Annotated in this window: 51 protein-coding genes and 1 tRNA gene; 30 read left to right on the top strand and 22 right to left on the bottom strand. The window is 73.2% G+C overall.

Annotated features, from left to right (window positions below; all coding sequences use genetic code 11):
• Positions 1 to 269 precede the first annotated feature (269 nt).
• Positions 270 to 824: an EF-hand domain-containing protein gene (locus tag ACIOD1_RS32735; protein WP_365614952.1), complete on the top strand. Its 555-nt coding sequence runs from the start codon at positions 270 to 272 to the stop codon at positions 822 to 824.
• 153 nt (positions 825 to 977) lie between these two features.
• Here the strand turns inward: ACIOD1_RS32735 and ACIOD1_RS32730 are convergent, their stop codons facing one another.
• The gene (locus ACIOD1_RS32730) at positions 978 to 1,553 is read right to left on the bottom strand and encodes a helix-turn-helix domain-containing protein (RefSeq protein ID WP_365614955.1); all 576 of its coding nucleotides are present in this window, start codon (positions 1,551 to 1,553) and stop codon (positions 978 to 980) included.
• A gap of 70 nt (positions 1,554 to 1,623) precedes the next feature.
• Here ACIOD1_RS32730 and ACIOD1_RS32725 point away from each other — a divergent pair, with 70 nt between their 5' ends.
• On the top strand, positions 1,624 to 2,553 hold the full coding sequence (locus ACIOD1_RS32725) for an NADP-dependent oxidoreductase (RefSeq protein ID WP_401906504.1): 930 nt from the start codon (positions 1,624 to 1,626) through the stop codon (positions 2,551 to 2,553).
• Positions 2,554 to 2,585: 32 nt separating this feature from the next.
• Here the strand turns inward: ACIOD1_RS32725 and ACIOD1_RS32720 are convergent, their stop codons facing one another.
• Entirely contained in the window at positions 2,586 to 6,401 is a 3,816-nt protein-coding gene (locus tag ACIOD1_RS32720; protein ID WP_401906501.1) for an ABC transporter ATP-binding protein, read from the bottom strand.
• A gap of 292 nt (positions 6,402 to 6,693) precedes the next feature.
• Positions 6,694 to 7,461, bottom strand: a complete 768-nt coding sequence (locus ACIOD1_RS32715) for a GntR family transcriptional regulator (protein ID WP_365628985.1) — start codon at positions 7,459 to 7,461, stop codon at positions 6,694 to 6,696.
• 161 nt (positions 7,462 to 7,622) lie between these two features.
• Between ACIOD1_RS32715 and ACIOD1_RS32710 the strand changes: the two genes are divergently transcribed.
• A complete protein-coding gene (locus ACIOD1_RS32710; RefSeq protein WP_401906498.1) occupies positions 7,623 to 8,099 on the top strand; it encodes an ATP-binding protein in 477 nt (158 codons plus the stop codon).
• Here the strand turns inward: ACIOD1_RS32710 and ACIOD1_RS32705 are convergent.
• The 5 genes from ACIOD1_RS32705 to speB form a co-directional block, all read right to left on the bottom strand.
• The gene (locus ACIOD1_RS32705) at positions 8,026 to 8,706 is read right to left on the bottom strand and encodes a hypothetical protein (RefSeq protein ID WP_401906495.1); all 681 of its coding nucleotides are present in this window, start codon (positions 8,704 to 8,706) and stop codon (positions 8,026 to 8,028) included. The two genes, ACIOD1_RS32710 and ACIOD1_RS32705, sit on opposite strands and share 74 nt — an antisense overlap.
• Positions 8,678 to 10,825, bottom strand: coding sequence for a hypothetical protein (locus tag ACIOD1_RS32700; RefSeq protein WP_401906492.1), 2,148 nt, complete (start codon positions 10,823 to 10,825; stop codon positions 8,678 to 8,680). Before ACIOD1_RS32700 ends, ACIOD1_RS32705 begins: the two co-directional genes overlap by 29 nt.
• Positions 10,826 to 10,835: 10 nt before the next feature.
• Positions 10,836 to 11,273 carry a hypothetical protein gene (locus tag ACIOD1_RS32695; protein ID WP_365628946.1) on the bottom strand — a complete coding sequence of 146 codons (438 nt, stop codon included), beginning with the start codon at positions 11,271 to 11,273 and terminating at the stop codon, positions 10,836 to 10,838.
• Between the two features lie 65 nt (positions 11,274 to 11,338).
• Positions 11,339 to 13,006, bottom strand: coding sequence for a thiamine pyrophosphate-binding protein (locus ACIOD1_RS32690; protein WP_365628943.1), 1,668 nt, complete (start codon positions 13,004 to 13,006; stop codon positions 11,339 to 11,341).
• Positions 13,007 to 13,011: 5 nt separating this feature from the next.
• Positions 13,012 to 13,983: an agmatinase gene (gene speB / locus ACIOD1_RS32685; RefSeq protein ID WP_365628940.1), complete on the bottom strand. Its 972-nt coding sequence runs from the start codon at positions 13,981 to 13,983 to the stop codon at positions 13,012 to 13,014.
• 187 nt (positions 13,984 to 14,170) lie between these two features.
• On the opposite strand from speB, the gene ACIOD1_RS32680 reads away from it, so the two are divergent.
• The 5 genes from ACIOD1_RS32680 (at position 14,171) to ACIOD1_RS32660 (ending at position 20,733) form a co-directional block, all read left to right on the top strand.
• Positions 14,171 to 15,709 carry a helix-turn-helix domain-containing protein gene (locus ACIOD1_RS32680; protein WP_401906489.1) on the top strand — a complete coding sequence of 513 codons (1,539 nt, stop codon included), beginning with the start codon at positions 14,171 to 14,173 and terminating at the stop codon, positions 15,707 to 15,709.
• Between the two features lie 40 nt (positions 15,710 to 15,749).
• Complete coding sequence (locus tag ACIOD1_RS32675; RefSeq protein ID WP_401906486.1) at positions 15,750 to 16,835, top strand: FUSC family protein; 1,086 nt, start codon at positions 15,750 to 15,752, stop codon at positions 16,833 to 16,835.
• Between the two features lie 148 nt (positions 16,836 to 16,983).
• On the top strand, positions 16,984 to 18,489 hold the full coding sequence (locus tag ACIOD1_RS32670) for a cytochrome ubiquinol oxidase subunit I (protein WP_365628982.1): 1,506 nt from the start codon (positions 16,984 to 16,986) through the stop codon (positions 18,487 to 18,489).
• 188 nt (positions 18,490 to 18,677) lie between these two features.
• Entirely contained in the window at positions 18,678 to 19,835 is a 1,158-nt protein-coding gene (locus ACIOD1_RS32665) for an acyl-CoA dehydrogenase family protein (protein WP_365628931.1), read from the top strand.
• Positions 19,836 to 19,854: 19 nt separating this feature from the next.
• Positions 19,855 to 20,733, top strand: coding sequence for an acyl-CoA thioesterase II (locus ACIOD1_RS32660; RefSeq protein ID WP_365628928.1), 879 nt, complete (start codon positions 19,855 to 19,857; stop codon positions 20,731 to 20,733).
• Here ACIOD1_RS32660 and ACIOD1_RS32655 read toward each other — a convergent pair.
• A complete protein-coding gene (locus ACIOD1_RS32655; RefSeq protein WP_365628925.1) occupies positions 20,696 to 20,827 on the bottom strand; it encodes a hypothetical protein in 132 nt (43 codons plus the stop codon). The two genes, ACIOD1_RS32660 and ACIOD1_RS32655, sit on opposite strands and share 38 nt — an antisense overlap.
• 55 nt (positions 20,828 to 20,882) lie before the next feature.
• Here ACIOD1_RS32655 and ACIOD1_RS32650 point away from each other — a divergent pair, with 55 nt between their 5' ends.
• Positions 20,883 to 21,917: a cation diffusion facilitator family transporter gene (locus tag ACIOD1_RS32650; RefSeq protein WP_401906482.1), complete on the top strand. Its 1,035-nt coding sequence runs from the start codon at positions 20,883 to 20,885 to the stop codon at positions 21,915 to 21,917.
• Positions 21,914 to 22,771 (top strand): SDR family NAD(P)-dependent oxidoreductase, encoded by an 858-nt coding sequence (locus ACIOD1_RS32645; protein ID WP_365628920.1) that lies wholly within the window; start codon positions 21,914 to 21,916, stop codon positions 22,769 to 22,771. Before ACIOD1_RS32650 ends, ACIOD1_RS32645 begins: the two co-directional genes overlap by 4 nt.
• A gap of 54 nt (positions 22,772 to 22,825) precedes the next feature.
• Here the strand turns inward: ACIOD1_RS32645 and ACIOD1_RS32640 are convergent, their stop codons facing one another.
• Together ACIOD1_RS32640 and ACIOD1_RS32635 are read right to left on the bottom strand one after the other, a co-directional pair.
• Positions 22,826 to 23,626: a phosphatase gene (locus tag ACIOD1_RS32640; RefSeq protein WP_365628917.1), complete on the bottom strand. Its 801-nt coding sequence runs from the start codon at positions 23,624 to 23,626 to the stop codon at positions 22,826 to 22,828.
• Between the two features lie 46 nt (positions 23,627 to 23,672).
• On the bottom strand, positions 23,673 to 24,251 hold the full coding sequence (locus ACIOD1_RS32635; RefSeq protein WP_365628913.1) for a TetR/AcrR family transcriptional regulator: 579 nt from the start codon (positions 24,249 to 24,251) through the stop codon (positions 23,673 to 23,675).
• A 101-nt stretch (positions 24,252 to 24,352) separates the two neighbouring features.
• Between ACIOD1_RS32635 and ACIOD1_RS32630 the strand changes: the two genes are divergently transcribed.
• The 4 genes from ACIOD1_RS32630 to ACIOD1_RS32615 are packed head-to-tail and all read left to right on the top strand — an operon-like array spanning position 24,353 to position 30,130.
• On the top strand, positions 24,353 to 25,969 hold the full coding sequence (locus ACIOD1_RS32630; protein WP_365628910.1) for a carboxyl transferase domain-containing protein: 1,617 nt from the start codon (positions 24,353 to 24,355) through the stop codon (positions 25,967 to 25,969).
• 30 nt (positions 25,970 to 25,999) lie between these two features.
• Positions 26,000 to 28,033, top strand: a complete 2,034-nt coding sequence (locus ACIOD1_RS32625) for a biotin carboxylase N-terminal domain-containing protein (protein ID WP_365628907.1) — start codon at positions 26,000 to 26,002, stop codon at positions 28,031 to 28,033.
• Between the two features lie 11 nt (positions 28,034 to 28,044).
• Positions 28,045 to 28,962 (top strand): hydroxymethylglutaryl-CoA lyase, encoded by a 918-nt coding sequence (locus ACIOD1_RS32620; protein ID WP_365628979.1) that lies wholly within the window; start codon positions 28,045 to 28,047, stop codon positions 28,960 to 28,962.
• 7 nt (positions 28,963 to 28,969) lie between these two features.
• Entirely contained in the window at positions 28,970 to 30,130 is a 1,161-nt protein-coding gene (locus tag ACIOD1_RS32615; protein ID WP_365628904.1) for an acyl-CoA dehydrogenase family protein, read from the top strand.
• A gap of 102 nt (positions 30,131 to 30,232) precedes the next feature.
• Here the strand turns inward: ACIOD1_RS32615 and ACIOD1_RS32610 are convergent, their stop codons facing one another.
• Positions 30,233 to 30,595, bottom strand: a complete 363-nt coding sequence (locus tag ACIOD1_RS32610) for a hypothetical protein (protein WP_401906479.1) — start codon at positions 30,593 to 30,595, stop codon at positions 30,233 to 30,235.
• Positions 30,596 to 30,804: 209 nt separating this feature from the next.
• On the opposite strand from ACIOD1_RS32610, the gene ACIOD1_RS32605 reads away from it, so the two are divergent.
• Positions 30,805 to 31,833, top strand: a complete 1,029-nt coding sequence (locus ACIOD1_RS32605) for an ABC transporter substrate-binding protein (protein ID WP_365628898.1) — start codon at positions 30,805 to 30,807, stop codon at positions 31,831 to 31,833.
• A gap of 89 nt (positions 31,834 to 31,922) precedes the next feature.
• On the opposite strand, the gene ACIOD1_RS32600 is transcribed toward ACIOD1_RS32605, so the two are convergent.
• Entirely contained in the window at positions 31,923 to 33,527 is a 1,605-nt protein-coding gene (locus ACIOD1_RS32600; protein ID WP_401906476.1) for a beta-N-acetylhexosaminidase, read from the bottom strand.
• 64 nt (positions 33,528 to 33,591) lie between these two features.
• On the opposite strand from ACIOD1_RS32600, the gene ACIOD1_RS32595 reads away from it, so the two are divergent.
• The 3 genes from ACIOD1_RS32595 (at position 33,592) to glmS (ending at position 36,763) form a co-directional block, all read left to right on the top strand.
• The gene (locus ACIOD1_RS32595; RefSeq protein WP_365628893.1) at positions 33,592 to 34,503 is read left to right on the top strand and encodes a DUF4429 domain-containing protein; all 912 of its coding nucleotides are present in this window, start codon (positions 33,592 to 33,594) and stop codon (positions 34,501 to 34,503) included.
• Between the two features lie 107 nt (positions 34,504 to 34,610).
• Positions 34,611 to 34,886 carry a hypothetical protein gene (locus tag ACIOD1_RS32590; RefSeq protein ID WP_365628890.1) on the top strand — a complete coding sequence of 92 codons (276 nt, stop codon included), beginning with the start codon at positions 34,611 to 34,613 and terminating at the stop codon, positions 34,884 to 34,886.
• A 59-nt stretch (positions 34,887 to 34,945) separates the two neighbouring features.
• The gene (gene glmS / locus ACIOD1_RS32585) at positions 34,946 to 36,763 is read left to right on the top strand and encodes a glutamine--fructose-6-phosphate transaminase (isomerizing) (RefSeq protein ID WP_365628887.1); all 1,818 of its coding nucleotides are present in this window, start codon (positions 34,946 to 34,948) and stop codon (positions 36,761 to 36,763) included.
• A 128-nt stretch (positions 36,764 to 36,891) separates the two neighbouring features.
• Here glmS and ACIOD1_RS32580 read toward each other — a convergent pair whose 3' ends face one another.
• Positions 36,892 to 37,461 carry an acetate uptake transporter gene (locus ACIOD1_RS32580; protein ID WP_401906472.1) on the bottom strand — a complete coding sequence of 190 codons (570 nt, stop codon included), beginning with the start codon at positions 37,459 to 37,461 and terminating at the stop codon, positions 36,892 to 36,894.
• 99 nt (positions 37,462 to 37,560) lie between these two features.
• Positions 37,561 to 38,091: a universal stress protein gene (locus tag ACIOD1_RS32575; RefSeq protein WP_365628881.1), complete on the bottom strand. Its 531-nt coding sequence runs from the start codon at positions 38,089 to 38,091 to the stop codon at positions 37,561 to 37,563.
• Between the two features lie 449 nt (positions 38,092 to 38,540).
• On the opposite strand from ACIOD1_RS32575, the gene ACIOD1_RS32570 reads away from it, so the two are divergent.
• From ACIOD1_RS32570 to ACIOD1_RS32545, 6 genes are all read left to right on the top strand, one after another.
• Positions 38,541 to 38,861: a hypothetical protein gene (locus tag ACIOD1_RS32570; RefSeq protein ID WP_401906469.1), complete on the top strand. Its 321-nt coding sequence runs from the start codon at positions 38,541 to 38,543 to the stop codon at positions 38,859 to 38,861.
• A gap of 376 nt (positions 38,862 to 39,237) precedes the next feature.
• Positions 39,238 to 40,410, top strand: a complete 1,173-nt coding sequence (locus tag ACIOD1_RS32565) for a helix-turn-helix domain-containing protein (RefSeq protein ID WP_365628875.1) — start codon at positions 39,238 to 39,240, stop codon at positions 40,408 to 40,410.
• An 86-nt stretch (positions 40,411 to 40,496) separates the two neighbouring features.
• Positions 40,497 to 41,099: an oligoribonuclease gene (orn, locus tag ACIOD1_RS32560; RefSeq protein ID WP_365628872.1), complete on the top strand. Its 603-nt coding sequence runs from the start codon at positions 40,497 to 40,499 to the stop codon at positions 41,097 to 41,099.
• Between the two features lie 105 nt (positions 41,100 to 41,204).
• A tRNA-His gene (locus ACIOD1_RS32555) sits at positions 41,205 to 41,277 on the top strand.
• A 100-nt stretch (positions 41,278 to 41,377) separates the two neighbouring features.
• Entirely contained in the window at positions 41,378 to 41,875 is a 498-nt protein-coding gene (locus tag ACIOD1_RS32550; protein WP_365628869.1) for a MarR family transcriptional regulator, read from the top strand.
• Between the two features lie 130 nt (positions 41,876 to 42,005).
• Positions 42,006 to 43,256, top strand: a complete 1,251-nt coding sequence (locus tag ACIOD1_RS32545) for an MFS transporter (protein ID WP_401906466.1) — start codon at positions 42,006 to 42,008, stop codon at positions 43,254 to 43,256.
• Here the strand turns inward: ACIOD1_RS32545 and ACIOD1_RS32540 are convergent.
• From ACIOD1_RS32540 to ACIOD1_RS32525, 4 genes are all read right to left on the bottom strand, one after another.
• Entirely contained in the window at positions 43,253 to 43,900 is a 648-nt protein-coding gene (locus ACIOD1_RS32540) for a disulfide bond formation protein B (RefSeq protein WP_365628863.1), read from the bottom strand. The two genes, ACIOD1_RS32545 and ACIOD1_RS32540, sit on opposite strands and share 4 nt — an antisense overlap.
• A gap of 5 nt (positions 43,901 to 43,905) precedes the next feature.
• Positions 43,906 to 44,070: a DUF5993 family protein gene (locus ACIOD1_RS32535; RefSeq protein WP_365628861.1), complete on the bottom strand. Its 165-nt coding sequence runs from the start codon at positions 44,068 to 44,070 to the stop codon at positions 43,906 to 43,908.
• Between the two features lie 101 nt (positions 44,071 to 44,171).
• Entirely contained in the window at positions 44,172 to 45,551 is a 1,380-nt protein-coding gene (locus ACIOD1_RS32530; RefSeq protein WP_401906462.1) for an ATP-binding protein, read from the bottom strand.
• A 43-nt stretch (positions 45,552 to 45,594) separates the two neighbouring features.
• Positions 45,595 to 46,281 (bottom strand): response regulator transcription factor, encoded by a 687-nt coding sequence (locus ACIOD1_RS32525; protein WP_365628855.1) that lies wholly within the window; start codon positions 46,279 to 46,281, stop codon positions 45,595 to 45,597.
• Positions 46,282 to 46,359: 78 nt separating this feature from the next.
• Between ACIOD1_RS32525 and ACIOD1_RS32520 the strand changes: the two genes are divergently transcribed.
• The gene (locus ACIOD1_RS32520) at positions 46,360 to 46,908 is read left to right on the top strand and encodes a hypothetical protein (RefSeq protein ID WP_365628852.1); all 549 of its coding nucleotides are present in this window, start codon (positions 46,360 to 46,362) and stop codon (positions 46,906 to 46,908) included.
• Between the two features lie 63 nt (positions 46,909 to 46,971).
• Here ACIOD1_RS32520 and ACIOD1_RS32515 read toward each other — a convergent pair whose 3' ends face one another.
• The gene (locus tag ACIOD1_RS32515) at positions 46,972 to 47,862 is read right to left on the bottom strand and encodes a spermidine synthase (protein WP_401906459.1); all 891 of its coding nucleotides are present in this window, start codon (positions 47,860 to 47,862) and stop codon (positions 46,972 to 46,974) included.
• 25 nt (positions 47,863 to 47,887) lie between these two features.
• Complete coding sequence (locus tag ACIOD1_RS32510; RefSeq protein WP_365628849.1) at positions 47,888 to 48,337, bottom strand: hypothetical protein; 450 nt, start codon at positions 48,335 to 48,337, stop codon at positions 47,888 to 47,890.
• A 293-nt stretch (positions 48,338 to 48,630) separates the two neighbouring features.
• Here ACIOD1_RS32510 and ACIOD1_RS32505 point away from each other — a divergent pair, with 293 nt between their 5' ends.
• Positions 48,631 to 49,953, top strand: a complete 1,323-nt coding sequence (locus ACIOD1_RS32505; RefSeq protein ID WP_401906457.1) for a tetratricopeptide repeat protein — start codon at positions 48,631 to 48,633, stop codon at positions 49,951 to 49,953.
• Between the two features lie 83 nt (positions 49,954 to 50,036).
• On the opposite strand, the gene ACIOD1_RS32500 is transcribed toward ACIOD1_RS32505, so the two are convergent.
• Positions 50,037 to 50,633 (bottom strand): histidine phosphatase family protein, encoded by a 597-nt coding sequence (locus ACIOD1_RS32500; RefSeq protein ID WP_365628844.1) that lies wholly within the window; start codon positions 50,631 to 50,633, stop codon positions 50,037 to 50,039.
• A gap of 117 nt (positions 50,634 to 50,750) precedes the next feature.
• Between ACIOD1_RS32500 and ACIOD1_RS32495 the strand changes: the two genes are divergently transcribed.
• Genes ACIOD1_RS32495 through ACIOD1_RS32480 form a run of 4 tightly spaced genes read left to right on the top strand, consistent with a single transcriptional unit; the run spans position 50,751 to position 55,684 of the window.
• Positions 50,751 to 51,683, top strand: a complete 933-nt coding sequence (locus tag ACIOD1_RS32495; protein WP_401906452.1) for a phosphatase PAP2 family protein — start codon at positions 50,751 to 50,753, stop codon at positions 51,681 to 51,683.
• Positions 51,607 to 52,803: a hypothetical protein gene (locus tag ACIOD1_RS32490; protein WP_401906539.1), complete on the top strand. Its 1,197-nt coding sequence runs from the start codon at positions 51,607 to 51,609 to the stop codon at positions 52,801 to 52,803. Before ACIOD1_RS32495 ends, ACIOD1_RS32490 begins: the two co-directional genes overlap by 77 nt.
• Complete coding sequence (locus ACIOD1_RS32485) at positions 52,791 to 54,356, top strand: hypothetical protein (RefSeq protein WP_401906449.1); 1,566 nt, start codon at positions 52,791 to 52,793, stop codon at positions 54,354 to 54,356. Before ACIOD1_RS32490 ends, ACIOD1_RS32485 begins: the two co-directional genes overlap by 13 nt.
• A complete protein-coding gene (locus ACIOD1_RS32480) occupies positions 54,353 to 55,684 on the top strand; it encodes an AAA domain-containing protein (protein WP_365628835.1) in 1,332 nt (443 codons plus the stop codon). The genes ACIOD1_RS32485 and ACIOD1_RS32480 overlap by 4 nt, the downstream gene beginning before the upstream one ends.
• The last annotated feature ends 240 nt before the right edge of the window (positions 55,685 to 55,924 follow it).

Raw genomic sequence — 55,924 nt, 5'->3', positions numbered from 1 at the left:
CCCGCAACACCCTGGCCCCCCGATCCGTCGTACGTAACACGTACACGAGTACGACGCGCCATCCCGCCGGAAGGTTGCACGGGCCACACGCCCCAGGGGTAGGGGTGGGGGCGGGCCACCCGGATCCGGCCACGCGTCGCTCGTACGAGTGCATCCACAACTTCGTTGCCGGAGATGGGGAGTTCACGATCACCGGAGAGATTACGCTAAGCGATCGAAGGGCCGCTCACCGTAGCCGCTTCGCACTCCCACCCCGAAGGGCGCCCGCCGTGACGAACGACCTGCTCGACCGGAAGCTGGAGCGCGCGTTCGCGCACCTCGACGCCGACTCCAACGGCGTGATCGACGAGCAGGACATGATCGCGCTCGGGTCCCGGCTGCTCACGGCCCTCGCCGAGCCCGCCGACTCCCCCAAGGCCGTCGAGGTCTTCCGCGGGCTCACCGACTTCTGGGTCGACCTCTTCAACGAGCTGGGCGTGGGCCAGGACCAGAAGTTGACCCCGGAGCAGTACCGGGACGGCATGACCCGGCTGTACAAGGACGGCGGGCCCGCCTACGAGAAGTCCTTCCGCCCGATGGTGAAGGCCATCCTGACCGTGGTGGACACCAACGGCGACGGGCACGTCAGCCCGGAGGAGTTCCACAAGGCGCAGCTGGCCTTCGACACGAAGCTGGAGCCGGCCGCCGCGGACGCCCTCTTCGCGAAGATCGACAAGAACCACGACGGCTACCTGTCGGTGGACGAACTCCTCGAAGCGGTGCGCGAGTACTACACCGGTGACGACGAGGAAGCCCCCGGCAACCTGCTCTTCGGCGAGCTGTAGCCCGAAGGCGGCGCAGCCCGAAGGCGCCGCAGCCCGAAGCGACTTAGGGGCGCGAGCCCCTCTCGAACCCGGCCGGGCGGAACAGGACCCCCCGCACCTGTTCCGCCCGGCCGCCGTACGTTCCGCGGTGCGCCCGACGCCCGAGCCGACGGCTCAGGGCGCGGTGGCTTCCCAGGCCGCATCGATCATCCGGAAGACCTCGTCCACCGTGACCTCGGGATCGTCCGCCCGACAGGCCAGCGCGTAGGCGTCGATGGCGAACCGCGCGGTCGCCCGGCAGGCCGTCGCACTCCGGGACAGGTGGGGATCGGCGGCCAGCGACGCCGCCAGCGCCTGCGCGTGACGCAGGCCCATCGACTCCTCGTACTCCCGCAGGGCGGGTGACCCCTCGATCATGCGTCGGACGGGGGCGGCGCCCTCCGCCGTGCAGTGCCGCACCAGGGCCTGGACCTCGCGGTGCAGCGCCGGGATCAGCGGCTCGTGCGGAGGCCGGTCCGTCACCGCTCGCGTGAGGCGCTGCTCGAAGTCCTGGTCACGCTCGAACACCAGGGCCTCCTTCGTGGCGAAGTGGGCGAAGACGGTGGTGACGGCCACGTCGGCCTCGGCCGCCACATCGCGGATGCCCACGGCGTCGTACCCGCGCTCCAGGAAGAGGCGCAGCGCGGTGTCGGCGATCTTCTGACGGGTCGCGGCCTTCTTGCGTTCGCGGCGTCCGGAGGGCTCGGTCATGGCCTGACACTACCAGGTATGAATCCCGAACTGTTGTGAAACCCTAACAGTTAGCGTTACTGTCGGCCGCATGAGGAAAATCAGCTTCGGCGAGTTCGGCGGTCCCGAGGTCCTGCGACTGGTGGAAGCCGATGAGCCCCACGCGGGCCCCGGTCGGATACGCATCGCGGTACGGGCGGCGGGCGTCAACCCCGTCGACTGGAGGATCCGGGAGGGCCAGGTCCTGGGAGCCCATCCGGTCGAACTGCCCTCCGGGGTCGGACTGGACGCCGCCGGGGTGGTGGACGAGGTCGGCGAGGGCGTCGAGGGGGTCGATGTCGGCGACCGGGTGTTCGGCGAAGGCGTCGACACGTACGCCGAATTCGCCGTGCTGTCGGCCTGGGCCCGGATGCCCGAGGGACTGGCCTTCGAGGAGGCGGCCGGGTACCCGTCGGTGGTGGAGACCGCGCTGCGCGTCATACGGGAGGTCGGCGTGCGGCCCGGGCAGACCCTGTTGGTCAGCGGAGCGTCCGGCGGCGTCGGGTCGGCGGTGCTGCAGATCGCCCGCGCGCGCGGCATCACGGTGGCCGGCACGGCCGGGGCCGCGAACCAGGACTACCTGCGCGGCCTGGGCGCCCTCGCCACGACCTACGACGAGGGCTGGGTCGCACGGGTGCGGCAGCTGGGCCGGGTCGACGCGGCCCTCGACCTGGCCGGCTCGGGGGTGATCCGCGAACTCGTCGAGCTGACGGGGGACCCGCGCAAGGTCGTCTCCATCGCCGACCTCGGTGCGCCGCGGCTGGGCGTCCGGTTCTCCGGCGTGGCCGGGAGCGTGCCGGACGCGCTCGCCGAGGCCGTCGACCTCATCACCCGGGGCAGGCTCCACATCCCGGTCGAGAGGTCGTACCCGCTCACCGAAGCGGCGGCGGCGCACGCCGACAGCCGCGCCGGCCACACCCGGGGGCGCCGGGTCCTGGTCGTCCGAGCCGGGGCCCGGCAGGATCCGGAAGGAACGGCCTAGGCGGCCTAGACGACCCGGGCGGCCTAGGCGGCCTAGGCGGCGGCCCGCTCGCCCTCGTCCTCGCCGACGAAGGTCCGCCACAGGCGCGCGTACCGGCCGCCGCGGGCCAGCAGTTCGGCGTGGGTGCCGTCCTCGACGACCCGGCCGCTGTCCATGACCACCACCCGGTCGGCGCGGGCCGCGGTGGTGAGGCGGTGGGCGACGACCAGGGTGGTGCGCTTGCCCGCGAGCCGCTCGGTGGCCCGGTTGACCTGGGCCTCGGTGGCCAGGTCCAGGGCCGCGGTGGCCTCGTCGAGGAGCAGCACGTCCGGGTCGACGAGTTCGGCCCGGGCCAGCGCGATCAGCTGGCGCTGACCGGCCGAGAGGTTGCGGCCCCGTTCGGCGACGGTGTGCAGGTAGCCCCCGTCGAGGGTGGCGACCATGTCGTGGGCGCCGACCGCGCGGGCGGCCGCCTCCACCTCGGCGTCGCTCGCGCCGGGTCGCCCGTAGGCGATGGCGTCACGGACCGTCCCCGGGAAGAGGTACGACTCCTGGGGGACGACCCCCAGCCGGTGGCGGTAGGCCGTCAGATCCAGCTCGCGCAGGTCGGCCCCGTCGGCGGTGACCCGGCCGGAGGTGGGGTCGTAGAACCGGGCCACCATCTTGACCAGCGTGGACTTGCCCGCTCCGGTCTCACCGACGAAGGCGACGGTCTGCCCGGCGGGTATGCGCAGGGTGATCCCGCCCAGCGCGTCACCCTTCTCCCCGCGCTCCTCGGCGGTGCCGTACTGGAAGCGGACGTCCTCGAAGGCGATCTCGCCGCGCAGCCGCTCCACCCCGGCGGCTTCGGCGGAGCGGGGGGTGGTGGTGGGCTCGCGCAGCAGGTCCTGGATCCGGCCGAGGGAGACGGTGGCCTGCTGGTAGCCGTCGAAGACCTGGGAGAGCTGCTGGACGGGTGCGAAGAACAGGTCGATGTAGAGCAGGTAGGCGACGAGCGCGCCCGTGGTGAGGGTGGCGGCCTCCACCCGGCCCGCGCCGACGATCAGCACGGCGGCCGCCGCGCCCGAGGCCAGCAGCTGCACGAAGGGGAAGTAGACCGATATCAGCCACTGTCCGCGCACGCGGGCCTGCCGGTAGGAGTCGCTGCGCTCGGCGAAGCGGGTGGCTCCGGTGGTCTGCCGGCGGAAGGCCTGCACCAGGCGCAGGCCCGCGACGGACTCCTGGAGGTCGGCGTTGACCACGCTGACCCGGTCGCGGGCCAGCTCGTAGGCGGCGACGGACTTGCGGCGGAAGATCATCGTGCCGATGACGAGCACGGGCAGGGTCGCGAAGACGATCAGCGCGAGTTCCACGTCGAGGACGAGGAGGGCGACGAGGATGCCGAAGAAGGTCAGGACGGAGACGACGGCGGTGACGAGACCGGTCTGCAGGAACGAGGACAGGGAGTCGACGTCCGTGGTCATCCTGGTCATGATCTTGCCGGTGAGCTCGCGCTCGTAATAGTCCAGGCCGAGGCGCTGGAGTTGGGCGAAGATCTTGACGCGCAGGGCGTACAGCACGCGCTCGCCGGTGCGGCCCGTCATCCGGATCTCGGCGAACTGCGCGACCCACTGGGCGAGGACGAGGACGAGCGCGAGCCCGGAGGCCACCCAGACGGCGCCGAGGGCGGCCTGCTCGACGCCCTGGTCGATGCCGTGGCGGATCAGGATCGGCAGGAGCAGCCCGGAGCCGGCGTCGAGGGCGACGAGGCCGAGGCTGATGGCGAGGGGGGCCCAGAAGCCGCGCAGCAGGCGGCGCAGTCCGTAGCTCACCTCGGCGGAGGCGGCCCGGTCCTCGTCCACGTCCGGCCGGTCCTCGACGGGCGGCAGCGCGGCCACCTGGGCGAGGAGTTCGGGGGTCGCGGGCATCCCGGCGACGGACTCGGGGCCGGCGCCCCGGCCCTCCTCGCGTCGCCACAGCTCGGGGGTGACCCCGTCGACGACGCGCCGCTTGGCGCTGACCGGCTCGGAGTCGATCTCCGCTTCCAGCTCGATGTCCCGTTCCAGGGCGCCGTCGAGGTCCCGCTCCAGGTCCCGCTCGAACTCGGTCATGACCGGGGACTCGGGGACCCGCGGGGAACCGCCGCCGAGGGCATCGGGGTCGGTGAGCAGCCGCCGGTAGAGGGCGGAGCCGCGCTCCAGCTCCTCGTGGGTGCCGACGGCCGCCAGACGGCCCCCGTCGAGGACGGCGATCCGGTCGGCGAGGGCGAGGGTGGAGCGGCGGTGGGCGATGAGGAGGGTGGTGCGGCCCGCCATGACGGAGCGCAGTGCCTCGTGGATCTCGTGCTCGACGCGGGCGTCCACGGCGGAGGTGGCGTCGTCGAGGAGGAGCAGGCGGGGGTCGGTGAGGATGGCGCGGGCGAGCGCGACGCGCTGGCGCTGACCGCCGGAGAGCGTCAACCCCTGTTCGCCGACCTTGGTGTCGTAGCCGGCGGGCAGCGCCTCGATGAAGGATTCGGCCTGGGCGGCGCGGGCGGCGGCCCGGACCTGCTCGTCACCGGCGTCGGGGCGCCCGTAGGCGATGTTGGCGCGGATGGTGTCGGAGAAGAGGAAGGAGTCCTCGGGGACGAGCCCGATGGCCGCGCGCAGGGAGTCGTACGTCAGCTCGCGCACGTCGTGGCCGCCGACGCGGACGGCGCCGTGGTCCGCGTCGTAGAAGCGCGGCAGGAGCAGCGAGACGGTGGACTTGCCGCTGCCGGAGGCGCCGACGACGGCGACGGTCTCGCCCTCGGCGATGCTGAGGGAGAACCCGTCGAGGACGGGCCGCTCGGGGTCGTAGCCGAAGCGGACGTCGTCGAACTCGACGGTGGCGGGGGCGTCGGCGGGCAGGGCGAGGGTGCCGTCCCGGATGACCGGCTCGGTGTCGATCAGCTCGTAGACGCGCTCGACGCCGGCGCGGGCCTGCTGGCCGACGGTGAGGACCATGGCGAGCATGCGGACGGGGCCGACGAGCTGGGCGAGGTAGGTGGAGAAGGCGACGAAGGTGCCGAGGGTGACCTGCCCCTTGGTGGCCATCCAACCGCCGAGCGCCAGCATGGCGACCTGCCCGAGGGCGGGAACGGCCTGGAGCGCCGGGGTGTAGCGGGAGTTCATCCGGATGGCGCGCATCCGGCCGCCGAACAGCTTGCGGCCGGCCTCGCGGAGCTTGCCGGTCTCCTGCTCCTCCTGCCCGAAGCCCTTGACGACGCGGACGCCGGTGACGGCTCCCTCGACGACGCCGGCGACGGCCGCGGCCTGCGCCTGGGCGTACCAGGTGGCGGGGAAGAGCTTCTTGCGGCTGCGCTTGGCGATGAACCAGAGGGCGGGGGCCATCAGCAGGGCGACGAGGGTCAGCAGCGGGGACAGCCACAGCATGATGCCGAGGGATATCCCGAAGAGGAGGAAGTTCCCGATGGTCATCGGGAGCATGAACAGCAGACCCTGGATGAGCTGGAGGTCGCTGGTGGCCCGCCCGATCACCTGGCCGGTCGACAGTTCGTCCTGGCGCCGGCCGTCGAGGCGGGCGATGGCGTCGTACATGTCGATGCGGAGGTCGTGCTGGACGTCGAGGGCGAGACGGCCGCCGTAGTACCTGCGTATGTAGGTGAGCGCGTAGACGAGGACGGCGGCGCCTATGAGGGCGCCCGCCCAGGGACCCATGTCCTTGGTCTTGTCCCCGATGACGTCGTCGATGATCACGCGGGTGACGAGCGGCACCAGCGCCATGACGGCCATGCCGGCCAGCGAGGACCCGAGCGCGAGCAACACGTTGGCCTTGTAGCGCCAGGTGTAGCCGGCCAGCCGCCTGCCCCAGCCCGATTTCTCGCCCTTGGCCGTCTGTCCCGCCGTCACGTGATGCCTCCCCGTTGGTCCTGTCCTGCCGCCTCCCCCAACGCTCCGACCGGCGGATTTCATCCCGCTGCAACAATCGCACTGGGGTACGGGGCCGGCACGCGGGGTTCATCCGACCGGGGGGTGGCGGCGATTTTCGCCCACTCGTACGCCGGAGCGTCCCCACGTTCCGACGCCGTGCTGGTCGGTCACGGACACGGGAAGCCCACCCGAGACCGGAAGGTCGCCGAAGGGCCCGGGAGCACGAGGCGGCCTCAGCGGGTCGGGCCTGAGCGGGTCGGGTCGGGTCGGTCTACGGGGCGTCGAACTCGTACTCCAGCACGTACGCGGAGGCGTCGAGGACCATCTCGTTGACCTCGACGACGCGCCCGTCCGCCGTGAGGGCGGTCCGGCAGATCAGGACGACGGGGGTGCCGGCCGCGAGACCGAGGCGGGTGGCCTCGTCCCCGCTGGGCATCCGCGAGCGGATCTCCTCCCGGAACCGGGCGGGCTTGTGCCCGATCTCCGCGAGGCGGGCGTAGATCCCGCCGGGTCCGGTGTTCGGCTCGGCGATGGCGGTGCCGGCGACCAGCGCCGCGTCGAGGTACGAGGTGGCCAACAGGACCGGCTTGCCGTCGAGCAGGAAGCGGCGGCGACGCACGCATGCCGGTCCGCCTCCGGCGAGGTCGAGCGCGGCGGCGACGGCCGCCGGGACGGCCTCTTCGGCCACTCCGAGGAACTCGACCTCGGGATCGCGGCCCTTGCCGTCGGCGGCCCAGATCGACCCTCCGGCACCCCACACCTCGACGGCGAGCCGTTGGATCCCGCGGCGCCGGATCCCGACCCGGAATTCGCGCACGAAGACCCCCGCGCCCTTGCGCGCCTCGGCCAGCCCTTCCGACTGCAGGACGCCGAAGGCCTGCCGAGCGGTCATCCGCGCGACACCGTAGGCGGCCATCAGGTCGCTCTCGCCGGGCAGCCGGTCACCGGGGCCGTATTCACCGGAAGCGATCGCGTCCTTCAACGCGGCGGCGATGCGCAGATATTTGGGCTGCCGCCCGGCAGCCCCGTCCTTCGCCATGCCGATCCTCCCGATCACGTGCCGACAGCCTAGGCGCGTCAGGGACCACGGGCGCCATCAGTCCGGCCCGCCACGCACGGCTGAACCTATCTAGATACCTATTGACGGATGCGGAGGGCGACCGCTTCACTCTCCTCAGGTATCTAGATAGGTGAGGTCCCATGACAGTGCCGTCTTCCGACGAGGTCTTCCGGATCCTTCCGTGCGGCCCCCGCGCCCCCGGCCGGGCCCGCGCGCTGCTGCGCGCACAGCTCACCGAGTGGAAGGTCGACGTCGACACCGCCGACACCGCCGAGCTGTTGCTCTCCGAGCTGGTGACCAACGCCCTCCGGCACGCACGGGCGCCGCGCGGCCGGCAGATCGGGGTGCGGGTCGCGCGGTACGGAGGCGTGCTGCGGGTGGAGGTGGCCGACGCGGGGGATCCCGTGGAACTGGCCCCGCAGGCCGCCGGCGAGGCGGACGAGCAGGGCCGGGGCCTCGCCATCGTGGCCGCCTTGGCCGAACGGTGGGGGCAGTGCCCCCGGCTCCACGGCATCGGTAAAGCGGTGTGGGCCGAGGTGGCGGTCAGGGGGTGGGGACCGGCGACACCACAGGAGGCTTGGAAAGGGGCTCGTTCTCGCAGCCGAGGGCCTCGGTGACACGGCGGGCCATGAGGTAGGCGAAGGTCATCCGTCGGTCTTTGACCGCCTGGTTCACATCCGGCCGGGTCGGGCCGAACGTGTACGTCATGTCCGCTGTGAGCCACACCTTCTGTGACTGCGTCTTGAGTTCACCCGGCATGTCACACGGGACCAGCAATGACGACCGGCTCTCGTTCGTCACGCCACGCGCGCCGTTCCACGCGTAGGACGCGTCGTTGGGGGCGGAAGGCACTGCGGAAGTCCGGAGGGACCATCCGGCCAGGAAGATCACACGGGCGTCCCGGCGCTCGTCTTCCGTGCCGTACCCGCACACGTTCGTGTAGAACGTGTCCTTCTCGGGCCCCATCACCCGCAGTGCGCGTTCCGCCTTGTCCACCAAGCTGCTCGTGGGACCGTAGGCCTTCGTGGAGAAGTCCTCCGTGCCCAGGACGCTGCGCACCAGCTCTCCCTCTTGCGAGGTCGGGCTGATCCCGCACGGGTCGGCGGCTTTCGTCTCGGAGCCGCCCGAAGTGCACGACGCGAGCATCAGCACGCTGATGAACGCAAGCGCCGGCCGTCCGAGATTCCTGAGCACGTCAGGGCCTGAGGTGTGCACGAGCAGCATCCCGTCCGGTGGTGTAGGCGTCGCCCGATTCGTTCTTGGCGTGCTCGAAGGCGGGTTCGTCGCCGATGTGTCGCTGGTCTCGCCAGGCGTCGAACAGCAGGTTGGTTGCCTGCACGCCGGACCCGTAGTTGTTGCTGGAATCTTTCTTGCTCTGTGCCTCCGCCTCGTCCTTGATCCCCTCGACCCACTCGTACTTGGCCGAGTCGATCAACGAGCCTCCGATCGTGCCCACGACCGGAATTTCACCGATGAGACCGTTCACTCCGGCAGCCGCGTGCTCCGACGTGCCTTCCGCCCATGTGCCCTGGTCGTCTTCCTTGTCCTTGTAGACGTCCGCCCCGATGCCGTTGAGGGCTCCGCTCGCCGCGCCGATGTCATGGGCGCGGTTGTCCCAGTCCGCGCTGACTCCGTGAAGGTCGCCCTTGTACGGGGCGGCTGTCGCGAGTTGCTCCGCCGAGTGGGCGCGCTCCGCCTCGACCATCAGGGCGAACGCCGGGCCGTCGTCGGCGATGCCACGCATCACCCGGATCAGGCTTCCCTGACCGACCGCGATCTGGGCCTTGTCCGCCGAACCGTGGATCGAGTCGCTGCCGTTGATGCCACCCAGGTCGGAGTTCTTCCCGCCGAGGATCTCGTGGGTGTCGCCCACGTAGTCGACCAGTGCCTTCGCCATCGGTTGGCGCAGGCCCTGGAGGTCCTCCTTGAACTCGTCGCCGCTCATGCCGTCGTCGAGGATCCGGATCGCGTGGTGCATCACCCGCGCCTGGCCTTCGGTGTGGGGGCCGGGAGGGCCGAGCTTCTCGCCGTCCGTGTGGCCGGTCGCCGCCGCCTGGAGGGCGGCGCCCAGGCCCGCCGTCTTGTCACCGTCGATGCCGCGCGGTTGGCCGACGCCGGTCGAGATCCAGGGGTCCGGCATGTCCCGCTCGTTGAGCATGTACTTCAGGTGCTCGTTCTTGTTGCCGGGCGCCTCGGGGTCGAGGAAGAACGTCGCCGAGTCCGGGTCCTTGGCCATGATGCCCAGCAGGCCGTCCAGCGGGTCGAAGACCAGGTTCGGGCGCTGGGGATCGTAGGCGTGGTCGTACATGTGCGGCTTCGACTTCTCGGCCTCGATCATGCCGTCGCCGATGTCGTTGAGGAACTGCTTGCCGTAGCCGTCGCCGTTCGACATGAGGGTGACCAGGGCCTGATAGCCGTACGTCGGCCGAACGCCTTCGGCGACCAGCTCCCTGCCGTGCTCCTTGAGCCCGTCGACGAAGGGCTTGTAGGCGTAACCGCCCGGGTCCTTGGTTCCGGAGGCGATCGTCCCCGCGAGGCCGGAGTTGATCGACTCGTAGAGCTTGCGGTCGCCCGCAGACGCGCCGCGGTCGTTCGACGCCAGGTTCAACTGGTCGGCCAGCAGCAGGGTGTCCTTCGCCCCCAGCGAGTTCAGGTAGGCCTCGCCGAAGTGCTTGTCCCCTGAGTTCTGCTTCAGGATCTCGTCGTAGTGCCGCAGCTCCTCCGGGGAGGCTTCCCCCGCGCGGATCTTGTCGGTGAGGGCGAGCGCCTCCACCGCCTCGACGTCGTTGACGGGTTTCGCGTTGAAGCCGAACAGCGCCGTGCCGTCCGCGCCGGAGGCGTTCAACAGGGCGACCTTGACGTCCTCGTCGAACTCCGTGACGGCCTTGACCGTGTCCGAGATCCGCTGCGTCCAGGACCGCTCGACCCCCGGGAGGTCGGGGTCGTGGCGGACGGCGTTCACGGTGGCCGGATCGGCCTTGGCGAAGTCGTAGCTCGCCACGCCCGCGTCGGAGACCTTCATGCCCGCCGCGACGGCGTCCGCGGCGGCCGATGTCACGCGTCCCTTGAGGTCCGTGAACCGGGTGTGCGCGTCACGCAGGAGCGACTCCATGGCCAGGGCCTCCTTCTGCGCCGACGCGAACTCGTGGCGCGTCATGGCCGAGCCCGTGGCGGCGGTCTGCTGACTGGAGCCCAGCCAGTTGTTGCCCGCGGAGACGCTCTGGACCTCGTCCTTGTAGACGTCCTCCATGGTCTTGAGCTGGGTCGCCATGGCCTTCCAGCCGTCGGCGGCGGTGGTGAGCGCGGAGAGGTTCGTCTGCAGGATCTCGGCATAGTTCGGCACGACGTCTCCCCTACAGGCCCTTGACCTTGGACGGCACCGGCTGGAAGGTGCGGCCCGTCAGCTGGTCGTTGCCCGTGAACAGGTTCGAGGCCCCGCGCAGAGCCGTCTTCTCCGAATCCAGGCGCCCCATCAGCCGCTTCACCTGGTCGTCCCAATGCGCGTGCGCCTTCGTCAGGCCGGTGGCCGTCTCCCATCCGCTGAACGCCGTGACCGCGCCCTTGGTCGGTTCGTCGGCCGCGTCGGCGGCCTTCTTCGTGCCGGGCTGGAGGACGTTCTCGATGGTGTTGGCCGCCTTCTTCTTGGCGGGCGGGGCCGTGGCCAGTACCCCGAAGCCGGGCGCCGTCGAACCGCCCTGATCGGCGGAGAGTTGGTTCAGGCGCATCTGCGGGGGCGGACCGTCGCCGGTGGCCGTCGGCTTCGAACGGCTCCACTCTTCCTCGAACGACATCGTTCCCCCTCGCACCTCGCCCGGCTGATCAAGAGCGCCCAGCCTAACGAGCCTCCGGCGCGACCTCAGACATGCGTCGGGGCGAACATCCTGAGCGTGACCGGAAGTACCACCACCGAGGGGCCCGGGGTCCTGAGGGCCTTGGTGAGGTCCGCGCGCAGGGATTGCGGGGTGGTGGTCGTCGCCGGGACGTCGAAGGAGGCGGCCAGGGCGACGAAGTCGGGGCGGGTGAGGTCGGTGCCCGTGGCACAGCCGTACTCGCGCAGGATGCCGTAGCCGCCGTCGTCCACGATCAACCAGGTCACGTCGAGGTCGTGTTGGCGGGCGGTGGCCAGGTCGGCGATCGAGTACATGGCCCCGCCGTCGCCGGAGACGGCCAGGACGGGGGTGTCGGGCTCGGCCACGGCCGCGCCGAGGGCCGCCGGGAAGGCGTAGCCGAGGCCGCCCGCGCCCTGGGCGGAGTGCATCGTGTTCGGGTGCTTGGGGTCGAAGGCGGACCAGGCCCAGTAGGACAGCATCGTCATGTCCCAGAAGGACGGGGAGCGGGGCGGCAGCGCGGCCCGGATCGAGGTCAGGAGGTCCTGCTCCAGGGCCAGGTCCTGGCCGGCGAGGCGCTCCGCGACGGCGGCGAGGAGCAGCCGGACGCGCTCGGGCGCCTGCTCGTCCTCGCGGGGCTCGACCGTCTCCAGGAGGGCCTGGAGGGCGAGGCGGGCGTCCGCGTGGATGCCCAGCGCGGGGTGGTTGGACTCCAGCTTGCCGAGGTCGGCCTCGATCTGGACGACCCGGCCCGTGGGGAAGAACGTGTGGTAGTTCGAGGTGAGTTCCCCGAGTCCCGAACCGACGACGAGGACGACGTCCGCGTCCTCCAGGAAGTCGGTGGTGTGCCGGTCCTCCAGCCAGGACCCCAGGGAGAGGGGGTGTGTCCAGGGGAAGGCGCCCTTGCCGCCGAAGGTGGTGACCACCGGCGCGTCGAGGCGCTCCGCGAGCTGCTTGAGCTTGCCGGCCGCGTCGGCGCGGATCACCCCGCCGCCGGCGACGATCACGGGGCGGGAGGCGTTCGAGAGCCAGTGCGCGGCCAGCGCGGTCAGCTCCGGGCGCGGGGCGAGCTCGTGCGGGGTCGCGTCCATGCCGGTCACCTCGGGGATGACCGTTTCCGCGCGCAGCACGTCCTCGGGGATCTCCACCCACACCGGGCCGAAGGGGGCGCTCAGCGCCGACTCCCAGGCCTCGGCGATCACGGACGGGATCTGCGAGGGGGTGCGGGCGAGGTGGACGGACTTGACCACCTCGCGGAAGGACGCGGACTGATCGCGCAGCTCGTGCAGGTGGCCGCGCCGGCCGCCGCCCAGCCCCGAGGTCGGCACCTGGGAGGAGATCGCCAGGACGGGGGCGGAGGCCGCCGCCGCCTCGGCGAGGGCGGGCAGCGCCATCAGCGCGCCCGGCCCCGTGGACAGCAGGAGCGGGACGGCCTCGCCGGTGATCCGGCCGTACCCGTCGGCGGCGAAGCCCGCGTTGTTCTCCGTACGCAGGCCCACCAGGCGCAGTCCGGAGCGGCCGACCGCCTCGAACAGGGCCAGGGCGTGCTGGCCGGGCAGACCGAAGACGGTGGTCGCGCCGAGCCCGCGCAGCGTTTCCACGACCAGGTCCCCGCCCGTGCGGCCCGGTGGCGGCGCCAGGGCGGCGGCCGTCTGGGCCTCGGTGGGACGGAGTACCAGGTCGTGGTCGTGCGTCACGTGTCTTACTTGCCCTTCGCCTTCGCCGCCGCGATCTGACGGCTCATGATCGTGGTCAGCTCGTACGCGGTGTGCGAGGCCGCGACCGAGGTGATCTCCGCGTGATCGTACGCCGGGGCGACCTCGACCACGTCGGCCGAAACCAGGTTGCAGGACGACAGGCCGCGGATGATTTCCAGCAGCTCGCGGGAGGTCATGCCGCCCGCCTCGGGGGTGCCGGTGCCGGGCGCGTGGGCCGGGTCGAGCACGTCGATGTCGATCGAGATGTACAGCGGACGGTCGCCGATGCGCTGGCGCAGCTGGTCGGCGACCTCGTCGGCGCCGCGCCGGTAGACGTCGGCGGAGGTGACGATGCCGAAGCCCATCTTGGCGTCGTCGTCCAGGTCCTGCTTGCCGTACAGCGGGCCGCGCGTGCCGACGTGGGAGAGGGCCTCGGTGTCGAGGATGCCCTCCTCGACGGCGCGGCGGAACGGGGTGCCGTGCGTGTACTCGGCGCCGAAGTAGGTGTCCCAGGTGTCGAGGTGCGCGTCGAAGTGGAGCAGGGCGACGGGGCCGTGCTTCTTGGCGACCGAGCGCAGCAGCGGCAGGGCGATGGTGTGGTCGCCGCCCAGGGTCATCAGGCGGGAGCCGGCGGACAGCAGCTCGTCGGCGGCGGCCTCGACCTGGTCGACGGCCTCGTTGATGTTGAAGGGGTTCACGGCGATGTCGCCGGCGTCCGCGACCTGCGCGAGGGCGAACGGGGAGGCGTCCTGGGCCGGGTTGTACGGGCGCAGCAGGCGGGAGGCCTCGCGGATGGCGTTGCCGCCGAAGCGGGCGCCGGGGCGGTAGGAGACGCCGGAGTCGAAGGGCACGCCGACGACGGCCACGTCCGTCTTGCCGCCGACCTCGTCGAGGCGGGGCAGCCGGGCGAAGGTCGCCGGGCCCGCGTAGCGCGGGATGCGGGAGGAGTCGACGGGGCCGCGCGGCTGCGTGCTCATGAGGGGGTGCCCTTCCGGTGGTCCTGCGTGGGTCGTGCGGGGGTCGTGCGGGGGTCGTGCGGGTCTGACGGGGTCCTGCGGGTCTTACGGGGTCCTGCGGTGCGGTCCTTCGAGCGTAAGCGGACACCCCGGGGGCGCGAAGTGTACGTTTCATCCACTGTCGCCCCACGATGTGTACGGAGTATCCATGGAGGCCCCGCCCACCCCGCCGGTCCCGCTGGCCGCCCTGCTCGCCGACCGGGAGCTGGGGCTGCGGCTCCTCGCGGGCCCCGGCGAGGCCGACGTGTACGGGGTCCACGCCTCCGAGATGACCGACCCGTCGCCGTACCTGCTGGGCGGGGAGCTGCTGCTGACGGCGGGGGCGCAGTGGGCGGAACCGCAGGCCCGGGCCTACGTGGCACGGCTGGTCCGGGCCGGGGTCGGCGCGGTCGGCTTCGGGGTGACCCCGGTGCACGCGACGGTGCCGCGGGCGCTGGTCGGGGCCTGCGCGACGCAGGGGTTGCCGCTGGTGGAGGTGCCGCCCGGGACCCCGTTCGCGGCGGTGGGCCGGGCGGTGTGGCGGCTGATGGCGGAGGCCCGGACCCGGGAACTGCGCCGGGTGGCCGAAGCCCAGCGGTCCCTGGCCTCGGCGGCGGCCCGCCCGGACCCGGTCGCGGCGGTCCTGTCCCGCCTGGCGGCGACCCTGGGCGGCCGGGCGGCGCTCCTGGAGCCGGCGGGGTCGGCGCCCTCCGCCCCCTCGGCCACCCCGACCGACGCCCCGCCACCGGGCGCGGGGGCGGGGGCGGCCCCGGGCGGGGAGCGCTGGGCGGGCACGGGTCCGGGAGCGGGCACGGGTCCGGGAGCGGGTCCGGGTCCGGGAGCGGGTCCCCTGGAGGCCGGGCCCGCCGCCGGGGCCGTCCGGGAGGCCCTGGAGGCGCTGGCGCGGCGGGTGGGGTCGGGCGCCGCCGCGACCGCCACCGACTCCCTGGCCGGGACCCACCTGGCCGCCTACGCCGTCGGGGGCGGCCGGGTGCTGGCCCTGGCCACCCCCGACCGGGCCCCCGGGGACCACACCATCGCCTCCGCCGGGGCCGTGCTGCTGAGCCTGCTCACCGCGACCCGCCCGGCGGGGGACGAGGCCGCCGCCCTGACCCGGCTGCTGCTCGACGGGGATCCGGCCGACGCCCTCGCTCCCGGGCCCTGGTACGCCGTCCACGCCCGGGGGGCCGGCGACGCGCGGGCCCTGGCCGACGCGCTCGGCACCGTACTGCTGGACCCGCACGGCCCCGACCCGCGCCTGCTCACCGACCGGGAGCCCGCCGCGCAGCCGGGCTGGCGGCTGGGGGTGAGCGCGCCGGCGGCCCCGGACGCCCTCGCCGCCGCGGACGGGCAGGCCCGGCGGGCGCTCGAACGGGCGGAGGCGGCCCGCGCCCCCCTGGCCCGCCACGCCGACTCCGGCTTCGCGGGCCTGGTCGGCGGGGCGGAGGCGCGCGCCCACGCCGAGGCGCTCCTGGGGCCCCTGTCCCCCGCGCTGCGCGCGACCCTGCGCGGCTGGCTCGCCCACCACGGCGGCTGGGACCGTACGGCCACCGCCCTGGGCGTGCACCGCAACACGGTCCGCCAGCGCGTCGCCCGCGCCGCCGAGCTGCTGGGCACCGACCTGGACGACCCGGACACCCGGATGGAGCTGTGGTTCGCGCTGCGCTGGGACACCCGCCCGACACCCCCGGTCGGCTCCGGCGACTGACCGCCCGCCCGTCGCCTCCCCACCCCCTACGATGTCCGCCATGCTCGACATGTCCCGCATGTCCGCACCGGTGTTCGCGGTGTTCGGGCGCGTTCCCGGAGGATGGTTCGCGCCGGCCGCCCGGATGGTCGTGTGCGCCGCGCTCCCCTGGTACGTGTGCGTGTGGATCGGTACGACCACGGCGCCGGTGGCGGCGGCCCTGCCCGCCGTACTGGTCCTGCGCCAGGACGTGTTCGCGGCGCCCCGGCTGGCCTTCGAGCGGCTGGTGGGGGTGATCGCCGGCGTGCTGCTGACCGTGGCCGTCCTGCACTGGCTGCCGACCGGCCCGCTGACGTTCCCGGTGGTGTTGGTGTGCGGCTGCGCCGGGATGTACCTGCTCGGCACCGGGGGCTCGGCCAACCAGCAGGTGCTGATCACCGCCCTGGTGATCTACGGGACCGCCGATCCCGGCTATCCGCTGGCCCGGCTGTGGGAGAGCGCGGTCGGCGTCGCCGTCGTGACGCTCCTCGGCCCGCTGCTCTGGCCGCCCGACCCGTACCGGGAGGCGGCGCGGGGCCTGGAGGCGTACCGCGTCGCCCTCCTCGCCCGCCTGGAGGGGATCTCCGGGCGGCTCGCGGCAGGCACCGGCGCGCCGGCCGCCACCGCCGCCACCGCCGCCACCGCCACCGCCACCGCCACCGCCACCGCAGGCGCCTACGCCCTGTGGCACCGCCCGTACGAGGTCTCCGCCGCCCTGGACCGCATGACGGCCCGCCGGCTGTCACCCCTGGCCCGGCGGACCCCGACCCGCGCCCCGGACGAAGGCCCGCACCCGGTCCGGCCCCGGCTGCGGCTGGCCGGGCGCACGGCGCCGGCCCTCCACTTCTTCGGCCGGGAGCTGGAGTCCCGCGCCCCGGGCGGGGACGACGGGGCGGTGCGCGCCCTCGCACCGCTGGTGGACGCGACCGCCCGCGCCCTGGACGCGGCCCTGCGCGGCGCCGACTGCGGGCCCGGGCTGCTCCGCGCCCGGGAGCTGGAAGCCGCGCACCGGGCCGCCCACCCCGCACGACGGGACGCCGCCCTGCGCGCGGGGCTGCACCTCACCCACGAGGCCCTCGCGGATCACCTCGCCGCCCCGCCCGCCTGAGCGCGCCGACCCCGTACGCGCCCCTCGGGGTCGGCCGTCCGGCGTAACCCTCGGGCGGTCGACCGGAGCCGGCGGGCCGACCGCCCGTCCGAACGGGAGAGTGGGCACCGGACACGGGGCGCGACGAGACGAGATGAGGCGAACCCGATTGGACCTGGCTCTGGCCTACGACACGATGGCCCGCTGGCAGTTCGGCATCACGACCGTCTACCACTTCCTGTTCGTGCCGCTGACGATCTCGCTCGCCACTCTGGTCGCCGTCCTGCAGACGGCCTGGGTGCGGACGGACAAGGAGAAGTACCTCAAGGCCACCAAGTTCTGGGGCACCCTCTTCCTGATCAACGTCGCGATGGGCGTGGTCACCGGCATCGTGCAGGAGTTCCAGTTCGGCATGAACTGGTCGGACTACTCGCGCTTCGTCGGTGACATCTTCGGGGCCCCGCTGGCCTTCGAGGCCCTGATCGCCTTCTTCTTCGAGTCGACCTTCATCGGCCTGTGGATCTTCGGCTGGGACCGTCTGCCCAAGCGCCTGCACCTGGCCTGCGCCTGGATGGTCGCGTTCGGCGCCGCCCTGTCCGCCTACTTCATCCTGGCGGCGAACTCCTGGATGCAGCACCCCGTCGGCTACCGCATCAACGAACAGCGCGGCCGGGCGGAACTCACCGACTTCTGGCTCATCCTGACCCAGGACACCACCCTCGTCGTCGTCTACCACACCCTCTCGGCCGCGTTCCTGACCGGCGGCACGTTCATGGCCGGCATCGCGGTGATCCACCTGCGGCGCGGCCGGCACGTGCCCGTGATGCGCGCCTCGCTGCGGCTGGGCCTGGTGACGATGGTGCTCGCGGGGGTCCTGGTGGCGCTCAGCGGCGACACGCTGGGGAAGGTGATGTTCCAGCAGCAGCCGATGAAGATGGCCGCCGCCGAGGCACTGTGGGAGGGCCAGACCAGCGCGCCGTTCTCGATCTTCGCCGTGGGAAACGTGGCCGAGGGCCACAACACCGTGGAGTGGTCCATCCCGGGCCTGCTCTCCTACCTCGCCGAGGGAAACTTCACCGCGTACGTGCCGGGCATCAACGACACGCAGGCGGCCGAGCAGGCCAAGTACGGTCCGGGCGACTACCGGCCCGACATCCCCGTCGCCTTCTGGGCCTTCCGTTGGATGATGGGCTTCGGCATGGCCTCCCTCGGCGTCGGGATGGCGGGGCTGTGGCTGACCCGCCGGAAGTTCTGGCTCGCCCCCGGGCTGCGGACCGGCGAGGACGAGGTGCCCCACCTGGCCCTGACGCGCGGCAGGACCCTCGGCTCCCGGCTGACCACCTGGTACTGGCGCGCCGCCGTGTGGACGCTCGCCTTCCCGCTGATCGCCAACTCCTGGGGCTGGATCTTCACCGAGACGGGTCGCCAGCCCTGGGTGGTCTACGGGGTCCTGCGCACCGCCGACGGCGTCTCGCCGGGCGTCTCCCAGGGCGAGGTCATCACCTCGATGACCATCTACACCCTGCTCTACGCCCTGCTCGCCCTGATCGAGGTCAAGCTCCTGGTGAAGTACGTCAAGGCCGGCCCGCCCGAACTCACCGACGACGACCTCAACCCCCCGACGAAGATCGGCGGCGACGGCGACGCCGACCGACCCCTGGCCTTCTCCTACTGAACCCCGGCCCCCTCCTACCGACCCCTCGACTTCGAGCGTGCCGCGCCTCACTCTGGACACGATGAGCAACCCGCCGGTAACTTAATCTGAGCAAGCGCTTAGGCGCCCGCCAAAGATCGAGCAACCACGACGGCGCGCAACCGCCTCCGCGACAGCGGCGGCGGTTTAGCCGCAGAGAGGGGCCGGCCGTGCGCCGTACCGTTTTCAACGAGGACCACGAGGCGTTCCGCGAGACCATCCGGGCCTTCGTCGAGGCCGAGGTCGTCCCCGTCTACGACGAGTGGTTCCAGGCCGGCCAGGCCCCGCGCGAGTTCTACTACAAGCTCGGCGAGCTGGGCGTCTTCGGCATCAACGTGCCCGAGGAGTTCGGTGGCGCGGGCCTGGACACGCACAAGTTCGAGGCCGTCCTCTACGAGGAGACCTCGCGCGCCGGCGTGAACTTCGGCGGCTCCGGCGTCCACGTGCTGCTGGCCCTCCCCTACATCAAGATGCTCTCCACGGACGAGCAGAAGAAGCGCTACCTGCCGAAGTTCGTCACCGGCGAGGAGATGTGGGCCCTCGCGATGACCGAGCCGGGCACCGGCTCCGACGTCGCGGGCATGAAGACCACCGCGAAGCTCTCCGAGGACGGCACGCACTACGTCCTCAACGGCTCGAAGACCTTCATCACGGGTGGCGTCCACGCCGACCGCGTCATCGTCTGCGCCCGCACCTCCGCCCCGCGCGAGGACGACCGCCGCTTCGGCATCTCCCTCTTCGCCGTGGACACCAAGTCCGCCGGCTACTCGATCGGCCGCAAGCTGGACAAGCTGGGCCTGCGCACCTCCGACACCGCCGAGCTGGCGTTCGTCGACGTGAAGGTCCCGGTCGAGGACCTGATGGGCGAGGAGAACAAGGGCTTCCACTACCTCGGCGCCAACCTGCCGTCCGAGCGCTGGGGCATCGCCTTCGGCGCGTACGCGCAGGCCAAGGCCGCCGTCCGGTTCGCCCAGCAGTACGTGACCGACCGCACCGTCTTCGGCAAGCCGGTCGCGCACTTCCAGAACACCAAGTTCGAACTGGCCGCCTGCCAGGCCGAGGTGGACGCCGCCGAGGCCGTCGCCGACCGCGCCCTGGAGGCCCTGGACGCCGGCGAGCTGACCGCCGCCGAGGCCGCCTCCGCGAAGCTGTTCTGCACCGAGGTCGCGCACCGCGTCATCGACAAGTGCCTCCAGCTGCACGGCGGCTACGGCTACATGAACGAGTACCCGATCGCGCGCCTGTACGCCGACAACCGCGTCAACCGCATCTACGGCGGCACCAGCGAGGTCATGAAGTCCATCATCGCCAAGTCCATGGGCCTGTGAGGGACCTAGTCTCAGCCCCATGAACGAGGCACTGACGACACTCCTCGACCTGCTCGACCTGGAGCAGATCGAGGAGAACATCTTCCGCGGTACCAGCCGTTCGGCGCTGGTACCGCGGGTGTTCGGCGGCCAGGTCGCCGCACAGGCACTGGTCGCCGCCGGGCGCACCGTGCCCGCGGACCGTACGGCGCACTCGCTGCACTCGTACTTCCTGCGCGCCGGCGACCCCGGCGCGCCCATCGTCTACTCCGTGGACCGGATCCGCGACGGGCGCTCCTTCACCACGCGCCGGGTCGTCGCCGTCCAGCACGGGCAGCCGATCTTCCACCTCTCGGCGTCCTTCCAGACGTACGAGGAGGGCCTCGACCACCAGGCCCCCATGCCCTCCGCCCCGGACCCGGAGACCCTGCCGACGGCCGCCGAGTCCCTGCCCGCGTACCGCGCGATCTTCCGCGACCCGGGGACGGTGGAGCGGCTGATCGAGGCCCGGGGCGCGGTGGACCTGCGCTACGCGACGACCCCGCCGTGGGGCAGCGTGGGCGAGCCCGTGGAGCCGCGCACGCAGGTGTGGTTCCGTACGGCGGGCAAGCTGGAGCGCGACGACGCGCTGCTGCACACCTGCCTGGCCACATACGTCTCGGACATGACCCTGCTCGACTCGGTGCTGCTCGCGCACGGCCGGGGCGGCTGGGCGGTCGGCGACGTGGTCGGCGCCTCGCTGGACCACGCCATGTGGTTCCACCGCCCCTTCCGCGCCGACGAGTGGCTCCTCTACGACCAGGAGTCCCCCTCGGCCTCCGCCGGTCGAGGCCTGGGGCAGGCCCGCATCTGGACGCAGGACGGCCGACTGGCCGTCACCGTCATCCAGGAAGGCGTCGTGCGCGTACCGCGAGCGTGACCGCTCCCGCCGCGGCCAGCAGGATCGCGACGACCAGGCCGGCGAGCACCGGATGCACGTAGCCGGGGACCACCCCGAGCGCGTCTGTGAGCATGGGTCGCACGGTATGTCGCTCGCGTGACGGACGAGTCGGACATACCGTCAGCTTCATGTCCAACAGCGACGCGGCAGTGACGGAATCCGTACACGAGCCCGGTGGGGAGAGCGTCGGCACGGTCGTCGTGGCCGTCGTCACCAACCTCGGCATCGCCGTCGCGAAGGCGTTCGGCGGGGTCGTCAGCGGGTCGAGCGCGATGCTCTCCGAGGCCGCGCACTCGGTGGCCGACACGGTCACCGAACTGCTGCTGCTGACCTCCCTCAGGCGCAGCGCCCGACCGGCCGACGAGGCGCACCCGCTGGGGTACGGCCCCGAGCGGTACATCTGGGCGCTGCTCGCCTCCATCGCCACCTTCGTCGGCGGCGCGGTCTTCGCGGTGTACGACGGGATCCACACCCTGGTCCACGGGGAGGAGCCGGGCGATCCGACGGTGTCGTACGTCATCCTCGGGGTCGCCTTCCTGCTGGAGGGCTACTCGCTGCTGGTGGCCTGGCGGCAGATGAGGGCCGAGGCGGTCCGGATGCGGGCGCCGTTCGGGCTGTACGTGAAGCACACCCCGGACATGGCCGTGAAGGCCGTCCTGCTGGAGAACGTCGCCGCGCTGATCGGCCTCGTGCTGGCGGCGGGCGGCCTGCTGGGCGCCCAGCTGACCGGCTCCGGGGCCTACGACGGGGTGGCCTCGCTGCTGATCGGACTGCTGCTGGTGTGGGTGGCCTGGGAGCTGGGGCGCTCGAACGCGCAGTACCTGATCGGACGGCCGCTGCCGGCCGCGACGCGGGCCGAGGTGCGCGAGGAACTGCTGTCGGTGCTCCACATCGAAGGGGTGCTGGAGCTGACCACCCTGGTGCAGGGGCCGAACGAGGTGCTGATCGCGGCGAAGGTCGACTTCCACGACCTGGCCTCGGCCCGGCAGGTGGAGGCGGCCTGCGAGCAGGCCGAGGAGCAGTTGCGCGAGCGCTTCCCGGCGGTCCGACGGGTCTACCTGGACCCGACCCATTCCCCCGGGCCGACGCCGTCGACACCAGCTCCCCCGCCCTCCACACGCACCGTTCCCCCTCCCCCCTCCCCGCCCTGGAGCCCCTCGTGAGCACCTCCCCCTCCCCGACCCGGACCGTCCTCGTCACCGGCACGTCCTCGGGCATCGGCCTGGCCACCGCCGTCGCCTGCGCCCGGGCCGGCCGGCGCACCGTCGCCACCCTGCGCGACCCCGCCCGCGCGGGGGCCCTGCTGGCCGCGGCCGAGGAGGCGGGGGTCGCCGACCTCGTGCGGGTCGAGCGGTTGGACGTGACCGACCCGGCCTCCGTGGCGGCCTGCGTGGCCCGGGTGGTGGCCGAGTACGGCCGGCTCGACGCGGTGGTGAACAACGCGGGGGCCGGTTTCGTCGGCACCGTCGAGCAGCACGGCATGGAGCCGGTGCGGGCCGCGATGGAGGTCAACTACTTCGGCGTCGTCGAGCTGACCCGGGTCGCCCTGCCCCACCTGCGCGCCTCGCGGGGCCGGATCGTCACGGTCACCAGCGTCGGCGGGGTGGTCGGCCAGCCGTTCAACGAGGCCTACTGCGCGGCCAAGTTCGCCGTCGAGGGGTTCATGGAGTCGCTCGCGCCGGTCGCCGCGACCACCGGCGTGCAGGTGGCCCTCGTCGAACCGGGGGCCGTCGCCAGCGAGTTCGTCGCGAGCATCGGCATCGACGCGGCGGCGATGCTCGCCGAGGCCGGTCCGTACGCCCCCGCCCTGCGGTCCTACATCGAGCGCACCACGCGGTCCTTCGAGGGCGCCCAGACCGCGGCCGGGGCCGCGGAGCCGATCGTCGCCCTGCTGGAGGCCGAGGTCATGCCGTTCCGGGTGCAGACCACCGACTGGGCGCGGGAGTTCGTCGGGATCAAGCTGGCGGACCTCGACGGTTCGGCCGTCCAGGCCCTCACCTCCGACTGGCTGAGGTAGCGCCGCCGCGTCGGGCGGGGCCGCGGCCCCGCCCCGTACGGCGCGGGGCGCGGGTCAGCCGAGGCCCGCGGCGTCCAGCAGGTAGGCGACCATCGGGTCGTAGTGGCGCGGGTCGCGGACGTGGTCGTCCAGCGGGATCGCCACCTGGAGGGTGCCCTCGGCCTCGGCGAGGAAGAGCGCCGGGTCGTTGCAGTCCGCGTACCCGGCCGCGTCGATCCCGCGCTGCGCGGCGCAGCCCGCCCAGCCGTGGTCGGCGAGGACCAGGTCCGGCCGCGGGCGGTCCTGCGCCGCGAGGCCGTCCAGGATCGCGGCCATCGGGGCCGGGGAGTGGGTGTGCCACAGGGTGGCCCCGCGTTCCTGCACGGCGACGTCCGCGAACTGCCACACGGAGCCCTCGTCGGCGGTCAGCCCGGCGGGGATGCGGACGATCTCGCAGCCCGCCGCGCGCAGGGCCTCGCCCGTGGCCCGGTGGACGTCGAGGAGGCCGCCCGGGTGACCGGTGGCCAGCAGCACGCTCTGCCGGTCGAGGGCCGCCTTGCGCAGCCGGGCCGCGAGCCGGTCCAGGCCGGCGATGGTCAGCTCGGGGTCGATGGTGTCCTGACCGAATCGGTGTTCGGGGTCGTCCACGACCCCGCACCGTTCCGCCATCACCGCGAGGACGTCCTGCTCGTCCGTCCAGCGGTCGCCGAGCTCCAGGCCCAGCCAGTAGTGCCGGTCTCCGTTGGCGAGCTTGCGGTAGTGGCTCAGGTTGTTCTCGCGCGGGGTCGCGACCTCCCCCGCGATCCGCGTGCGGACCAGGTGTTCGACGAGTTCGGCGCGGCTGGGTACGGGCGTCTCTATCGGCATGCGGCCCATTCTGCCGCCGCCGGGGCCGGGCCGTGATGTCCGTCCCGCAGTGCGGTCAGCCCGACAGGGCCCCGAAGGCCCCGTTCGCCAGTCTGCGCAGCAGGGACTCCGTCGCCTCGCGGCCGGGCGCCGCCAGGTGCGGGGTGGAGTTCAGCAGGCCGAAGACCGCGTGCACGCAGATCCGTACCTCCGCCTCCCCCACCCGGGGGTGCAGCTCGCGCACGGTCTCGACCCACAGCTCCACGTACTGCCGCTGGAGCTGGCGCACCAGCTTGCGGTCGGCGTCGCGCAGCCGGTCCAGCTCGCGGTCGTGCAGGGTGATCAGCGCCCGATCGTCCAAGGCGAAGTCGACGTGCCCCTCGATGAGGGAGGCGAGCAGCGCCTCCGGGTCCCCGGCCGCCTCGTCCACGCGGCGCCGGCCGCCCGTGAGCAGTCGCTCGCTGATGCCCACCAGCAGCTCGGCGAGCATGGCGTCCTTGCCCGCGAAGTGCCGGTACAGGCCGGGGCCGCTGATGCCGACCGCGGCCCCTATCTCGTCCACGCCCACGCCGTGGAATCCGCGCTCGGCGAAGAGTCGGGCGGCCTCACTGAGGATCTGCTCGCGACGGGTCGGGGCGGCCGCTCTGGTGCTCATGGAAATCCATTCTAGACAGGGCGGTTAGCGGTCGTTAACCTAGGCTCCCTGAGGGTTAACGAGTATTAACACAGCATGCACCGAGCAAGGGAGCTCGACCGATGCAGCAGGCACCAGCGCTGACGAGCGCCGCCGATCCGGCGTCCGAGGCCTGGCGGACCAACGAGGCCGCCCACCGCGCGCTCGCCGAGGGTCTGCGCGCCCGGCTGGAGGCGGCCCGTCTGGGCGGGGGCGAGAAGGCCCGCGCCCGCCACACCGCGCGCGGCAAGCTCCTGCCCCGCGACCGCGTGGACGCCCTCCTCGACCCGGGTTCGCCCTTCCTGGAGCTGGCCCCGCTGGCCGCCGAGGGGATGTACGGGGGCTCGGCCCCCGCCGCCGGGGTGATCGCGGGCATCGGCCGGGTCAGCGGTCGCGAGTGCGTCATCGTCGCGAACGACGCCACCGTCAAGGGCGGCACGTACTACCCGATGACCGTCAAGAAGCACCTCCGGGCCCAGGAGGTGGCGCTGGAGAATCGTCTCCCCTGCCTCTACCTGGTCGACTCGGGCGGCGCCTTCCTCCCCATGCAGGACGAGGTCTTCCCCGACCGGGACCACTTCGGCCGGATCTTCTACAACCAGGCCCGCATGTCGGGCGCCGGCATCCCGCAGATCGCCGCCGTCCTGGGGTCCTGCACGGCGGGTGGCGCCTACGTGCCCGCGATGAGCGACGAGGCCGTCATCGTGCGCGGCCAGGGCACGATCTTCCTGGGCGGTCCGCCGCTGGTGAAGGCCGCCACCGGCGAGGTGGTCACCGCCGAGGAGCTGGGCGGCGGCGAGGTGCACTCCCGGACCTCCGGGGTCACCGACCACCTCGCGGAGGACGACGCGCACGCGCTGCGGATCGTTCGGAACATCGTGGCGACCCTGCCCGAGCGCGGGGCCCTGCCCTGGTCGGTGGAGGCCCCCGAGGAACCGAAGGTGGACCCGTACGGCCTGTACGGCGCGGTCCCCGTCGACTCCCGGACCCCCTACGACGCCCGCGAGATCATCGCCCGGATCACCGACGGCTCCCGCTTCCAGGAGTTCAAGTCGGAGTTCGGGCAGACCCTGGTCACCGGCTTCGCCCGGATCCACGGCCACCCGGTCGGGATCATCGCGAACAACGGCATCCTCTTCTCGGAGTCCGCCCAGAAGGGCGCGCACTTCATCGAGCTGTGCGACCAGCGCGGCATCCCGCTCCTCTTCCTCCAGAACATCTCCGGCTTCATGGTCGGCCGTGACTACGAGGCGGGCGGCATCGCCAAGCACGGCGCCAAGATGGTCACCGCCGTGGCCTGCGCCCGGGTCCCGAAGCTCACGGTGGTCGTCGGCGGCAGCTACGGCGCGGGCAACTACTCGATGTGCGGGCGGGCGTACTCGCCGCGCTTCCTGTGGATGTGGCCCAACGCCAAGATCTCGGTGATGGGCGGCGAGCAGGCCGCCTCGGTGCTGGCGACCGTCAAGCGCGACCAGATCGAGGGCGCGGGCCAGGACTGGCCCGCCGAGGACGAGGAGGCCTTCAAGGCCCCCGTCCGGGAGCAGTACGAGGAGCAGGGCAACGCCTACTACGCCACCGCGCGGCTGTGGGACGACGGGGTCATCGACCCGATGGAGACCCGGCAGGTGCTGGGACTGGCCCTGACCGCGTGCGCGAACGCCCCGCTGGGCGATTCCCGCTTCGGCATCTTCCGTATGTGACGGGTGACAGGTGACGTGAGGACCATGCAGATGTTCAGCACTGTTCTGGTGGCGAACCGGGGCGAGATCGCGGTACGGGTCATCCGCACCCTGCGGCAGCTCGGCGTGCGCTCGGTCGCCGTGTTCAGCGACGCCGACGCCGACGCCCGGCACGTCCGGGAAGCCGACACAGCCGTGCGGATCGGCCCCGAGGCGGCCGCCGAGAGCTACCTGTCGGTGGAGCGGCTCCTGGACGCCGCCCGCCGCACGGGCGCGGAGGCCGTCCACCCCGGCTACGGGTTCCTCGCGGAGAACGCCGCCTTCGCGGCGGCCTGCGCCGAGGCGGGACTGACCTTCATCGGGCCCCCGGCGAGCGCGATCTCCCTGATGGGCGACAAGATCCGGGCCAAGGAGACCGTCAAGGCCGCGGGCGTGCCCGTGGTCCCCGGCTCCTCCGGCAGCGGCCTGACCGACGCCGAGCTGGCGTCGGCCGCCGCCGAGATCGGCATGCCGGTGCTGCTCAAGCCCTCGGCGGGCGGCGGCGGCAAGGGCATGCGGCTGGTGCGCGACGCGGGGCTGCTCGCCGAGGAGATCGCGGCGGCCCGGCGCGAGGCGCGCTCCTCCTTCGGCGACGACACCCTCCTGGTGGAGCGGTGGGTGGACCGGCCCCGGCACATCGAGATCCAGGTGCTGGCCGACGCCCACGGCAACGTGGTGCACCTGGGCGAGCGCGAGTGCTCCCTCCAGCGGCGCCACCAGAAGGTCATCGAGGAGGCCCCCTCGGTCCTGCTCGACGAGGAGACCCGGGCGGCGATGGGCGCGGCGGCCGTGGAGGCGGCCCGCTCCTGCGGGTACGTCGGGGCGGGCACGGTGGAGTTCATCGTCCCGGGCAAGGACCCCTCCTCCTACTACTTCATGGAGATGAACACCCGCCTCCAGGTCGAGCACCCGGTGACGGAGCTGATCACCGGGCTCGACCTGGTGGAGCAGCAGCTGCGGGTGGCCGCGGGAGCCCCGCTCGGCTTCGGCCAGGACGAGGTGCGCCTGACCGGCCACGCGATCGAGGCCCGGGTGTGCGCCGAGGACCCGGCGCGCGGGTTCCTGCCGTCCGGCGGGACGGTGCTGGCCCTGTCGGAGCCCTCCGGCGGCGCCGTGCGCACCGACTCCGGGCTGACGGCGGGGGTCCCCGTGGGCTCCGCCTACGACCCGATGCTGTCCAAGGTCATCGCGTACGGGCCCGACCGCGCGAGCGCCCTGCGGCTCCTGCGCGGGGCCCTCGCCGACACCGTGATCCTGGGCGTCCAGACCAACGCGGGCTTCCTGCGGCGGCTCCTGGCCCACCCGGACGTGGTCTCGGGCGAGCTGGACACCGGCCTGGTGGAGCGGGACCTCGCGGAGCTGCTGCCCGAGGGGGTCCCGCCGGAGGTGTACGCGGCGGCCGCGCTGCTGGCCGACCGGCCGGCCGCTCCGGCGGACGTCGCCTCCTGGGCCGACCCCTTCGACGCCCGCTCCGGCTGGCGCCTGGGCGGCGTCCCCGCCTGGACGGTCCACCACTTCCGCCTGCCGGGTACGGACCCGGTGGAGGTCCGCACCCGTCGGGCCGCGGGCTCCACCGAGATCCTCCTGGCCGAAGCCGGAACCGGAGCCGGGGCCGACGCCCGGCGCGGTCCGGCCGCGGGCCGGATCGTGTCCCGCACCGCGGACCTGGTCACGATCGAGCTGGCCGGCGTCACGCACCGGTTCTCCCACGCCGACTCCCCGGACGGGCTCTGGCTCGGCCGCGACGGCGACAGCTGGCACGTCCAGCACCACGACCCCGTCACGGCGAACGCCTCGGCGGGCTCGGGCGCCGACACCCTGGCCGCCCCGATGCCCGGCACCGTCACCGTCGTCAAGGTGGCCGTCGGGGACCGGGTGGCGGCCGGGCAGAGCCTGCTGGTGGTCGAGGCGATGAAGATGGAGCACGTCATCTCCGCCCCGCACGCCGGCACGGTCACCGGGCTCGACGTCGTCCCCGGGACCACCGTGGCCATGGACCAGGTGCTGGCCGTGGTCACCCCCGACGCGGAGGAGGAGAGCGCGTGAACGGGCTTCCCATGACCGTCCCGGCGGCCGGGCTGCCGGCCCGCGTCAGGATCCACGAGGTCGGCGCCCGCGACGGGCTGCAGAACGAGAAGACGACCGTCCCCACCGGGGTCAAGGCCGAGTTCGTGCACCGGCTGGCCGCCGCCGGCCTCACCACCATCGAGGCGACCAGCTTCGTGCACCCCAAGTGGGTGCCCCAACTGGCCGACGCCGAGCAGCTCTTCCCGCTGCTGTCGGACGTCCCGGCGCGGCTGCCCGTCCTGGTTCCCAACGAGCGCGGGCTCGACCGGGCGCTGGCCCTCGGGGCGACGCGCATCGCGGTGTTCGGGTCGGCCACCGAGACCTTCGCCGCCCGCAACCTCAACCGGACCGTCGCCGAGTCCCTCGCCATGTTCGAGCCCGTAGTGGCCCGGGCCAAGCAGGACCGGGCGCACGTGCGCGGCTACCTCTCGATGTGCTTCGGGGACCCCTGGGAGGGGGCCGTCCCGGTCGACCAGGTGGTCCGCGTCGCCAAGGCCCTGCTCGACCTCGGCTGCGACGAGCTGAGCCTCGGCGACACCATCGGCGTGGCCACGCCGGGCCACGTACGGGCCCTGCTGGACGCGCTGAACGAGGAGGGCGTGCCGACCGACCGGATCGGCGTGCACTTCCACGACACCTACGGCCAGGCCCTGTCCAACACCCTCGCCGCCCTCCAGCACGGCGTGAGCACCGTCGACGCCTCGGCGGGCGGCCTGGGCGGCTGCCCGTACGCCAAGAGCGCCACCGGAAACCTCGCCACGGAGGACCTGGTCTGGATGCTCGACGGCCTCGGCATCGAGACCGGGGTCGACCTGGCCGCCCTCACCGCCACGAGCGTGTGGATGGCCGAACAGCTGGGGCGCCCGAGCCCCTCCCGCACCGTCCGCGCCCTCTCCCACAAGGAGTAACGAAGACATGTCCCTCGACCACCGGCTCACCCCCGAGCACGAGGAACTCCGCCGCACCGTCGAGGCGTTCGCGCACGACGTCGTCGCTCCGAAGATCGGCGACCTCTACGAACGGCACGAGTTCCCGTACGAGATCGTCCGCGAGATGGGCCGCATGGGCCTGTTCGGCCTGCCCTTCCCGGAGGAGTACGGCGGCATGGGCGGCGACTACCTCGCCCTCGGCATCGCCCTGGAGGAGCTGGCCCGCGTCGACTCCTCGGTCGCCATCACCCTGGAGGCGGGCGTCTCCCTGGGGGCCATGCCGATCCACCTGTTCGGCACCGAGGAGCAGAAGCGGCAGTGGCTGCCGAAGATGTGCTCCGGCGAGGTGCTCGGCGCCTTCGGCCTGACCGAGCCCGACGGCGGCTCGGACGCGGGCGGCACCCGCACCACCGCCGTCAAGGACGGCGACGAGTGGGTGATCAACGGCTCGAAGTGCTTCATCACCAATTCCGGCACCGACATCACCGGGCTGGTCACCGTCACCGCCGTGACGGGCCGCAAGGCCGACGGACGCCCCGAGATCTCCTCGATCATCGTCCCGTCGGGCACCCCCGGCTTCACGGTCGCCGCCCCGTACTCGAAGGTCGGCTGGAACTCCTCGGACACCCGCGAGCTGTCCTTCCAGGACGTACGGGTGCCGCTCGCCAACCTGGTCGGCCAGGAGGGCCGCGGCTACGCGCAGTTCCTGCGGATCCTGGACGAGGGCCGGATCGCCATCTCCGCGCTGGCCACGGGCCTCGCGCAGGGCTGCGTGGACGAGTCGGTGAAGTACGCCAGGGAGCGCAAGGCCTTCGGCCGCCCGATCGGCGACAACCAGGCCATCCAGTTCAAGCTGGCCGACATGGAGATGCGCGCCCACATGGCCCGCGTCGGCTGGCGGGACGCCGCCTCGCGGCTGGTGGCCGGGGAGCCCTTCAAGAAGGAGGCGGCGATCGCGAAGCTGTACTCCTCCACGGTGGCCGTGGACAACGCGCGCGAGGCCACCCAGATCCACGGCGGGTACGGGTTCATGAACGAGTACCCGGTGGCCCGGATGTGGCGGGACTCCAAGATCCTGGAGATCGGCGAGGGCACCAGCGAGGTGCAGCGCATGCTGATCGCCCGCGAGCTGGGCTTCACCGCCTGAGTCGGGCGAAGCACCCGCACCGAGCCGGCGCGCCCCCGCGGGTGCGCCGGCTCGGTGCGTCGGGGGAGTGCGCCGGCTCGGTGCGTCGAGGGGCGTCCGGGCTCAGTGCGTCGAGGGGATCGAGGCGATCACGAGCGCGAGCGTCGGCGTCAGTGTCGCCACCGCGCAGACCGGCCAGTAGCGGCCGGGAGGCAGGCCGGTCCCGCGGCGCAGGGAGCGGTTGACCAGGCCCCACGCCAGGGCGAACAGGGCCAGGACCGGAGCGGCGACGATCACCCACGGCAGCGCGCCGTCGTTCTCCGTGGGCTCCCCCACGGTCCATCCCAGGGCCTTGAGCGGCCAGTTGGCGGCGAAGTACCACAGCAGCCACGCCGGCACGACCCCCGGCACGCCCAGTAGGAGGTTCACGCCGACGGCCGCCGGCCACCTCCATCCGCCCGCCCGGGCGGTGCGCTCGCCCGCCATCGGTGGCGTCACCGTTCGCCCGGGATCCGGTCGTGGTTCTCCGACACGTCGTCAAGGCCCATCGCTGCTCCCGTACTCCCAGGCGGCGGCACTGTCAGGGGTCCGTTATAGCCCACGAGCAGGTCGGTAGTGAGGTTAGGCTAGCCTTCCTAACGATGGCCGCGCACCCCCGACGGCCGTGACGTGCTCGTACGAAAGTGGACACCGCCATGCCCCGAAGCTCCTTCCTCACCCGCCGCGGCCTGATCGCCACCGGCGGCGCCCTCGGCCTCGTCGCCGCGCTCACGGCCTGCGGCGGGACCGACGGGGCCAAGGACGGCGCGGGCGACCAGGGGGCCGCCTCCTCGGGCGCCTGGTCCTTCAAGGACGACCTGGGCAAGACCGTCACGGCGAAGTCCACCCCGAAGAACATCGTCGCCTTCACCGGCACCGCCGCCGCGCTCGACGACTACGGCGTCAAGGTCAAGGGCGTCTTCGGCCCGACGAAGACCGCCGACGGCAAGCCCGACGTCCAGGCCGGCTCGCTGGACATCGGCAAGGTCCAGATCCTCGGCAACGTCTACGACGAGTTCAACGTCGAGAAGTACGCGGCCCTCCAGCCCGACCTGCTGGTCACCAACACCTGGGACGGCTCGTACTGGTACGTCCCCGAGGCCTCCAAGGACAAGATCCTCAAGCTGGCCCCGGCCGCCGCGATCAAGGTCGGCGGCGACGCCTCCCTCGACGCCGCGCTGGCCCGCACCGCCGACCTCGCCAAGTCCCTGGGCGCGGACCTGAACAGCAAGAAGACCGTCGACGCCAAGGCCCGCTTCGAGGCCGCCGCGGCCAAGCTCCGCGAGGCCACCAAGGCGAACCCGGGCATCAAGGTCCTCGTCGGATCGGGCTCCGCCAACCTGTTCTACGCCTCCACCCCGAAGACCTCCGCCGACCTGAAGTACTTCGAGAGCCTCGGCGTCGAGTTCGTCACACCCGACAAGCTCGACCAGGGCGGCTTCTTCGAGAGCCTCAGCTGGGAGAACGCCGGCAAGTACAAGGCCGACGTCATCATGCTCGACAACCGCACCGGCACCCTCCAGCCGGACGAGCTGAAGGCCAAGCCGACCTGGGCCGAGCTGCCCGCGGTCAAGGCCGGCCAGGTCGTCCCGCGCGTGACGGAGCCGATCTACTCCTACGACCGCTGCGCCCAGCTCCTGGAGAACCTGGCCGCGTCCGTCCAGAGCGCCAAGAAGGTCAGCTGACCCTCGGGCCTTCCGGGCCCCGTCGTCGCGGCGGGGGTTTCGACACGGTCCCTCGAAACCCCCGCCGCCCCAAAACCCCCGCCTCGTACCTACTCGCCCCAGGGGACGTCCGGCGCCCGGTGGTAGGCGATGTCCTGCGCGTCCAGGCGGGGCCCCTGCGCGGCCAGCCGGCGGGCGTAGCCGTCCCAGCCCAGCGCGCTCTTGGGGGACCAGCCCAGTTCGGCCAGGCCCAGGACGCGCGGGAACGCCATCAGTTCCCAGTCGCCCCGGTTCGCGATCGTCTCCGTCCACAGCGGGGCCTCGACCCCGAGCACGGCCGATTCCGGCAGCCCGGCCAGGTAGCTCCCCGGATCCCAGGAGTAGGACCGCTCCACCGGGACGTAGCCGGCCCAGGCCAGGCCCGGCTTCGTGGTCGCGTCGTACTTCATGTCCAGGTAGGCCCGGTCCGCCGGCGACAGGATCACCGGGTGGCCCGCCTTGCCGGCCGCCACCACGGCCGCCTTCTCCGCCGCGGCGGTCCTGTCGTGGCCCCAGTACTGGAGCACCGCGCCCGGCGCCGGGCGGGCCGTCGCGAGTTGGTGCCAGGCCACGACCGTCTTGCCGTGCCGGGCCACGACCTGCTGGGCCCGGTCCATGAAGGCCGCGTAGTCGGCCGCCGGGGTGGAGTGCGCCTCGTCGCCGCCGATGTGGAGGTACTTCCCCGGGGTCAGCTCGGCCAGTTCGCCGAGCACCTCGTCGATGAAGCGGTAGGTCAGTTCGTCGCCCACGCACAGCGAGCTGAAGCCGACCTTGATCCCGGTGTAGCGCTCGGGCGCCTTGCCGTCGCAGTTCAGCTCGGCGTAGGAGGCCTGCGCCGCGTTGACGTGACCGGGCATGTCGATCTCCGGGACCACGTCCACGTACCGTTCGGCGGCGTACGCCACCAGCTCGCGGTACTCCTCCTTCGTCCAGTGGCCGCCCGGGCCGCCCCCGACCTCGCTGCCCCCGCCGTACTCGGCGAGCTTCGGCCAGGAATCGACCGCCAGGCGCCAACCCTGGTCGTCGGTGAGGTGCACGTGGAGGGTGTTGACCTTGTACCGGGCGAGCTGGTCCACGTACCGCTCGACCTGCTCCAACGGGAAGAAGTGCCGGGCGACGTCGACCATCGCCCCCCGGTACGCGAAGCGCGGCGCGTCGGTGACCGTCCCGCCGGGCACCGTCCCCGTGCCCCGCACCGGCAGCAACTGCCTCAGGGTCTGCCCGGCGTGGAAGAGGCCGGTCGGGGTGCGGGCGGTCAGGGTGATCCCGGTGGGGTCGGTCCGCAGCCGGTAGCCCTCCTCCCCCGTCCCCTCGGCCGCCCCGTCGAGCAGCAGCCGGATGCCGTCCCCGTCCTGCCCGTCGACCACGGGCAGCGGGAGCCCGCTCGGCCCGCGCAGTTGCTCCGCGAGGAGTTCGCCGACCCGCCGGACCTCCTCGGAGGCGTCGGCGCCGGTACGGATCACCGTGCCCGCGCCGAAGAGGTAGCCGGGGCCGTCGGCCCGCGCGGAGGCGGGCGCGGGCACGAGCCGTTCGTAGGGACCGAGGGCGGCGGGGCGCGGACCGCCGGGTCTGCCGTCATCGGGCCCCGCGTCGCCGCGGGCCGGGGTGCAGGAGACGCAGACGCCGAGGGCGCCGAGGGCGAGGAGGGTGCCGAGCGTGCGTCGCAGGACTCTCATGCGCCCAGGTATAGGCCAATCGGGGCCCCGATGGTGGGGGAAGGGGCGGTGGGAGAATCACGGGATGGCGGAAATCATCCAGAAGGACGGTACGTGGACCTTCGACGGGGACACGGTGCGCATCGTGCCGGGCCGCGACAAGGGGGTGGGGCTGCTCCGGCAGCAGCTCGGCGAGGTGGCCGTACCGCTGCGCGCGGTGGCGGGGATCAGCCACGAGCCGGGGCGCAAGGCCGGCCGGTTGCGGCTGCGGCTGCGCGACGGGGCCGATCCGCTCCTCCAGGTGACGGGTGGACTGCTGCCGGAGGCCTCCGACCCGTACCGGCTGACCGTGGAGAACGACCGGACCGGGGTGGCGGAGTACTTCGTGGACGAGGTGCGGAACGCCCTGCTCCTGGACCGGGTGGACCCGGGGCCTGTGGACGCGTACCTGCTGCCCGGGCCGTCCGTGCCCCTGTCCGTGAGCGCGGGTGACGGGACGGCCTCCTTCGACGGGGACCGCGTCACGCTGAAGTGGAGCTGGACGGCGGAGTCGGCCAAGACGGCCGGGGGACCGCGCGACTTCCGCCTCGCGGACCTGCGCGCGGTGGAGTGGTTCCCGTCGCGGGGGCTGGAGAACGGCTGGCTGCGCTTCTCCCTGGCGGGGGTGCGGCAGGCCGGCCCGCCGAAGTACGACCCGCACGCGGTGGAGCTGTTCGGGCTCAAGAAGGACCCGCTGATGGCCCTGGTCGCGGCGGCCGTGGTGGTACGGATGCCACACCCCTCGGCCCGCGTCCCGGCCCCACCGGCCGCACTCCCCGCTCCGGCCGCACCCGCACCGCCGGCCCTGGCCGACTCCGGCCCGGCCCTGGCCGGCGAGGCGGCGGACCACGACACGCTGCTGCGGCGGCTGCGCGACCTCGGGGAACTGCACCAGGCGGGCATCCTCACCGCGGAGGAGTTCTCGGCGGCCAAGGCCGCCATTTTGGGTCGTTTCTGACCGACCGGGGCCGGAATGACCCACTCCGCTGGTCCAGACCAGCCTGATCCTGCCCGAAATCGGGCAGGATCTTTGCGTTCCGGCCTGTGGGCCGTCAGTATCTACGGGTGCCCGACCGCCGCCCGTCGCATGACGACCTCGTCGACCACCTGGTCCGCAGCACCGCGCTCCAGCGCGGGGAAGCCGCCCGGGTGGTGCTCGACGTGCTGGCGTACTTCGACGAGACGACCGAGGAGTTCGTCCGCCGCCGCCACCGCGAGCTGCAGTCCGGCGGGGCGGTCAACACGGAGATCTTCGAGCGCGTCGCGGCCGAACTGCCGCACCGCGCGGTGGCGCCCCCGGAGCTCTCGCTCCGGCAGCTGCGCCGCATCGTCTACGGCTGACCGGCCCGCGGGGCCGAACCGTCCGGGCACGGACACCGAACTTCAGGAGGGGCAACCGTATGTGCGGAATCGTGGGTTACATCGGCAAGCGTGACGTGGCACCGCTGCTGCTGGAGGGTCTCCAGCGCCTGGAGTACCGCGGGTACGACTCGGCGGGCATCGTCGTCAACAGCCCGAAGTCGGCGGCCCTGAAGGTCGTCAAGGCCAAGGGCCGGGTCCGCGAGCTGGAGTCCCGCGTCCCCAAGCGCTTCGCCGGCACCACCGGCATCGCCCACACCCGCTGGGCCACCCACGGCGCCCCGAGCGACATCAACTCGCACCCGCACCTGGACGCCGACCACAAGGTCGCGGTCGTCCACAACGGCATCGTCGACAACGCCTCCGAGCTGCGCGCCAAGCTGGAGGCCGAGGGTGTGGTCTTCCTCTCGGAGACCGACACCGAGGTCATCGTCCACCTCGTCGCCCGCTCCGAGGCCGACACCCTGGAGGAGAAGGTCCGCGAGGCGGTCAAGGCGATCGAGGGCACCTACGGCATCGCCGTCATGCACGCCGACTTCGCCGACCGCATCGTCGTCGCCCGCAACGGCTCTCCCGTGGTCCTCGGCATCGGCGAGAAGGAGATGTTCGTCGCCTCGGACGTCGCCGCCCTCGTCGCCCACACCCGCCAGGTCGTCACCCTCGACGACGGCGAGATGGCCACCCTGAAGGCCGACGACTTCCGCACCTACACGACGAGCGGCGCGTCCACCACCGCCACCCCGGAGACCGTCGAGTGGGAGGCCGCCTCCTACGACATGGGCGGCCACGACACCTACATGCACAAGGAGATCTCCGAGCAGGCCGACGCGGTCGACCGCGTCCTGCGCGGCCGGATCGACGACCGCTTCAACACCGTCCACCTCGGCGGCCTGAACCTGGACCCGCGCGAGGCGCGCGGCATCCGCCGCGTCAAGATCCTGGGCTGCGGCACCTCGTACCACGCCGGTCTCATCGGAGCCGGCCTGATCGAGAGCCTGGCCCGGATCCCCGCCGACGCCGAGCCGGCCTCCGAGTTCCGCTACCGCAACCCGGTCGTGGACCCCGACACCCTCTACATCGCCGTCTCCCAGTCCGGCGAGACCTACGACGTCCTCGCGGCCGTCCAGGAGCTCAAGCGCAAGGGCGCCCGCGTCCTCGGCGTGGTCAACGTGGTCGGCTCGGCCATCGCCCGCGAGGCCGACGGCGGCGTGTACGTGCACGCCGGTCCCGAGGTCTGCGTCGTCTCCACCAAGTGCTTCACCAACACGGTGGTCGCCTTCGCGCTGCTCGCCGTCCACCTCGGCCGCATCCGCGACCTGTCGGTCACCGACGGCAAGCGGATCATCGAGGGCCTGCGCAAGCTGCCCGCGCAGATCCAGGAGATCCTCGAAGGCGAGGAGGACATCAAGAAGCTGGCCGCCGAGTACGCCGAGGCCAAGTCGATGATGTTCATCGGCCGGGTGCGCGGCTACCCGGTCGCCCTGGAGGCCTCCCTGAAGCTCAAGGAGATCTCCTACATCCACGCCGAGGCCTACCCCGCCTCCGAGCTCAAGCACGGCCCCCTCGCCCTGATCGAGCCGGCGATGCCGACGGTCGCGATCGTCCCGGACGACGACCTGCTGGAGAAGAACCGCGCGGCCCTGGAGGAGATCAAGGCCCGCAGCGGTCGGATCCTGGCGGTCGCCCACCGTGAGCAGGAGAAGGCCGACCACACCATCCTCGTTCCCAAGAACGAGGACGAGCTGGACCCGATCCTGATGGGCATCCCGCTCCAGCTGCTGGCGTACCACACGGCCCTGGCCCTGGGCCGGGACATCGACAAGCCGCGCAACCTGGCGAAGTCCGTCACCGTCGAGTAGCCGCGCCGCCGGTCACGGCACGACGCACGAAGCGGCCCCCCGGGATCTCCCGGGGGGCCGCTCCCTCTTCTCCGCTTACCTCTTCCCGCCGACCGCCGACCGCCGGCCGTAGCCACCGGCCGTAGTCGTCAGCCCGTGGCGACGGCGCCGCCCCGCGAGGTCTTCCCGAAGGCCACGGGCCAGTGCGCCAGGGCCGCGGTGGCCCCGTACCAGGCCAGCAGCCCGGAGACCGCCGCGACCCAGCCGGCGATCTTGGCGAGCATGCCGCTGTCCGCGAAGGCGCCGATCGCGAGGAGCACCAGGGCGAGGGTGAACAGGCCGTACACGCCCTGTCCGAACGGTCCGCGCGCCGCACCCACCGTGAGGGTCAGGCCGAGCAGCGCGAACAGGACGAGGAAGGCTCCGGCGGCATCCGCCGAAACCTTTCCGTCGGCGCCCGTCGCCCAGGTGAACCAGAAGGCGCCGAGGCCCGCGAACGCCGTGCCGTTGAAGCCGTTGCCGCCCCGGAACTCCAGGATCCCGAGGACGAAAAGGGCGAGTCCGCCGACGTAGGTCGCGAGCGACACGGAGTTGGCCGCGGTCACACCGTCGATGATGCCGGTGTAGCCGATGCCGAACGCGAGAAGGGTCAGCCCCAGGGCGATGTGCCCCAGGGTCGAAATCGAGGCCGTGCTTCCCGCAGAGACGTCATTGTCCACGGCGGGCTCCCTTCGATCTGCAGTTGTTTGCTGCGTCCCAGCAGCATTTATCTACCCTTTACAAGGGGGTTCACAACCGCACGATCGACACACAGTGGGTTACGGAATGACAACAACGGGTCGCTGTGCCCGCTTCGCCAGCCGTCCGGCAACGGATCCGAAGATCCGGCCCACGATCCCGTGCGTGGAGCCGACCACGATGGCGTCCGCCGAGTACTCCCGGCCGACCTCCTCCAGCTCGTGGCAGATGTCCCCGCCGCGCTCGACGAGGATCCACGGCACCTCGGCCAGGTAGTCCGCGCAGGCCAGCTCCAGCCCCAGCACCTCGGTGCGGTGGTCCGGGACGTCGACGAAGACGGGCGGCTCACAGCCGGCCCAGACGGTGGTGGGGAGACGGTTGGCCACGTGCACGATGATCAGACCGGAACCCGATCGCCGGGCCATTCCGATCGCGTACGCGAGCGCGCGCTCGCTGGACGTGGAGCCGTCGAAGCCCACCACCACGCCGTGCCGGAAGGCAGGGTCGCAGGGCAGGCGTGTCTGTTCCACCGCGCGCAGGTCGCTCGATGCGGAATCGGCGAGGGGTTTGCGCTTGCGGTCCGCGGGTTCGGGGAGTTCGTGACCGGCCATGAGTGTCTCGGCGAAGGGTCCTCAGGGGGAAGCGGCAGGGGCGGTTTCGGCGGCGCAGGTTGACGACGCAGTGTTACGGAGCTCTGTCCGGGAAGCATCTTCCCAAGCCCTTACCCACCAGGGTACGGCGACACTCCCGTCCTGCACAGGTCATGCCGCCCTTGGAGAGCGTCCCAGGGAGCATGCCGGAGCGGCGCCGCGTTGGCAATGTCCGCTGTCCCCTACAGCCAGTGACGACCGGGCCGCCTGCCACCCGTGCGCGCAGTGACCGAGCCCCGCACCGGGACGTTGGACAGGAGTCCGACCGTCCAGGAAGAGCCCGCAGGGAGTACGCCGTGCCCGGCCATCCGGTTCACCCCGTCCAACCCGTCCAGCCCGCTCCGCCGACGAATCACGCCCCGCCGCCCCGCTCCGGGGCGTCGCCCGGGCACTCCACTGTTCACCCGTCCGTGCAGCACGCCGGGCGCGTCCCCGACGACCCGGCGGGTGACGTGGTCCGTTGGGCCGCGTTCAGCTGCCTGCTCGTCCCCGTCGTCCTCGTCGTCTACGGGACCTCGTACGGCGGGGCGGCCGTGGCGACCCTCGGGCTGGCCGCCGTCACCGCCGCCTGCCGGGTGTTGCTGCGGTACTCCGAGAAGGCGGAACGGGCCGCCGCCCGGGTGCGCACGCAGGAGCCGCTGCCCCTGGGCCACCGAGGTCGGCACTCCCGCGGCGGAGCCGGATCGCACCGCGGATGCCACGGCTCCGGGGGGCTTTCCCCTCACGACTGACCGATTCGCACGTACACACCCGGTTGTTTTCAGCCAACTTCCCGACCGGGTGCCCACCTTGCCGGAATGTCCCCCCAACCCCCCTACCACCAGCGACTACAGAGCCCGGGGGGCGTCTCGCCCCCATGAGTACTGGCCATGGCCGGACGGCGAGCTTCCCACCCGGGTAGCGGAGTGGAACGCTTCCTGATCGAATGCTTTTCGCCAAGTTGCCAAGTCGACATAGCGCTGCGTGCTGAACTTGTCACGCCGACACCACGGGACGCAGTAGATTCGATCATGTATTTACGGCGGGGGATCCACGTGCAAGGCCGAGGGGAAACGTGCAGGTGCGACCAGACCAAGGAGTCGCGACACCCAAGGGGGGCTTAGCGCCATGAGCCAGGATTCCACCGCCGTCGTCGCGGACGCGGGCCGGAAGCTCGCGGGGCGTCGCCGCAGGGAGATCGTCGCGGTGCTGCTGTTCAGCGGCGGACCGATCTTCGAGAGTTCCATTCCACTCTCCGTGTTCGGCATCGACCGGCAGGACGCGGGAGTTCCACGCTATCGACTACTCGTGTGCGCCGGGGAGGACGGTCCGCTGCGGACCACCGGCGGACTCGAACTGACCGCGCCGTACGGGTTGGAGGCGATCGCCCGGGCAGGCACGGTCGTCGTGCCCGCATGGCGCTCCATCACCTCACCGCCGCCGCCGGAGGCGCTCGACGCACTGCGTCTGGCGCACGAGGAGGGGGCCCGGATCGTCGGTCTGTGCACGGGAGCCTTCGTGCTCGCCGCCGCCGGACTGCTGGACGGCCGGCCCGCGACGACGCACTGGATGTACGCGCCGACGCTGGCCAAGCGGTACCCGTCCGTCCACGTCGATCCGCGCGAGCTGTTCGTCGACGACGGCGACGTGCTGACGTCGGCCGGCACCGCGGCCGGAATCGACCTGTGCCTCCACATCGTGCGCACGGACCACGGGAGCGAGGCGGCCGGGGCACTGGCCCGCAGGCTCGTCGTCCCACCGCGCCGCACGGGCGGCCAGGAGCGCTACCTCGACCGGTCGCTGCCCGAGGAGATCGGCGCCGACCCGCTCGCCGAGGTCGTCGCCTGGGCGCTGGAACACCTCCACGAGCAGTTCGACGTGGAGACGCTGGCCGCCCGCGCCTACATGAGCAGGCGCACCTTCGACCGGCGGTTCCGTTCGCTCACCGGCAGCGCTCCGCTCCAGTGGCTGATCACCCAGCGGGTGCTCCAGGCACAGCGGCTTCTGGAGACCTCCGACTACTCGGTCGACGAGGTCGCCGGGCGCTGCGGGTTCCGCTCGCCGGTCGCGCTGCGCGGGCACTTCCGTCGGCAGCTGGGGTCCTCCCCCGCCGCCTACCGCTCCGCCTACCGGGCGCGCCGGCCGCAGGCCGACGTGTCCCAGATCTCGGAGCTGTCCGGATCTCCGCTGCCGCACCAGCGCACTCCGCAGCCGCAGCGGACGGCGGCGGCCCTGGCCGCCTCCGGTCCGAGCGTGACGGAGCTGTACTCCCCGGGCCGGGTGCTGCGCGAGCACGCGTAGTCGCACGCTCCGGGCGGCCGCCCGATCCGGGTCCCCCACATCGGCCGAGCGCCGATGTGGGGGACCTTCGGCATAAGGTGGGGCGCATGAACGATCGCATGGTGTGGATCGACTGCGAGATGACCGGGCTCTCGTTGACGGACGACGCACTTATCGAGGTGGCCGCACTGGTCACCGACTCGGAGCTCAACGTGCTCGGCGAAGGCGTGGACATCGTGATCCGCCCGCCGGACGCGGCCTTGGAGACCATGCCGGACGTGGTGCGCGAGATGCACACCAACTCCGGCCTGCTCGACGAGCTGGCCGCGGGCACCACCCTGGCCGACGCGGAGGCGCAGGTCTTGGCCTACGTCCGCGAGCACGTCAAGGAACCCCGCAAGGCCCCGCTGTGCGGGAACTCGGTCGGTACCGACCGCGGCTTCCTGCTGCGGGACATGGCCGCGCTGGAGGGCTTCCTCCACTACCGGATCGTGGACGTGTCCTCGGTCAAGGAGCTGGCGCGCCGCTGGTACCCCCGGGCCTACTTCAACAGCCCGCCGAAGAACGGCAACCACCGGGCGCTGGCGGACATCAAGGAGTCCATCGCCGAGCTGCGCTACTACCGCGAGGCGGTCTTCGTCCCGCAGCCGGGGCCGGACTCGGACACGGCCCGCTCGATCGCCGCGAAGCACGTGGTGGGCAGCGAGTAGGGCACCGCGCCACCTTCCGGAGGGGGGCGCGGGAAAAGGAGGGAGCGAGCACCCTTCCGAACCCTGTACGCTTTTCTTCGGCCGGTCGTTCTGCGACCGGGCATGGTGGGTGTAGCTCAGTTGGTAGAGCACCTGGTTGTGGTCCAGGTGGCCGCGGGTTCAAGTCCCGTCACTCACCCTGATGGAAGGCCCCGTTCCGCGACAGCGGAACGGGGCCTTCCGCGTACCCGTCTCGAACCTCTGCGTCACACAGGCACACCTGAGCCATGGAGCATCCGATGTCGATCGTTTCCCCCGCCGCGGGCGCCCGGAGCCGCGCCGAGCTGCTGACCCGCATCGCCATCGGGAGCCGACGCCACCACGCCGACCACTCCCTCCTCGACCAGGCCCTGGCCGACCGCGTGGGACTGCACCCGACCGACCTGCAGTGCGTGGCCCTCCTGGACATCGAGCCCGGCCCCGTGAGCACCGGGGACGTCGCCCGCCTCACCGGCCTGACCTCGGGCTCCGCGACCCGCCTCGTCGACCGGCTGGTCAAGGCCTGCATCGTCGAGCGGCAGGCCGACCCGAACGACCGCCGCCGCTCCCTCGTCGTCCTGACCCCCACCGCCCGCGAGCGCGTCGGCGCGGCCCGGGAGGTCCCGGGCCGGGCGTTCGACGCGCTGCTGGAGGGCTACTCCGACGCCGAGTTGTCCGTCATCGGCGACTACCTCCACCGGTCCGCCGAGGTGGGGCGGGCGCAGGCCCGGCGGCTGAACTCCACAGAGCCCGCCTGAGGGCACCCGCGCCCGTAGCCCCGCTCGGAAGAGCCTTCCGGGGGCGGGGCGCGGCGGCTACTGTCCCCGTAACGGGCAACGACGCGCGCCGGAGACACGGGAGGGTCGGCGTGCGGATGGAGGTTGCCCCGTGACCCGATCCACACCCGGAGCCGAGCCCGTGCCCGGGTCGGCAGGCGCGCTCGCGCCGCCGCGCCCGACCGGCTTCCGCGCCGTGTTCGCCCTCGGCGGCACGGCCCTGCCCGTGTACGCGTTCCTCGCCCGGCTCCCCGCCGCGCTCTGCCCCATCGGCACGCTGCTGCTGATCAACCAGCGCGACGGCATCGGCGAGGCCGGCGCCGTCGCGGCCTCGCTCTGGCTGGGCCAGGCCCTCGGCGGCCCGGTCATCGGCCGGCTCGCCGACCGGCGCGGCCACCGCCCGGTGCTGCTCGCCGCCTGCGTCGCGAACGCCGCCGTCCTCGCCGCCCTGGTCGCCGCCGTCCTCGGCGGGCTGCCGCTGGCGGCCCGGATGGGACTGGCCGTCGCGGCCGGGCTCACCGTCCCGCAGGTCGGGCCGCTGGCCCGGGCCCGGTGGGCGCGGCTGGCCGGGAGGGACAAGGCCGCGCTGGGCTCCGCGCTGTCCTTCGACACCACCCTGGACGAGGTCGGGTTCATGGTGGGGCCCGCGCTGGCCGGGATCCTCGCGGTGACCGTGCACCCGGCCTCGGCGCTGGTCCTGGCGGCCGTGCTGATCCTGGTGTTCGGCACCCTGTTCGCCGTCCACCCGACGGCCCCCGGGCCGGTCGAGGGCGTGGGCGCGGGCGCGCGAGGCGACGTACGGCTGTGGTCGCCGGGGCTGGCCCTGCTGTTCGCCATGGCCGTGCTGCAGGGTGCGGCGTGGAGCGGGGCCAACACCGGGGTCAACGCCCTCGCCGAGTCCGTCGGGCAGCCCGGGGCGGCGGGTCTGGTGTGGGCGTCGATGGCGGTGACCAGCTCGATCGCCGGCTTCGCGACCGTGGCCCGGCCGGGCTCGGCGGACCTCGTGGTGCGGCTGCGGTGGACGATTTGGGTCCAGGCCGCGCTCACCTTGTCCCTGTGGGGCGTGTCCGAGCTGTGGGGCGCGGCGGCGGCCGTCGCCGTCGTCGGGCTGGCCGTGGCCCCGCACCTGATCGCCCTGTTCGGGCTGGTGGAACGGACCGGCCCGGCGGAACGGATGGGCGAGGCCATGACCGTGTTGGGCAGCGGGCTGATCGTCGGCCAGGCGTTGGCCGCGGCGGTGTCCGGGCCACTGGCGGCGCGGTACGGCTACCAGGCCGCGTTCACCGTGTCCTGCGTGGCGGCGTCGTGCTCGGCGGGGCTCGCGGTGGCGTCGTTCAAGGTCCGATTCGGCGACAGCCCTTAGGGCCGGATCCCGATGTCGTGGAAGAACTCGTAGCGCGTCGGGTCGTCCGGGAGGAACCAGTGCAGGCCCTCCTCAAGGAAGACGGCGACCAGGTTGGCGCCCATGACCAGGCCCAGGAAGCCCAGGGCGAAGGTTCCCACCAGGCGGTACGGGCCCCGGCCCGAGGTCGGGACGGCGCGGTCGGCGGTGGCGTGGGCGAAGGCCAGGACCACTCCGATCGCGAGGGCCGCCAGGGTGAAGAGGATCCACGCCCACACGTACAGGTGGAGGCCGAACACCTCGCTGCCGTAGCCCTTGTCGCCGGGCAGGAGGTGCAGCGAGGTCTGCCGCCAGGAGGCGAACGAGCCCCCCGTCACGGCGACCAGCGCGAGGCCCCAACCCGTCATGTAGTCCCGCCCCGTGACCGCGCCCGTCGCCAGGGCGGTACGGACGACGTAGCCGGCGCCGAGCGCCGCGAGCAGCATGAACATCCGCTGGACGACGCACAGCGGACAGGGGTGCTCCCCCAGCCCGAGCTGGAAGTAGAGCCCTCCGCAGACGACCCCCGCCCAACCGACGACGAAGAGGCAGGCGAACCAGTACTGGACCCTCCCCAGCAGTCCGCCTTCGAGCGCGGTCTCCGGCACGAGGCTGTTCAGCGCCACCGCGGTCAGTAGCTCAGGGTGAGGGCGAGGCCGCCGGTGATGTGGTGTGCCATCAGGAGGATGACGGCGATCAGCAGGATCCACCAGGCACCGAGGACCACGGCCCGGGAGGTGTCCCGGTACATGGCGATCAGGGTGGCGAGGAGGCCGCCGAAGATGAGGGTGTCCATGGGGCGGACCGTACCGACCTGCGGACTTCCGCCCCGCGAGGCGCGCCCCCGGGGTCAGTCGGTTGCCCGGCCCGGGGCCCGGCGACTCCCCGGCCGCCCCGTCAGTCGCCCCGCCGTTTGCGGCGCCCGCGCCGGCCGGCCGCCCCGCGCCCCTCACCGCGGGCCCGGTCGTCGAGGGCGATCCAGATCCGCACCTCGGTCCCGCCCAGGACCGAACGGCCCAGCCGGACGTCACCGCCGGTGGACTCGGCGACCCGGCGGACGATGTCCAGGCCGAGGCCCGTCGAGCCGTCCCGGGCGCCGTCGTTGCCGCGCCGCAGGGCCTCGTCCGGGTCGGCGATGCCCGGCCCCGCGTCGGAGACGAGGACGATGACGGCGTCCCCGGCGTCGTGCACGTCCACCGCGAAGGGCGTGGCCTCGGGGGTGTGCCGGAACACGTTGCCGAGGAGGGCGTCGAGGGCGGCGGCCAGCTCCGGTCGGGCCACGGGGATCCGTACGGGACGGTCCACGCCGGCGAGCCGGACCTCGCGGCCCTCGTCCTCGGCGAGCGCCGACCAGAAGGACATCCGGTCGCGGATCACCTCGGAGGCGTCGCAGCCGGCTCCGCTGAACCCGCCGGTCGCCGGCCGCTGTTCACGGGCGGTACGGATGATCGTGTCGACCTCCCGCTCCAACTGCTCGACCGCCGTCCGGGTGTGCTCGGCGGCCGGACCCTCACCGAGGGAGGCCGCGTTGAGCCGGAGCACGGTCAGGGGCGTGCGGAGCCGGTGCGAGAGGTCGGCGGCCAGTTCCCGTTCGTTGGCGAGGAGTTCCACGACCTGGTCGGCCATGGCGTTGAACGCGACGGCCGCCGAGCGGAGTTCCTTCGGGCCGTCCTCCGGGACGCGCGCCCCGAGCTTTCCCTCGCCCAGCTGCTGCGCGGCCCCCGCCAGCCGTTCGGCGGGCCGTACGAGGCGGGCGCCGAGCCGGTCGGCGACCGCGACGGAGCCGACGACCAGTGCGAGCCCGACTCCGGCGAGGACCAGCCAGGCGGTGGTGACCCCGTTGCTGACCTCGCTCTCCGGGACCAGGATCTCGATGACGGCGATGTCCCCGGACGCCAGCGCCGTGGGCTGGAGCAGCGCGGATCCCCCGCCGGCCAGCCCGGCGGTGGTGGCCCGCCCCAGGCGGCGGGTCTCCTCCACCGCGTGCGCTCCGGCCCAGCCGCCGCCGATGTCGACCGGGGCGGCGGCGCCGATGCCGGGCACGTGGACGGCCATCCGTCGGGCGGCGCCCATCTCGGTGGACTCCACCGCCTTGCGCAGTTGCAGCGGTTCGGTGGTGATGGACAGGGTCGGCCCCATGGTGGCGGCCTGCCGTTCGGCGTTGGAGAAGGCCCGGTCGCTCGCCATCTCCCGGATCACCAGGCCGAGGGGGACGGCGAAGGCCAGCACCACCATGGTGGTGACGGCGAGACACACCTTGACCAGCGCCCACCTCATGCCGCCGTCCCCCGGGCGGTCCCGCTCACCCGGGCGGTCCCGCTCACCGGGGCGGTTCCAGCTTGACCCCGACCCCCCGCAGCGTGTGCAGGTAGCGCGGGCGGGCGGCCGTCTCGCCGAGCTTGCGGCGCAGCCAGGACAGGTGCACGTCGATGGTCTGGTCGTCCCCGTACGACTGCTGCCAGACCTCGGCCAGCAGCTCGCGCCGGGCCACGACCACCCCGGGTCGCCCGGCGAGGAAGGCGAGCAGGTCGAACTCCCGACGGGTGAGGTCGAGGACGGCGCCGTCCAGTTCGGCCTGGCGGCGCAGCGGGTCGATGGCGAGACCGCCCACGCGCAGGACCCGCGAGGGGGGTTCGGCGGCGGCGGCCTGGGAGCGGCGCAGGACGGCGGCCATCCGGGCGGAGAGGTGCTCGACGGAGAACGGTTTCGTGAGGTAGTCGTCGGCGCCGTCGTTGAGCAGCCGGACGATCTCGGCCTCGTCGTCGCGGGCGGTGGCGATGATGACGGGCACGTCCGTGATGCCGCGCAGCATCTTGAGCGCCTCGGCGCCGTCGAGGTCGGGCAGACCGAGGTCGAGGATCACCACGTCGAAGCGGTTGTGCGCGACCTCGCGCAGGGCCTCAAGGGCCGTGCCGACGCTCCGCACGGTGTGGGAGGCCTCGGTCAGGTGCCGGATCAGGGCGGAACGTACGAACTGGTCGTCCTCGACCACGAGCACACTTGCCATGGCGGCACCGTAGTCCATTCGAGGGACCCCGGGAGGTGTCGGGCCGGCTCTGGGGCGGGTGGTGCAGTATGTCCCTCGATGCGACGAGGACTTCTGCACACCCTGGCCTGGATCCTGGCGACGGCCGCCGCCGTGACCCTGTCGTGGTGGGGCGTGCACTCAGTGATGTCCGGGACGGCCTACGACGCGCCGCGCGCCGTTCCGCTGGCCACGCTGCCCCTGTCGTCCTCCACGCACGGCGAGGAACCGTCGAGGTCGCCGTCGCCCTCCGCCTCCGTCTCCGCGTCTCCCTCCGCTTCGACGCCGCCCTCCGCCCCGGCGTCGTCCTCCCCGTCCGCGCGGCCCAAGCCGGCCGCCCCGACCGGCCCGCGGCCGTACCAGGGGGCGGACGGGGGTGGCGGCTCCGGGAAGGTCGCGGGGTACTCGGTCTCGGGCGGCCGGGTCGTCTTCGACCTGGGCGCCTCCTCGGCCGGGCTGGTCTCGGCGACCCCGGAGGCGGGCTGGCGGATGCAGGTGTGGAAGCAGGACTTCTGGATCCGGGTCACCTTCACCCGCGACGGCCGCGAGGTGTCGGTGTTCTGCACCTGGCACGACCACCCGCCGGTGGTGGAGATCGTCGACCCCTGAGGCGTCCGCCCGGCGGGACCTGAGGGACGGCTGAAGACGGCCTGTAGAGGGCCTGGAGACGGCCTAGCGGAACACGGACTCCGGCGGCTGGGGCGAATCGACCGCCGAGGCGTCCGCGACGGGGGTCGCGCCGCCCGTGAAGTCGGCCAGGGAGCGGCCGTGTTCGACCCGGCCGGGGTGCGGGTCGCTCGCCACGCGGCGGGTGAACTCCGCCACGGGGAGCGGCCGGTCGGCGGCGACGAGCACCGCGTTGCCGAAGCGTTTGCCCCGCCACACCACCGGGTCGGCGGCCACCGCCAGTTCCGCGAACCGGGAGGCGGCCGTGGCGATCTGGCCCCGCAGGTGGGTCAGCGGCGGACCGTCCGCGAGGTTGGCCACGTACCAGCCGGTGGGCGCCAGGGCCCGGCGCACCTCGTCCAGGAACTCGACGCTGGTCAGGTGCGCGGGGGTGCGGGCGCCGCTGAACACGTCCGCGATGACGAGGTCCGCCCAGCCGTCCGGCACCTTGGCGAGCCCGGCGCGCGCGTCCACGGCCCGTACGCGGATCCGCGCCTGCGGGTCCAGCGGCAGGTGTTCCCGTACGAAGGCCACCAGAGCGGCGTCGATCTCCACCACCTGCTGCGTGGAGCGGGGCCTGGCGGCGGCCGCGTACCGGGCCAGGGTGAAGGCGCCGCCGCCGAGGTGGAGCACGTTGAGGGGTTGCCGGGCGGGGGCGACCAGGTCAATGAGGTGGCCGATGCGCCGCTGGTACGAGAAGTCGAGGTGGCCGGGGTCGTCGAGGTCCACGTGGGACTGCGGGGCCCCGTCGATCAGCAGGGTCCAGGCGCGCGAGCGCTCCCGGTCGGGGACCAGCTCGGCCAGCCCGCCGCCCACTTGCCCGGAGGCCGGACCGGCGTCACCGCCCCCGCGCTCCGCCCCGGCGTTGCCCCTGCTGCGCTTGCTCTTCCCTGCCACCCCACCATTGTGCCTGGTCAGGGCTTCAGCGGCAGTTGTCGGCCGCTTCGATCAGACGGGCGGCCTCGCCCAGGGCCGCGCGCAGGACCTCGGGGTCGGTGACCGGGCCCACGGCCTCGGGGGGCAGCAGCCAGCCGGTGCCTCCCGAGGTGGGCGAGACGGCGTCGCCGAAGCGCATGCCGCGCCCGTTGGTCTGCGTACAGGCGCTGCCGGGCAGGTCCCAGGCGTCGGCGGTGCCGGGCGGGACGAGGAAGCCGAGGGTCGCGCCGGAGCAGTCGTGCAGGACGGGGCCGACTCCGGGGGCGCGTCCGGCCCCCCGGCGGATGATGTCGACCGCCTCCAGCCCCTGCCGGGTGGGCACGGTGACCAGGTCGGGGGCCGCCACGAAGGTGGGCGCCGGGAGCCCCGGAGCGACCCGCACCGGGCCGGGGGCCGCGCCGGGCGTGAGCGCGGTGTTCGTTCCAGTACTGTCCATGCCGGCCTCCACCAAGGGGAACCCCTCCTCGATCCGTATCCGCATGGGTTCAACGCACGGGGGCGTCAACAGGTGCGGCGAGAAGCCGCCGCAAAGGATGGCAGTTCATGGCGGATCACGGGTGAGATATCCGTTTTGTAGCCAAACAGTGCATGAACACCCCCTCGCCGGCGGTACGTTCATGCGCGCCGGGAGCCCCGCCCCCGGACCGAGCGCGACGGGACCGCCGACACGATCACCGGGTCCGTCCGACTCAGCGGGATCACCTGAGATTGTCCAGAGAGGCCACGTCCATGGCGGCGTTCCCCCACTCACCCAACTCCTCCTTCCGGCGGCTGCGCGGACAGCACTCGCCGGCCGAGTTCGCGGCCCTGGTGCGCCGGGCCGCACGGGAGATCGGCGAAACGGTTTCCTGCGACGCCCGTTACATCGGGAGGGTGGAGTCGGGCGAGATCCGCTGCCCCAACTACGCCTACGAGCGGGTCTTCCTGCACATGTTCCCCGGCCGCACCCTGGCCGACCTGGGCTTCTCCCCGCGCGAGGCGGTCCGCGGGCGTTCCGCACAACGGGCCAGGACCGCCCCTTCCGGCTCCGACCACCCCACCCACCGTTCCAAGGAGAGCGACGTGCTGCGTCGCGCGTTCATGGCGGGCGGCTCCGCGACCGTGGCGGCAGCGACGCTCAGCCTCACCCTGCTCGGGGACTCCCGCAGGATCCCCTCCCGCGCCGGCGAGGCCGAGGCCGCCGCCGTCGAGGACGCCGTGCGCCAGATCCGGCTGCTGGACGACCGGCACGGCGCCGACTCCCTCTACCGGCGGGCGGCCCAGCCCCTGCGGACCGCGTACGCGCTGCTCGACGCGGGGGCCACCCGGCAGTCCACCGAGGACCGCCTGCACGCGGGCGCCGGAGAACTGGCCGTCTCCGTGGGCTGGTTGGCCCACGACTCCGGCCGCTTCGAGGACGCCCGCTCGCACTACGCGGAGGCCCTGGCCACCGCCCGGGTCTCCGGGGACGCGGGGCTGGAGGCGCACGCCTTCAGCAACATGGCCTTCCTGGCCCGGGACCGCGGGCGCCCGCGCGAGTCGGTCCGGGCGGCCCAGGCGGGCCGGCTCGCGGCCCGCTCGCTGGGCTCTCCCCGGCTGCTGTCGCTGCTGGCCCTGCGCGAGGCGGGCGGCTGGTCGGGGATGTCCGACCGCAAGTCCTGTGAGGAGGCCCTGACCCGGGCGCACACGGAGTTCGGACGGGGCCCCTCGGGCGCCGAACCGGAGTGGATGTCCTTCTTCGGCGAGGCCGAGTTGGAGTCGCTGGAGTCCCGCTGCTGGGCGGACCTCGGGGAGCACGCCCGCGCGGCGCGGCACGCCCGGCGGGCGGCCGACCTCCAAGACCCGCACTTCGCACGGAACGTGGCCCTCTACACCGCCGAGCTGGCCGACGACCTGGCTCGCGCGGGCGCCCCGGACGAGGCCGCCTGGGCGGGCGGTCGGGTGCTGGACCTCCTGGAGGAGGTCCGGTCGACCCGGATCCAGTCGATGCTGGCGGGCACGGCCGCCGTGCTGGTCCCGCACCAGCGATCCCCGCGCGTGGGCGCCTTCCTGACCCGCCACGCGCGGGCCTGACCGCCACCGCCCGGGCCCGACCTGGTGCGACGCCCGGGCCCCGTCGGGTGCGACCGCGGGCCCCCTCGGGTGCCGGGCCCGGGTCAGACGTCCAGGTGGCCCGTGTCGTTCCAGCGTTCCAGCGCGGGGGCTCCGTAGGCCCAGCCGAGGACCGAGAGGGAGGTGGGGTCCAGGCGGACGCGGGCGCCGAAGGAGGCCTCGAAGCCCAACCAGCGGGCGGCCAGGGTGCGCAGGACGTGGCCGTGGGCGAAGACCAGGACGTCGCGTTCCGCCGAACGGGCCCAGGTGACCACCTCGTCCGCGCGCGCCGCGATGTCGGCGACGGCCTCGCCGCCGGGCACCCCGTCGCGCCAGATCAGCCAGCCGGGACGGACCGCCTGGATCTCGGCGGGGGTCATGCCCTCGTAGTCGCCGTAGTCCCATTCCATGAGGGTGTCCCACGGGTCCGCCTGGAGCCCGAAACCGGCCAGGTCGCAGCTCTCGCTGGCGCGGACCAGGGGGCTGGTGCGCACCTCCAGGCCGCGCAGGCTCGACCAGGGCTCGCGGGCCAGGCGCTCGCCGAGCAGCTTGGCGCCCTGCCTGCCCTCCTCCAGCAGCGGCACGTCGGTGCGCCCGGTGTGCTTGCCGAGCTTCGACCATGCCGTCTGGCCGTGCCGGGCCAGCAGGATGCGGGGGGCCATGTCATTTCTCCCGGTCCGTGGGTGTTCGCTCGTAGATACGGCGATTCGATCGTCGGTCCATCATCCACGACGTGAACACCGGGCAACCATGCCGCCGGCGCCGGAGTCATACACCGTATGACGGACCGGCGGCGGCCCACGCGATGGTGGGCGGAACTCCTGCTCCTCGGCCTCCTCTACGGGGCCTACTCGGGCGGACGGCTCCTCGCGCGGGGGGACGTGGACCTCGCCGTCGGCCACGGGCTCGCGCTCCTGCGCGTCGAGGAACTCCTGCGGATCGACTTCGAGAGACCCCTGAACCGGCTCTTCTCCCGCTCCGGCGTGCTCGGGATACCCGCCGACTTCTTCTACGCCTCCCTGCACTACCTGATCACCCCGGCCGTCCTGGTCTGGCTCTACCGGCGCCGCCCCCGGCACTACCGCGACGCCCGCTCGGGTCTCGTCGCGGCCACCGTCCTCGGCCTGGTCGGCTTCGCCCTGGCGCCCACCTGCCCGCCCCGGCTGCTGGAGGCCTCGTACGGGTTCACCGACACGATGGCCCGCTACAGCGCCTACGGCTGGTGGGGCGGGGAGGCGAGCGCCCCGCGCGGGCTCGGCGCCCTCACCAACCAGTACGCGGCCATGCCGAGCCTGCACGTCGGCTGGGCCCTGTGGTGCGGGATCCTGCTGTGGCGCCACGCCCGGCACCCCCTCGTGCGGACCCTGGGCGCCGCCTATCCGGTGCTGACCACGCTCGTGGTGATGGGGACGGCCAACCACTACTTCCTCGACGCCGTCGCGGGCGCCGCGGTGCTGGGCGCGGGGTGGGTGCTCGGGCCCCGGGTGGCGACCTGGGCGGGGGCCCGCGCCGACCGGTGGGAGGCACTACCGGCCCGTTTCCGCCGTAAGTCCACGATTGTCAGTGGCGGATGGGACACTTCCGCCCGTGAGCTCCTACCCGCCCGCCGGTCCCCCGCAGGCCGCACGACCGACCGTGCCGCGGACCGCGACGCCGACCGCGCCGACCGCGGCGACCGCGCCGCCGACGACACTGCGGCAGCGGCTCGCTGACCTGCGCGGTTCCGCCGTCCCGCCGCGTCCCATGGACGCCCGCGCGCTCGCCGCGCTGGCGGCCAACCCCGGCTGCGGCAGACGGGCCCTGCTGGACGGCGCCGGGGTGGACAAGACCCGGCTCGCCGAGGCCCTGGGCTCACCGGCCGCCTTCGGCCAGTCCCAGTTCGCGATCGTCCGCGGGAACTCCTTCGAGGCCAAGGTGAAGGGCGACGGCGGAGCGGAGCTGCTGCGCCTGGTCCACGACCGGCTCGACGCCGACGCGGAACCGCCCGGCGCCGACGCCCGGCTGCCCGAGCTGACCGCCGCCGGACCCGAGGGGCGCGCCGCCCGCACGGCGCTGGCCCTGCGCGAGGCCACCGGCGCGGGGGCCTGGAGCCTGCTGGACCATCCGATGCTGGCCCTGGAGGTGGCGGGCACCCCCGCCTACCTGGAGCCCGACGCCGTCGTGGTGCACCCCGACGGCCGCTGGACCGTGGTGGAGATCAAGTCGTTCCCGATGATCGACGGGGCCGCCGACTCCGCGAAGGTGGGGGCCGCCGCCCGGCAGGCCGCCGTCTACGTGCTGGCCCTGGAACAGACCGCCGCCAAGCTGGAGGGCGCCCGGGTGGACCACCGGGTGCTGCTCGTCTGCCCGAAGGACTTCTCCAACCTGCCCACCGCCGCCGCCGTGGACGTCCGCCGGGAGCGGTCGGTGACCCGGCGCCAGTTGGAGCGGCTGACCCGGGTCGAGGAGCTGGCCGGGTCGCTTCCCGAGGGGACCTGCTTCGACCCCTCGCGGTCCGCCGAGGAGCTGACGGAGGCCGTCTCCGCGGTCTCCGCCGCCTACGCCCCCGAGTGCCTGGCCGCCTGCGAGCTGGCCTTCCACTGTCGGCAGCGGTCCCGCGCCGCCGGGGAGCCGGCCGCCCTGGGCCGGTCCCTGCGCGGGGAGTTGGGCGGGCTCACCACCGTCGAGGCGGCCCTGACCGCGGCCCGCGGCGCGGAGCCCGGTCCGGGGGACGCCGACGACCCCACCGCCGCCGCCCTGCGCCGGGCGGCCCGGCTGCGCGCCGAGGCCCTGGAGGCGGCCGGCGTCCGACCCCCGCACGACGCCCCGGAGAACCCCGCATGCCCCTGCTGAGCACCCTGGCCCGGCTGGAGGCGGTCCGCGCGGGCCGCGCCCAGCCCCTCGCGACCGTGCGCCACCGCCACCTGGGCGAGCGCCCGCTGGTCCTCGTACCGCTGACGACGGCCGGCGAGGCGGGGGCGCCGCTCGGCGCGATGCTGGGCACCGAGCGGGAGGACCCCCGGATCCTCGTCATACCGCAGCCGCGCGACCGGGACCTGCGCTGGGCGTTCCTGGCCGAGCTGGCCCGGGAGCTGATGCCGTACCTGGACGCGTACGCGGACGTGGTGGAGCCGGCCGAGCGGACCGAGACCGACCCGGAGAGCGGTAAGCGGGTCAAGGTCGAGGCGGAGCTGTGCGTGGACGCCCCGCAGATCCTGGTGCCCGGCCGGGCGGCCGTGGAGTACGTACGCCTGCTCGGGCGTTCCATGCGGTTCCGGCGGACGGCCGAGGACGACCCGGAGAACCCGTACCCGGTGCCCACGCAGGTCCCGCTGCTGGGCCGCTGGTTCACCCACCTCGCCGAGCGCTCCCGGGTGCCGGGCTCCTCGATGCTGCTGTCGGCGACGGAGCTGCTCGGGCAGCACTGGGCCACCGGGCAGAGCAACCTGGAGGACCAGCACCTCGGCGCGCTGCTGGCCTGGATCAGCCCGCCCGAGGGGCTCTCGGGCGCCGAGTGGGCGCTGCGGGCGGAGCTGGCGCGGGACGCGCGGGGGCAGCTGCTGGTGCCCCCGGCCGGCCCGGCCACCGACCCGGCCTTCGACAACGGGCTCCTCGCGCCGGCGATCTCGAAGTACGACGCGGCCCGGACGGCGGGCGGGAGCGCGTCCGTGCTGCGGGCGGAGCGGGTCGTCCGGGAGCTGGTCGAGTCCCAGATGGCCACGGCCTGGCGGCAGACCTGGGAGGCGATCGATCTGGTGCGGACCCTGCCCCCCGGGGAGCGCACCGAGGAGCGCTGGACCTCCGACCGGTGGTCCTTCACCGGGCACCGGGACCGCGTCCGCTCGGGCGAGCCCCCGCAGCCGCGGCGCGACGACGCGGTGACGGCGGCGCGGAAGCTGTCGATGCGGGAGACCGAGCAGGGCCGGTTGGACGCCCAGCAGGCCCTCGACGACCCCCTGGTGATGGCGGGGCGGCGGCTGGCGGGCGAGGCCTTCACCGGCGAGGTCACCGAGGTGGTGATGGAGTGGACGGAGGGCAAGCGACCGCGCCCCCGCCCGAGGGTGACCGTGGCCACCGAGGACCGGCCGCAACTGGCCGAGGAGGGCGGCGGGAAGGCGTACCGCTCGCTGGACGGGCGCCAGCAGTCCTTCGCGTTCGTCCGGTTCGAGGAGGACGGGCAGTTGGTGCTGCGCGTGCTCGACAAGATGGGCGCGGGCCGGGAGCCGGCGGCGGGCTCGGTGCCGGAGAAGGGCGACCGGGTGTGCTGGACCCTGTTCGAGCACGAGACGCGCAGCGGCCCGAAGCTGCCCGACGCGGAGAACACCCCCTGGACGCACGGCGGCCCGCCCGGCGCCGCCGCCGCCCTCGCCCCGACCGACGCCGTGACCGACGAGGACCTCCTGTGACCGCCTTCGACCCGGGCGCGGCAGCCGCCCAGGCGACCGCCGCCATCCTGCGCGACACCCTGCACGGCACCGCGCGGGGCGTCGTCGTGGACTCCCCGCCCGGGGCCGGCAAGTCCACCCTCGTGGTGCGGGCGGCGCGGGAACTGGCCGCCGCCGGACGCCGGCTGATGGTGGTGGCGCAGACCAACGCGCAGGTCGACGACCTGGTGCTGCGGCTCGCCGAGAAGGATCCCGGGCTGAAGGTGGGCCGGCTGCACAGCAGCGACGGCGAGGCCTACGACCCCGCCCTGCGCGAGCTGGCCTCGGTGACCCTGTCCTCGAAGCCGGCGGACCTCGCGGAGCTGCCGGTGACCATCTCCACGGCCGCGAAGTGGGCGTACGTCAAGGACACGGAGCCCTGGGAGCACGCGATCGTCGACGAGGCGTACCAGATGCGCTCCGACGCGCTGCTGGCCGTCGCCGGCCTGTTCGACCGGGCGCTGTTCGTGGGCGACCCGGGGCAGCTGGACCCGTTCAGCGTGGTCGGCGCCGAGCAGTGGGCGGGGCTGTCGTACGACCCCTCGGCGAGCGCCGTCAGCACGCTGCTGGCGCACAACCCGCACCTGCCGCAGCACCGGTTGCCGGTGTCGTGGCGGCTCCCGGCGACGGCCGCGCCGCTGGTCTCGCGCGCCTTCTACCCGTACACGCGGTTCCGCAGCGGCACGGGCCCGGGCGAGCGCCGGTTGACCTACGGGGTGACCTCGGACGGTTCGGGTCCGGACCGGGTGCTGGACGAGGCCGCCGCTTCGGGCTGGGGCCTGCTGGAGCTGCCCGCCCGGCACACCCCGCGCACGGATCCGGAGGCGGTGCGGGCGGTGGCCCTGGTGGTCCGGCGGGCGTTGGACCGGGGCGCGGTCACCGCCGACGAGCAGTCCCCCCGGCCGTCCCCGCTGACGGCCGCCCGGATCGCCGTGGGCACCGCCCACCGGGACCAGGCCGCCGCCGTCCGCTCGGCGCTGACCGCCCTCGGCGTCACGGGGGTCACGGTGGACACCGCGAACCGCCTCCAGGGCCGCGAGTACGACCTCACGGTGGTCCTGCACCCCCTGTCGGGCCGCCCCGACGCCACCGCCTTCCACCTGGAGACGGGCCGCCTGTGCGTGCTCGCCTCCCGGCACCGGCACGCCTGTGTGGTGGTGGCCCGGGCGGGCATAGCGGAACTCCTGGACGAACACCCGTCCTCGGAGCCGGTCCAGCTGGGCGTGACCGTGAAGTTCCCCGACGGCTGGGAGGCGAACCACTCGGTCCTGGCCCACCTCGCGGAACACCGCGTCCCCTGGCGACCGTAGCCCCGCCGGACGGAGTCCGGCACGCCGCCGCGGGCGGCCGACCGACACAGCCCCGACGGCTGGGAGGCGAACCACTCGGTCCTGGCCCACCTCGCGGAACACCGCGTCCCCTGGCGACCGTAGCCCCGCCGGACGGAGTCCGACACGCCGCCGCGGGCGGCCGACCGACACAGCCCCGACGGCTGGGAGGCGAACCACTCGGTCCTGGCCCACCTCGCGGAACACCGCGTCCCCTGGCGA

The organism is Streptomyces sp. NPDC088097 (genome assembly GCF_044741845.1).
In the GTDB taxonomy this organism is placed as follows: domain Bacteria; phylum Actinomycetota; class Actinomycetes; order Streptomycetales; family Streptomycetaceae; genus Streptomyces.
This window is presented reverse-complemented; position numbering and strand designations above follow the sequence as displayed.

Coding starts and splice junctions, on each gene's coding strand:
- ACIOD1_RS32710 (WP_401906498.1), top strand. CDS start 7,623: ATGACAGTGCCGTCTTCCGACGAGGTCTTCCGGATCCTTCCGTGCGGC.
- ACIOD1_RS32675 (WP_401906486.1), top strand. CDS start 15,750: ATGCTCGACATGTCCCGCATGTCCGCACCGGTGTTCGCGGTGTTCGGG.
- ACIOD1_RS32525 (WP_365628855.1), bottom strand. CDS start 46,281: ATGGCAAGTGTGCTCGTGGTCGAGGACGACCAGTTCGTACGTTCCGCC.
- ACIOD1_RS32485 (WP_401906449.1), top strand. CDS start 52,791: ATGCCCCTGCTGAGCACCCTGGCCCGGCTGGAGGCGGTCCGCGCGGGC.
- ACIOD1_RS32575 (WP_365628881.1), bottom strand. CDS start 38,091: ATGGCCGGTCACGAACTCCCCGAACCCGCGGACCGCAAGCGCAAACCC.
- ACIOD1_RS32695 (WP_365628946.1), bottom strand. CDS start 11,273: ATGTCGTTCGAGGAAGAGTGGAGCCGTTCGAAGCCGACGGCCACCGGC.
- ACIOD1_RS32620 (WP_365628979.1), top strand. CDS start 28,045: ATGACCGTCCCGGCGGCCGGGCTGCCGGCCCGCGTCAGGATCCACGAG.
- ACIOD1_RS32530 (WP_401906462.1), bottom strand. CDS start 45,551: ATGAGGTGGGCGCTGGTCAAGGTGTGTCTCGCCGTCACCACCATGGTG.
- ACIOD1_RS32715 (WP_365628985.1), bottom strand. CDS start 7,461: ATGGCGAAGGACGGGGCTGCCGGGCGGCAGCCCAAATATCTGCGCATC.
- glmS (WP_365628887.1), top strand. CDS start 34,946: ATGTGCGGAATCGTGGGTTACATCGGCAAGCGTGACGTGGCACCGCTG.
- ACIOD1_RS32635 (WP_365628913.1), bottom strand. CDS start 24,251: ATGAGCACCAGAGCGGCCGCCCCGACCCGTCGCGAGCAGATCCTCAGT.
- ACIOD1_RS32705 (WP_401906495.1), bottom strand. CDS start 8,706: ATGCTGCTCGTGCACACCTCAGGCCCTGACGTGCTCAGGAATCTCGGA.
- ACIOD1_RS32725 (WP_401906504.1), top strand. CDS start 1,624: ATGAGGAAAATCAGCTTCGGCGAGTTCGGCGGTCCCGAGGTCCTGCGA.
- ACIOD1_RS32655 (WP_365628925.1), bottom strand. CDS start 20,827: ATGCTCACAGACGCGCTCGGGGTGGTCCCCGGCTACGTGCATCCGGTG.
- ACIOD1_RS32505 (WP_401906457.1), top strand. CDS start 48,631: ATGGCGGCGTTCCCCCACTCACCCAACTCCTCCTTCCGGCGGCTGCGC.
- ACIOD1_RS32650 (WP_401906482.1), top strand. CDS start 20,883: ATGTCCAACAGCGACGCGGCAGTGACGGAATCCGTACACGAGCCCGGT.
- ACIOD1_RS32615 (WP_365628904.1), top strand. CDS start 28,970: ATGTCCCTCGACCACCGGCTCACCCCCGAGCACGAGGAACTCCGCCGC.
- ACIOD1_RS32535 (WP_365628861.1), bottom strand. CDS start 44,070: ATGGACACCCTCATCTTCGGCGGCCTCCTCGCCACCCTGATCGCCATG.
- ACIOD1_RS32550 (WP_365628869.1), top strand. CDS start 41,378: ATGTCGATCGTTTCCCCCGCCGCGGGCGCCCGGAGCCGCGCCGAGCTG.
- ACIOD1_RS32510 (WP_365628849.1), bottom strand. CDS start 48,337: ATGGACAGTACTGGAACGAACACCGCGCTCACGCCCGGCGCGGCCCCC.
- ACIOD1_RS32640 (WP_365628917.1), bottom strand. CDS start 23,626: ATGGGCCGCATGCCGATAGAGACGCCCGTACCCAGCCGCGCCGAACTC.
- ACIOD1_RS32610 (WP_401906479.1), bottom strand. CDS start 30,595: ATGGCGGGCGAGCGCACCGCCCGGGCGGGCGGATGGAGGTGGCCGGCG.
- ACIOD1_RS32660 (WP_365628928.1), top strand. CDS start 19,855: ATGAACGAGGCACTGACGACACTCCTCGACCTGCTCGACCTGGAGCAG.
- ACIOD1_RS32500 (WP_365628844.1), bottom strand. CDS start 50,633: ATGGCCCCCCGCATCCTGCTGGCCCGGCACGGCCAGACGGCATGGTCG.
- ACIOD1_RS32680 (WP_401906489.1), top strand. CDS start 14,171: ATGGAGGCCCCGCCCACCCCGCCGGTCCCGCTGGCCGCCCTGCTCGCC.
- speB (WP_365628940.1), bottom strand. CDS start 13,983: ATGAGCACGCAGCCGCGCGGCCCCGTCGACTCCTCCCGCATCCCGCGC.
- ACIOD1_RS32630 (WP_365628910.1), top strand. CDS start 24,353: ATGCAGCAGGCACCAGCGCTGACGAGCGCCGCCGATCCGGCGTCCGAG.
- ACIOD1_RS32495 (WP_401906452.1), top strand. CDS start 50,751: ATGACGGACCGGCGGCGGCCCACGCGATGGTGGGCGGAACTCCTGCTC.
- ACIOD1_RS32595 (WP_365628893.1), top strand. CDS start 33,592: ATGGCGGAAATCATCCAGAAGGACGGTACGTGGACCTTCGACGGGGAC.
- ACIOD1_RS32605 (WP_365628898.1), top strand. CDS start 30,805: ATGCCCCGAAGCTCCTTCCTCACCCGCCGCGGCCTGATCGCCACCGGC.
- ACIOD1_RS32600 (WP_401906476.1), bottom strand. CDS start 33,527: ATGAGAGTCCTGCGACGCACGCTCGGCACCCTCCTCGCCCTCGGCGCC.
- ACIOD1_RS32520 (WP_365628852.1), top strand. CDS start 46,360: ATGCGACGAGGACTTCTGCACACCCTGGCCTGGATCCTGGCGACGGCC.
- orn (WP_365628872.1), top strand. CDS start 40,497: ATGAACGATCGCATGGTGTGGATCGACTGCGAGATGACCGGGCTCTCG.
- ACIOD1_RS32625 (WP_365628907.1), top strand. CDS start 26,000: ATGTTCAGCACTGTTCTGGTGGCGAACCGGGGCGAGATCGCGGTACGG.
- ACIOD1_RS32565 (WP_365628875.1), top strand. CDS start 39,238: ATGAGCCAGGATTCCACCGCCGTCGTCGCGGACGCGGGCCGGAAGCTC.
- ACIOD1_RS32730 (WP_365614955.1), bottom strand. CDS start 1,553: ATGACCGAGCCCTCCGGACGCCGCGAACGCAAGAAGGCCGCGACCCGT.